This window comes from Halomonas sp. 72 (assembly GCF_052379785.1).
Classification (GTDB): domain Bacteria; phylum Pseudomonadota; class Gammaproteobacteria; order Pseudomonadales; family Halomonadaceae; genus Vreelandella; species Vreelandella citrativorans.
In genome coordinates this window covers 56,219-113,074 of sequence record NZ_JBQSYY010000006.1, presented here as the reverse complement: position 1 = coordinate 113,074, position 56,856 = coordinate 56,219, and the positions used below count along the sequence as shown (strand labels likewise).

The following is a 56,856-nucleotide window of genomic DNA, read 5'->3' as shown; positions in this document are numbered from 1 at the left end:
GGCGGCAGTAAGGACAGTTGGGGTCACTAAAGGTATATACGATACGGGGTGCCTCTTTATCGCCATCGCGCACCCAGTGTTGGCTATCCATTTCTTGCCATAACTCGGCGTTTCTTGGGCCGTTGACGAGCTGCTCTAGCCGCTCAGCTGATACGTCCTGACCCTCGGCATTAATCAGTGTACCAACTAGCGCATGCTCGCCTCCCGAGGTAAGGTATGCCGCAATCGTCTGGCCACGAGCACTACCTGCATATCCAGTCAGCCCGTCCGGCGCATCGAATTCTCCATGAATCGTGAGACCTTGCTGTTCGAGCTCTTGAATAGGGGCGGGCCACTCAGCGGCAGTTGCAGGCAGACTTGTTGCCAGCGCGATGCTAGTCCCAAGCGTTAGTGTGAGGCGTAGTGGTGTCATACAGGCGTTGAAAGCGGCCATGTGTGTTGTCTCCAAAGTGAGGTGAGTTAGAGGTTGAAACGCGCAAGACTGCGATCGAGCGTGGCGCGAGACAGCTCTCCAAAGTGGGTGTCGATAAGCGTGCCATCGGCGTTGTAATAAAGCGTGGTGGGCATGGCCATGGCACCCACGTCATGGCCGAGCGCATTGTTCCGGTCGAGGTAGACATTATCGAGGGTGAGTGACTCTTGCTGTAAAAAGGCACTAACGGTGCTGAGGCTCTCGCCCTGATTGACGAACACGAACGTCACGTCGTCTCGCTCTTGTTGAGCCTGCTCAAATACAGGCATTTCGCGTCGACACGGCGGGCACCAACTGGCCCAAAGATTGACCACCATGGGGCGATCAGCTTCGCTTAGCATAGTGGGAAGAGTCACTTCGTCATGCTTAAGCGTGGTTAACGCCGTCGAAGGAATGCTAGCACCTTGAGATACCATGAGTGTCAGCGCCCCCGCCGTCAGCGACCAGGTCAGAGCCCCTGATATTACGGCTGTCCCGAGAGGACCGCGCTCGCGAGGTTGGCGCCATAGCCGCCAAGCAAGATAAACCAAGGCGACGACAAGGCCCGCTAGCGGCTCGAAGCCGCGATCGCGTATGTCAAACCACGACCAGAACGTATCGTAGCTTTCGCCATATTGAACGATGAAAACAAGTCGCGCCCCGATCACACCCAAGAGCATGGCATTGAAGATGCTATCGCCAACATTGACCTTTCGACGGCGGCCTAGCCAGCCTCCGATGATCAGTGCGATAACTATCGAAAGCATCAGCAAAAGCTGCCCTACGCTCAGAGCTAACGGGCCGATAACGAGGCTGCGATCCAGAGGACTCATGAACCACCTCCAGTGGTACTGCTGCCGGTTTGTTTGGCCTGATCGAAGCGCTTCAGAAATGTGTCAGCATCTAGTTCGCCGATAATGCGCGCACTGCGCCGCTCGTGCCCGTCAGAGCCGAACCACATTAGCGTTGGCGGCCCAACGATGCCGAAGTGCTCCATGATCTCCTTGTCAGATGCGTCGTAGTTAGTTACGTCGATGCTCAACCGTTGCACATTCTCCAGTTCGGCTTGAACAGTGGGGTCAGCGAAAACTTCCTGTTCGATCACCTTACAAGAGATGCACCAGTCGGCCGTAAATTCGACGAGCGTCATCTGGCCGCTAACCCCGGTTTGGTCAATACGGGCATCAAGCGTGGCTAGATCTTCAACCTCATCAAAGGTAAGCGGTTGCTCATTATTTGACATCGAATCTGCTGTGTTTGAGCCTCCATTAGTTGATGTAAAAATCGCTAGCGGACGCCAAGGATCAGAGGCACCGCCGGCAGCGCCGATTAACATTAGCGCGCTCCATATGGCTATGCTTGCTGCACTGGCCGTCAAGACTTGAGGCGTGATGCCACTAAGGCCTTCGTTCCGAGCAAGCGACATGAGGGCTATCGCAAAGCTAAGTGTTAGAGCGCCCCAAAGGCCGAGAACGATGGCATCAGGTATTACGCGAGCCACAAACCAAATCGCCATCCCCAGTAATACAAAGCCGAAAAGCGCTCTGATGCGAATCATCCAGGCACCCGGCTTAGGTAGAAGCTGGCTACCCACGGTGCCGATCAGGATGAGTGGTAGGCCCATTCCGAGTCCAAGCGATAACAGGGCTGCGCCGCCCAACCAGGGGTTGCCACTATCGGCAATGAACAGTAGCGCTCCCGCTAGCGGTGCGGTCATGCAGGGACCCACTAGCAGTGCAGAGAGCACGCCCATGATGGCAACCCCTTTTAAACGCCCGCCGCGTTGACGCGCCATGCCTGCATCAAGCCGCTGGCGAAGCGCTCTCGGTAGCTCTAATTCGAACAAGCCAAACATGGCCAGGGCGAGAACGATAAACAGTAGCGAGAACAGGCCTATAAACCAGACGTTCTGAAATAGCATTTGTAGATTGGCGCCTGCCATGGCAGCGGCCACGCCGAGTAACGCATAGGTGGCCGCCATGGGCAGGACGAAGGCAGTAGACATCACGAAGCCTGCCGCTCGGTGGCTCTCGCCCACCTCTCGTCGCCCCACGATCAGGCTCGAAAGGATCGGTATCATCGGCAATACACAAGGCGTGAACGTCAGTAACAGCCCCATGCCGAAGAATGCCGCCAACGTCCAGAACCAATTACCTCCGGCCAGTTGCGCCGCCAGTTGCTGGTCTTCTGCCAACGTATTTTCTGGGTCGGAAGTAGGGCTTTCTTCAAATGAGGATTCGTTCGTGGCATCCGATGGTTCATCCGTTTTGGCTATGTCCTGGCCAGCAGACGCTAAGTCAAAGGTCTGTTCCTGAGGTGGATAGCAAAGGCCCGCATCGGCGCAGCCCTGCCAGCGAAGAGTAATTGTTTCAGCATTGCCAGGCTGGGTGATCATACTCAACGAATGACGATAAACCTCAGAGCGTCCAAAATACTCGTCCTCAATGGTTTCCCCGTCAGGGATATTCAGCGATAGCTCACGCCCATCGGCTTCAGCAGAAAAACGGTGGCGGTAAAGGTAGTAGTCGGGCTCGATTTGCCAATCAATCTCCAGAGATTCGCCATCATGGCTAAGTGTTGGCTTGAAGACTTGCTCTGGAGGAAGAACGCTCTCCTGCTGGCCAAAAAAAGATTGTGCAGTGGCTACTGTGGTAACGCTTAGCAACCCCAGTAATAGTACCCACTGCACCAGCCTAAAGCACATGGCCTCTTGTATCGGCCTGTTCATAGCTCGCATTTCCAGCACTCCTGATTCGATGCTGGATAGGATGGCTTATGGGGATTAACTGAAAATGAAGGTTTTCCTGCCTAGTGGCTTGGCTGGCGTACAGACGGCCCTACCTGATACTCTGGCAGTGACCGACGCACTGCTTTCAGCGGCCCGGAGCAGGGTCCCATGACGCCCTTCTCCGCCGTCAACGATGTTAGTTCAACACGAGAAGCGAGGTTACAGGATGGGTGCGAGTACAATTTTAGTGGTGCTGGCGGCGCTTTTCTGGGGGTTATCTGGCGGGATCGGCGGAATCCTTATAGCCGACGGTTGGGACGCGTTCGTGGTTTCCTTCTACCGGGTGCGATCGGACTACTGTGCGTCCTCATCTGGCTAATACTGCGTCCACACAGTAGTGGCCTGACAAAACGCCGGTTATGGTTCTGGTCAGTCATCGCCGGTGTCGGCGTAGGGGGTAACTTCTCGTTCTATTTCTTAAGCATTGCGCACGGTAGCGTTGCTGTTGCGGCTACATTGATGTACAGCGCCCCAGTCTTCGTATATCTCGTATCCTTCGCTCTAAGGCTCGAAAGTCCCACGCCGCTGAAGTGGGCCGCGATCGCAGTAGTGATTCTTGGTGTCGTATTGCTTACACTGATTTATGACGTCGGTGCGAGTGGCGTTACGGCGATGGGTGTAGGTGCTGGTCTGCTTGCCGGACTGTCCTACGCAATATTCATTTTCGGCTTCAAGTATGCGGCGCCACACGGTAGCCCGCAGGCTATTCTCTCTATCGCGCTTATGGTACTTGCCAGTATTCTTATCTGGCCGAGTGATGTTGGCCAGACGGTTGCTGTCCTGAGCACGCCGGATTGGCCGCTATTCGCAGTACTCGGTGTACTCGGCGCAGGTTTGTCTTTTGTTCTTTATATCATTGGTTTGAAACATACTGCCCCGGCCGTGGCCTCCGTTGTCGCAATGGTCGAACCGGTCACCGCGACGCTGTTCGGCGTCGTGGTGTTAAGCGGAACCTTGGTAGGGCCGCAAATTCTGGGTATGGGACTGATATTAGTCACAGTGACCGCGCTGAGCGTCTTTTCAAGCTCTGGACGGCCACCCTCCAGATAGAATCACTAGCTGGTTATCGTTCTGATCTAGGATCCAACGCTGTGATTACAGCTATCTGTAGGTATTGACGACTTGCGAAGGGTGAACAGAGAAAGGTAACGAGTTTTTTCTTGGCTTATTTGATATTTGCCTAGCTAAATATTACAGAAGGCGCGGAGTAGCCAAACCGCTCAAACTACCCATTATATCAAAACTTACTAAATTTCCGCTCTTGGCCGATAGCTGATTTTGAAGAGCAGCTGCCCTTAATGGCGCCAGGTAGTCTCATGATTATTTCACTTCCTTGGAGGTTCGACACGACGCCTTGATATATCTGGGATTACTGTAGCTTTGCCGCCTAATTTTGCTAGGCGATTAGCACTTTGGATATGCACATAGGCTTTCAAAGCTTCATGAAAAATATCTGATGTATTATCCAGCCTAGGCTCAGCTGCTTTTAAAGCTTGTTCGTATAGTTCATCGTCAATGTCGATACTTATTTTCATGATCAACTCCTTGGGTCGAAAATCAAAATGACCATGCTTGGAAGGGTAGGTGTAGTGGTAGTGGTTTAAAGGAAGCCACTAAGCAATCTTATTTGCTACGTTATGTCGGTTTGCTATAAGTAGATTATCCTGCATGTTCATTTGCTGTGCGAAAAGTTCAACAATGTCTCGTGCATGATCTGGCCGTAAATGGGCGTAATACTTGATAGTTGTCTGGATATCGCTGTGTGCCATTAACTTCGAAACGGTCAGCAAGTCAGCGCCAGCCATAACTAGTTGGGACGCGAAGTTGTGGCGAAGTGTATATAGAACTAGGTCATTTGACAGGTCGGCAAGTGATCGTATTCTTGCCCACGGCTTTTGCATGGCTGTTCTATCCATTCGCTGCCCATTGCGCTGAGAAGCAAACACCAAGCCTGTCTTCGGTTCGCCCAGTTGCTGGTGCCAGATGGTTAGTATATTAAGGGCCGCTGAGGATAAAGGGAAAGTCATTGGCTCAGGGTGATGATGCGCCGTTTTTTCTATCACCTTGCGGATCGTGCCAAAGGTGAGATTGACGTGCTCCCAGCGAAGGCCAGTTATGTCGCCGGGCCTAAAGCCGGTATAATACATTGTCAAAATCCATGGCTTAACGTGATCAACATAAACTAAGCCATCCAAGTCGGGTAGGTATGATTTCCCATGGGCGCGACTTCGGCGACGCTGCTCGCATTTCTGCTCTTGGTACGCGTCCAGGCCAGCAAATAGCGCCTCGGCTTCATCATTTTCTAGATAACGACGTTGAGACGCTTGATCGGCCATATCGTCGTCATTCATCGCTGGTTTCTGTAGCTTGACGCCTGCGAGTGGGTTAGCAGGTATTACTTGGCGCTCTGTGGCGTGCATCAGCATAGCGTGCATGGCGTCAAAAGAACGCTTTAGGCTGCTAAAGGCCAGTGGCTTGTCTTTATTTTCTTGGTGAGCTTGCCAGCGTTCAACTTCCACACGAGTAAGGCTACTCATCGGCTTATCTAGCCAGTCAGAAAAATCCTTTTGGATTCGGCGCAAAGTTCCTTTGCCGTCCTTCTTGCGATTCTGGTAAGCAGAGTAGGGACCATCTAGGTATGCTCGCAGCGTTTGTTCTTGCTGGCGCTGTTCCTCAGCTTTTGCTTCCTCTAGCACCGCACGCGGGTCGCCACCTTGAGCTACGGTAGCTAGCGCTTCAGTAGCATTTTTGCGCGCCTGGGTCGCTGTTAATGTGCCATAACGGCCAATCGTAAGAATGCGTTGTTTACCTGTCTTTGTGCGATAAAACAAGCGGAAGGTTAAACCACGTTTGCCCGGCCTCACATGATAACCAGCCAATTCAGTATCGAAGACGTTATCGCTCGGCGGCTCCTTGGTTAGCTGCTCAAGCGCTGTGCCGGTTAGCTTCATTTTTCCCGTGGTTGTCATGATTGGTCTCTTACTTTCTAGGTAGCAAATAGGTAGCAAAAATAGAATATAACGGGGTACAGTGGGAAACAACGGCAAAACTATGATTCATGATTAATTTATTACTTTTCAATATGTTGATGTTGTTTATTGTTCCTTTTTGTTTCTGCTTAAATATGGATTAAATGGAATGGGATTGCAAAGGTCGCAGGTTCGAATCCTGTCACTCCGACCAAGAATACTGATAAAACGCCGCTTACGGGTCATGCCGAGCGGCGTTTTTTGTGCTTGGAAATATTCTGGCAAAATATCGTCAGTTTTCCACCCCGCTTGCGTCATAAGAGAAAAAGGAATCTCACTAGGCGAAGGGCTTGATTCAGATAACTTTATTACACTGTATTAAAACAAAGAGCTTCTCCTGGGATAATTGAACTGATACCGTCGGGAAGTGATGTTGCAGCCTCAATAGGCTTGTGGAATATATGCATGAAAACATCCATTGGTCTGACTCTGAAAGAAATACAAAAAAAGCAGGTTTTGATAACCTGCGTATGTTGATCCAGTTGCAGCATCGCGAGGTGACATGAACGAGTTGCCGCACGTTCCTTCCAGCGGAGAAATCTTTACGCATATCCGCATCATCGTAGGAATGGTGCTGGGGCTCAGCGTTAGTCGCCTGATTATCGGCCTCACGCGTTTCGTTCAACATCCGGGGCGGGAGAAAATTTATCTCCTACATATAGGCTGGGTGCTATTCCTTCTACTGTTCATTATTCATTTCTGGTGGTTTGAATTCGCGCTCGCCCATCGCCCGAACTGGTCCTTCGCAATCTATTTCTTCCTGATATTCTACGCTAGCCTGTTTGCAGCCTTGTCGGCGGTTCTGTTTCCGGATCGCATGGACGAATATCAGGGGTTTGGTGATTACTTCCAAAAGCGCAGCCGGAGCTTTTATGTTTTGCTGCTAGTGCTCTTGGTCGTCGATGTTATCGACACCCTGATCAAGGGCGGTGACTATTATGCAGCCCACTATGGCTGGTATTACCCGGTTCGCCAGGCGGTGCTGATTGCCGGAACCATATTGGCGCTGGTCTGGCGATCGGAACGCTATCAGGCGGGGTTCGTTGTATTTGCGCTCCTGTTTCAGGTGATCTGGATCGTCAGCCTGTTCGAAGTGATCGATTGACCATCGTCCGGGGCGTCAATATTCGGGAAATAGCGTGTGGTGATACCCATGCCTCGTATAAATTGCTTGGCAACGTGGGTGTTGCATCGGAGATTATGAAGACCGCTATAAAATACGAGCAGCCATGATCACGCGGTCAGTAGTGTTATCCAGGCGAGTGCTAGCACTATGCAAGCGGCGGCAACTGGAACGCCTGCACGGCAAAATTCACGCATGCTAATGGTGATGCCGCGACTTGCCGCCTGCTCCACCACAATAATGCCCGCAAGGCTTCCAAAAATGATGAGGTTACTGGAAAAGCCTGTACTCAATGCCAGCGCTGCACCAAGCGCATCCACATCCCCTGAATGCTGTAAATATGGCGCCAACAGCATTACCGCAGGATTATTCCCAATAACATTACTTAAGACTGAGCCGACAATAAAAAGTGTTGTTGGGTCGGAAAAATCGATGCCTGCCGCCTGCATTTCGGTGATGATCTTTTGCGGTAGTCCTGTCTGTGCGAGGGCTGCATTCACAACAAACAATCCCATCAATAAAAGCAGCAGATTCCCATCAACCGTGCCGAGCACCTCCTTGGAAGATAAGCGGCGGTTCACCAGAATAATACCCGCTGCTGACAGAGCAATAAGTTCGCGAGGTAAGTCTGAAAATACAAAAGCAGAAATTACACCAATAGTCACAATCGCGGCTTTAAGGGTTTCTAGTCGGTCCATTGATGCTATCGGCGCTGGTGGCTCACGTGGCACACTCGGATTATGCGGCGCAAGCTTCCAGTTGCCTCGATAGAGCAGGGCTACAACGCCCCAAACGAGTGGTAAGGAAAGCAGCGCAGGTACCAGTGCAACTTTCATAAATCCGGTAAACGATAAGCCCAGCGCTTGGGCTGCAATCATATTTTGTGGGCTGCCAATAATAGTGGCTACCGAACCGGTATTGGTCGCAAAGCAAAAGGCCAACAAAAATGGCGTTGGGTTAAGTCCACGAGAGAGGGTTATCGACACTAACAACGGTGTCATGGCAACCACGACGACATCATTCGTTAGCACCGCCGACAGGCCTGCCCCCGTTATTACTAGCAGCGCAAGCAAGCGCGGAGGAGAGACATCCATCGAGGCCACTTTACTGGCGAGCCATGCGTAAAACCCAGAAACGGAAAAAGCACCTGACACGATCATTAGCCCGAATAATAAGCCGACCGTTTCATAATCGATTGCATTCCAGGCAGCCTCATCGGTAATCCTCTGAAAGCCAATCATGGCGACAGCACCAACGACGGCCGCGCCCGTTCGGTCAACACGAAAACCAGGAAGATGGCCGAGTGCTAATGCCAGATAGACCAGCAGAAATATGATGACAGTTATATCCACTTTATCCTCGTACCAACGATTTTGGTGCCTACGTATAAAAGACAGTAGTGCTAATGCCTAAAAGCTTATGCCAGACCCGTTTTGTCGGGCCCTTTGGCTGCCGGGTTAATCTCGGCTTGCGCCAATGTTTTTTCGAGTAGCTGGTCATAAATGGGGCGCCCGCCGATCCATTGAGCCACCATATTGGCAGTGACACATGTGGCTATCAGAGGCATAACCATTGTATAGGAAGCTGTCAGCTCAAGGGTCAGGGCTACGCCGACCACGGGAGCGCGCACTGAGGCCGAGAACAGACCGCCCATCGCCGCTATACCGAATGCCAGTGGGACGATGCCGGCTGATGGCGCTAAGGCATCAAGGGTGCCACCAAAAGCCAAGCCAACGCACATTGATAAAGCCAGCATAGGCGCGAAGATACCGCCTGGTGTGCCGGCTGAATAACTGGTAACCATCGCGCAATAGCGCATTATCGCCAATAGCAGAAGAAACATTAATCCTTGGCTGTGCTCAGCAATAAACGTCAGAGCATATTCGCCACCTGTCACGGATAACGGCATGAGAATAAGCAGCGACCCAACTGCAAAGCCGACAAGCGCGGGAAAGAGGTAGGGGATGCGTGCATTGATGCTCGATGCGAGTACCGCCATGTGCATAAGGCCTGCATTCAATGCAACACCGAGAACGCCGAGAAGGCAGCCTAGCGCCACAAACGCTGGCAGCAGCCAATTTTCAGGGGCTGCAACCAACATGGAAAAATCGGGCGCTGTACCCCCGATGACTTGCGTCATCACGGTTGCCAGCAGCGCGGCAACGATAATGCCCATATACGTCCGGAACGTATAAGGAAACTGACGGTGTGTCTCTTCAATGATGAAAAGAATAGCAGCAAGGGGAGCATTGAAGGCGCAAGCCAAGCCAGCCGCTGCACCAGCGCCAAGCATGCCGCGCCGCTCAGTTTCGCTTACCTTAAAAAAATCGGTGATCGCCGCGGAAAACGAAGCACCGATATGAATGGTGGGGCCTTCACGTCCAAGGACCATGCCAGAAGCAATGGCCGCCACACCCGTGAAGAACTTGATAGGAAGCACTCGGCGCCAGTGGACGGTTCTTAAGCCCAGCATGGCACCTTCAATTTCTTGCACGCCACTACCACGCGCCTCAGGGGCATAGCGGTTCACGAAATAGGCGGAAAGAACCGTAATGCACATCGTGATTAGTGCAGCCGAGATAATGAGCACAGTACCGCTAATATGCTCAGCCAACAGATGTGGCCAAACCTGGAGGCGGTCGATCAAAAGGTGGAAAAACGAGCCGACCGTGCCTGTTAATATTCCCGTTATTCCGGCAAGTGTGACATAGCGTATCTGGGCATTACGATTTCCCGGTCTGTCTAGATTTTCGACAGGATCGTCCATCATTGAGTATCTCAGTTTGGATAGTTCAGGGAGACATGCTCTGTCTCCCCGTTGGGTGCCCAGCACCTTGCTTATGCCTGAAGTAGTGAGCTTAAAAAATCACATTTCCGTTTGATTCAGTAGTCCCATCTGAGAGGTTCCGCCTCACAGCGCATGTGATCAGAGTGAAACCTCTGCTTTTGTGATGGTGACGGGAATGGATTTATAAGCAGGGACCTCGCTTTCGTGGTCCTTGTCATCCAGACCAACAAGGCAGTTGGCTTCCGGGAAATACGTTGCCAATGAGCCACGCGAAATCGAATAATCAACCAGTGTCAGCCCTGCCAAAATTCGATCTCCTGACCGTACGTCGACGACATCACCTTCTTCGAGCCCCAGGTCTGCTAGATCATCACGGTTTGCGAACAGTACATCACGCCTGCCGTGGACGCCTCGATAACGGTCATTCAAGCCGTATATTGTTGTATTGTATTGATCATGGCTACGTATGGTGGTCAGCGTGAGTGCTGTATCATCGCGTCCGTCATCCTCGTCTGTACCGGACATGACAAGGAAATGCGCTTTGCCGTCAGGCGTATCCCATTCTCGCTGACTTGCACCAACTCTCAGACGAAAGCCGCCTGGTTTTTGAATACGCTCATTGAAGTCAAAGAAATCCGGAAAAACAGCCTCAATCTTGTCACGGATTTGGTTGTAGTCGGCAATCAGTGCCTTCCAGTCGACGGCCGTTTCGGGCAGTGTTGCCATGGCGAGGCCTGCAATAATGGCGGGCTCTGAGCGCAGTTCATCTGATGCGGGCTTTAGGCCGCCCCTTGATGCATGGACCATCGACATTGAGTCTTCGACAGTGATGCTTTGTGGGCCCGTTTCCTGGATATCATGCTCGGTTCGGCCTAAGCACGGTAGGATGATGGTTTCATGTGCTGTCAGCAGGCAGGTTCTGTTGAGTTTTGTGACAATCTGGATGTTGAGATCAAGGCCGCGGAAGGCATCGTAGGCGATTTGGGGATCGCTCATGGCGACGGCAAAGTTACCGCCCAAACCGATGAATGTCTTTGATCGTCCATCACGCATCGCAGCCAGTGCGTTGACGGCATTATGACCATGGGCACGAGGGCTTTTAATACCGAATGCCTTATCTAGCCGCGACAGAAATGCCTCGTTTGGAATCTCTGTGATGCCGACTGTTCTATCACCTTGAACATTGGAGTGGCCCCGCAATGGGCAAATTCCAGCACCGGGGCGTCCCATATTTCCACGTAGTAGAAGCAGGTTGACCATTTGCTGGATGGCTTCTGTCCCATGCCGGTGCTGGGTGATACCCATGCCATAGCAGAAGATAACGTTCTCGGCAGATGCATAGATGTCTGTAAGCGCTTCAATTTGTTCACGCGGTAGGCCCGAACGGCGAATAATGGTGTCCCAGTCTGTATTTTCAATATCCGACTTCAATGCCTCAAAGCCAACCGTGTGTTCGGCAATAAAAGAGCGATCAAGCAGGCCGCTCCCACCTGCGTTCATGTTTTTCGTATCAGCATCAAACAGCGATTTCATAATGCCTTTGAACACGGCTACGTCGCCGCCGACCTTCACCTGAAAATAAGCACGATCAATACCTGTTGCGCTATCAGTGAGCATTTCACCGGGCGATTGTGGGTCCTGAAACCGCTCCAGGCCTCGTTCACGTAACGGGTTAATAACCACCACCGGCTTTCCGCGCTTCGAGACATCCGCCAGCGTTCTGAGCATACGTGGGTGGTTGGTTCCAGGGTTATGCCCTATACAAAAAACGGCATCAGCCTGCTCAAAATCATTAAGCGTCACTGTCCCTTTGCCGATGCCAATCGATTTTGGTAGCCCGACACTGGTAGGCTCATGACACATGTTGGAACAGTCGGGAAAATTATTCGAGCCGAATTCACGTGCAAAAAGCTGATAAAGAAAGGCAGCTTCGTTGGATGCCCGTCCTGAGGTATAGAACTCCGCTTGCGTAGGATCGTCGAGATTATTCAGAGCGTCTGCAGCCCGGCTAAATGCTTCTTCCCAGCTTACTGGAACGAAACGATCAGTTTGGGCATCAAAACGTACAGGCTGCGTCAAACGCCCTTGGTTTTCCAGCTGGTGATCCGACCATTCCCAAAGCTCTGAAACGGTGTGTGTGTCAAAGAATTCTGACGTGACGCGTTTGGATGTCGCCTCCCAGGTGACGGCCTTGGCGCCATTTTCGCAAAATTCAAACGATGATGTGTGTTCGGGGTCCGGCCATGCACAGCCTGGGCAGTCAAAGCCATCGGGCTGATTCATTTGCAATAATGCGCGCGTATGGGTACTTATCCCCATTTCTTCACGCACTGCTTCGGCGACAGCTTTGAGTGCTCCCCACCCGCCAGCCGGTTTATTATAAATCTTGATTCCTTTGGCCATGCTGGTTCGTCCCCCAGTGTGTTTTAAAGCATTTAATTATTGGTAATATAGATTAATTCTTAATGTTAGCTTAGCAAATGCTTTCGGCAAAACCGATTGTTTTCTATCTTGGGAAAATTGCTTGCCACAATAGCGCGTTATGTGTGGCTCGCTAAAGATTTTGTCTATCAAGGACGCATTAGAACGAAAAAAGAAGTAAATGTGAGAAGGCTGCACAGGTTGGTGACACGAACATGTCACTTTTCCTACCAAGAGATTTTGCCAAGGAAAGAGCGGGGGTTGCTAGTTACTCAACTGCACACTCTTGGCATCGGCACACTGCTGAGCGTTATCCATTTCAAGGAGAGCCGTATGGACCGTATTTTTGCGTGGGATGACCATCATGGCCGGGTGGTTTATCGCATACCCGGCTGTACTCATAAGGATGGACGTGAGGATAGCGATTTGTCGCCGGTATGGTTGCCTGCAAAGGCGTCTGAGCTGCCGGAAAATGTGCGTCTTGAAGATCTTCGAAGGGTATCGGTGGAAGAGTAAGTGAAAAAAGCCAGAAAGGGCACTGGCGAGCTTAATAATATGCCCTGCCAGTGCCACTCCAGTATTACGGTGTTAATATGTCAATGACTTTAACTTCATAATTGTCATCATGAATGGCGACTACCTTGATAAGAACGTCTCTCGACACCTGTTTATATTCATCACGTTTATCAATTAGGCCAAAATGCTCTCGCTCGTCGCCGACAGTTAATGCGTCATTAAAATCCGTTTTTGGCAACATCAGTATATCGTCAATCATTATGGACATGGTATTTCTCCATCAGCCGTCGTTATTTCATGCTATTTTTTAGGACTCCGTTAGAACGTTTTAGTTTGCTTGTGATCACACAATGGCTGCGTTAAAGGTGGCTTTAATGTTTGTTAATTTAGCTATAGAAAAGCCGCCGACAAATGGCGTGAGCGGCTTTTAGGGAAAGCCTAGTAAACGAGCAGGTAATGAGCAGGTTACTCGCCAGCCTCATGATCGGCCAAGGCTGCCGCGACAGCTTCTTCCCATTGGCCTTCCGTTATTCCCCAGTGCTTCATTTCAGCCGAATCAGCCTTACCTTCGGCTGCTGCACGGAGCTTTTCAGTTGAGCTACTTTCAAAGCAGTGTTTTGCAAAGGCTTTTGTCTTTCCGTCGTGTAGTTGACTAATCATCTGCATGGCTAGCTCCTTTCCTTGGTCAATATCGGCCTTGATAAAGGTAAGACAGACTAGAGTGTAGATTGTTTCTTGTTTTTTGCTTTAGGATCTTAATCTTAGGGCATCAAGTTAGGGCATCAAGCTTAGAGTAGCGTATCAATAATAATTTTAATGGCGATACCCGTAAGCAGCAGCATGATTAAATTATCAAACCAACGGTGTGGCATTCGATTCCCCAGGTAGGCACCCAGCGGCATGGCCGTCAAAATGATGCCTAGCGCAATGACGCTATAAAGCGAACGCTGCATTGTCAGTATGTCAGCCTTTAAGAGCGCGGGAATTTGCACGCAGGTAATCGCCACAAAAAAGACGGAAATTGAGCCAATAAACACAGGCCTTTCGAGCTTCATCGCATTCAAAAATGTAATTGAAGCGGGAGCGGACATGCCCGCAGCGCCTTGCAATATACCGCCCAGTAAGCCAGCCGGGATGACGAATCGTGAAGCCAGTGCGTAGGAAAGTACCAAGCGCCGCCTTGTTAGTTTGATGATTAGATACAAGACAATCGCGCCCGCAACGCCTAACGAAAGCAGCTTTGGCGAGAGAACCACTAACCCCCAAGTGCCCAGAATAATACCTAGCGCGCCCGCTATCGAAAAAGCAGCCAGAAACCGGATGGGCAGTAGGTGGCGCCGGTATTGCCATACCTGAAGCAGGTTGCTAAGCAGGTTGGGAACAACCAGTACGGCAATCGCGAGCTTAACGTCATAAAGCATGGTAAATACCGGCACAACCAACACCGGCACACCCGAACCAATAGCACCTTTAATAATGCCAGCAGCTAACAGCGTCAGTAGGGCGATGAGCAAGGTTTTCTTCCGGGAGCAAGTGAAGCAGCCGATTTCTCGGCTGCAGGTACTGGTAATTGTGCTGCAAATAGCGCCTTGGGGCTGCGGTTATTTTAAAACATAACACGGCGTGTAGGGCTGGCCATCAAGTTTCATGCGCCCTTGGGCAACAAATGAGGTCAGTAACTCATCCAGGTGCTGCATCAGAGCAGGTTCTGCGGTTAGCACAAAGGGACCGTGGGCTTTAATGGCTTTAATGCCTTGTTCCTTAACATTTCCAGCCACAATCCCAGAAAAGGCACGACGAAGATTGGCGGCAAGTTCATGCTTGGGCTGCTGGCGATGCAGAGCGAGCTCACGCATGGCTTCGTGGGTAGGTTCGAAGGTCGCTTGAAAATCTCGTGCAATGGTGAGACGCCAATTATAGTAAAAGGCATCCTGCTGATTGCGCCGGAACTCTTTAATGGTATCAATCCCGGTACGCATCTTACGGGCGACCGCCACCGGGTCACCGGTAATGATAGTGTAGTAGCGACGAATTTCTTCGCCCAGGGTATAGACCAGAAATTCGTCTATTTTTTGGAAATACGCGGCTGAGTCCGCAGGCCCTGTGAAAATGAGAGGGAAGGGGGTTTCACTGTTATTTGGATGCAGCAGTATGCCGAGTAGATACAAAATCTCTTCAGCCGTACCGACCCCGCCAGGGAAGACGATAATGCCATGGCCTAGACGTACAAACGCTTCCAAACGCTTTTCAATGTCAGGCATGACGACGAGTTCATTAACAATGGGATTGGGGGCTTCTGCAGCAATAATGCCTGGCTCGGAAATCCCCAGGTAACGGCTATCCTGACGCCGCTGTTTGGCATGAGCAACATTTGCACCTTTCATCGGCCCTTTCATGGCGCCAGGCCCACAGCCGGTACAAATGTCTAGATCACGCAGCCCAAGATGGTAGCCAACATCTTTTGAGTACTCGTACTCATCACGTGAAATGGAGTGGCCGCCCCAGCAAACTACCAGGCTTGGGTCACGCCCAGGCTTTAATGTGCCGGCTTTACGCAAAATATGAAAAACTGCGTTGGTGGTTCCTTCCGCTGTATTAAGGTCAAAGCGGTTGTGGTTCTGAATCTCGTTATATACGTAAACAATATCGCGAATAATGGAGGAGAGGTGCTCACGAATGCCGCGTATCATCTGGCCATCGACAAAGGCTTCCGCTGGCGCATTGGTCAGCTTTAAGCGAATTCCTCTATCCTGTTGTAACACCTCAATATCAAAATCTTTATACGCTTCAAGAATAGCCACACTGTCATCGGTGGGCCTTCCGCAATTCAAGACAGCCAGTGCACAGCGGCGCAGTAAATCATGTAAGCCGTTTTGTGAGGTGCTTTGTAGCCGATTAACCTCATGCTGTGAAAGCACTTCAAGGCTTCCTTCGGGAGAGATAATGCTAGAGATAGTGGCACGAGGCTGGATAATTGATGTCATTAGTGCGTCGATTCCTGGTCATTTTTTTAACTCATTGCATACTAGCACGCTAAAGCGGTGGGTACAGCGCAACCAGTGACAAGCCCAACTGTGCTACTCTATGCGCAAAATACGCGCACACGGTGGCTATAGAAAATGGCGTTTTATTATGTTTAATGCCCAGTATTTTCGGACATTTATTACGTTAGTTGAGACCGGTAGTTTTACACGTACGGCACATCGCCTGGAAATGACCCAGCCTGGGGTTAGTCAGCATGTACGTAAATTGGAAAACTATCTTGATAAAACGCTAATTGAGCGTAAAGGGCGAAGTTTTACCTTAACGGAATCGGGTCGCCGTGCTTACGATTATGCGTTAAAACTCTTTGCTGAGCATGAACAATTTCGTCATGGCTTGGATGATGACTCCCTGGACAGTGGTGAGTGCCGTATTGCGTCGCCTGGAAGTGTTGGCCTCATGCTGTATCCGTTTATGTTAGGTCAGCAGCAAATGCATCCTAATTTAACCGTTAATTATAGCTTTGCGTTTAACCATGAAATTGTGAATGACTTGCTGGAAGGGCGCTACGATATAGGTATCGTGACGGACGCGCTCAACCATCCTGACCTTACCTGCACGCTATGGCATAAAGAGCCGCTGTGCCTAGTGGTGCCCGCTGATTTTGCCGGGAGTACGCTGTCTGATTTAATGGGCATCGGCTTTCTTAACTACTACGATGGCATTAACCACGCGTATTCACTGTTGAGAGCGAATTATCCAGGTGAGTTTCGCTCAATGACACATTTTCGCTACCAGGGGTTTACCAACGAAGTCGGTATGGTGCTGGATGCGGTTGCTCGCGGGCTTGGGTTTACAGTGGTTTCTTTATTGGTATTGGAAACGTCACCGTGGCAACGTCAGGTGAAAGCGTTAACCTTACCCATTGCGGTGAATGAAGAGCTCTATCTGCTACGTCGGCGTGACTCCGTACTACCTAAACGCTATGAAAAACTGTTGGATGGTTTTTGTAAGCAACGCATCCAGGAAAGAACGCCTCTGGTACCCGAATAAGGGCTCAAAGGCGTTCACTTGCTGAAGCGTTGGCTTACGTATTAGGCGTCTAGCGTGTTTTACTTCCGGTATTCATCAATACCCGGGCAAGAACAAATAAGCTGACGATCCCCAAACACATTATCCACCCGATTAACGGTTGGCCAGTATTTGGCTGCAGTGACCGCCTCAGTGGGAAAAGCGCCCAGTTGGCGGTCATAAGGCCGCTCCCATTGGCTGTCCATAATGTCGGCCTGCGTGTGGGGGGCGTTAACCAACGGGTTGTTATCCAGCGCCCACTCGCCACTTTCAACACGCTTGATCTCTTCGCGGATGGCAATCATGGCATCGCAGAATCGGTCAATTTCATAGAGCGACTCGGACTCGGTCGGCTCTATCATCAGTGTGCCTGGCACCGGAAATGACATGGTGGGCGCATGGAAGCCATAGTCCATCAACCGCTTGGCAATATCTTCCTCGCTGATACCTGACGCTGCCTTTAATGGGCGAATATCAATAATGCATTCGTGGGCAACCATGCCGTTAGTTCCCCGATAGAGAATGGAGTAGGACTCCTCCAGGCGCTTGGCGGTGTAGTTAGCGTTCAAAATGGCTAACTGTGTTGCCTCGCGAAGCCCCCGGGCGCCCATCATTTTAATATAGGCCCACGAGATAGGCAGGATGGATGCGCTGCCAAACGCTGCCGCTGAGACGGCACCGCTCTCTGGGTTAACGCCATTGATAGGTGTCACCACGTGGTTGGAGACATAAGGCGCCAGGTGAGCTTTTACGCCTATAGGCCCCATACCCGGGCCGCCGCCGCCGTGGGGAATGCAGAAGGTCTTATGTAGGTTAAGGTGCGATACGTCGCCCCCGAAGTCTCCAGGGCGCGTGAGCCCCACTTGAGCATTCATATTGGCGCCATCGACATACACCTGGGCACCGTGCTGATGCACCACGTCACAGACCTTGCGCACATGAGATTCGAAAACACCATGGGTCGACGGGTAAGTAATCATGATCGCCGAGAGCTTGTCGCTATGCTGGGCGGCTTTGTCCATTAGGTCATTTATATCGATATTGCCGTTCTGATCACACTCTACAACGACCACCTCCATGCCCACCATGGCCGCTGTTGCCGGGTTGGTACCATGGGCAGAGCTTGGGATCAGGCACACATTACGGTGTGCTTCGCCTTGCGCAGCCTGGTAACGGCGAATGGCCAGCAGGCCCGCGTACTCACCCTGCGCGCCCGAGTTAGGTTGCATGGAAATATGATCGTAACCGGTGATTTCTACCAGAAACGCGGCCAGTTCATCAATCATCTGATGATAGCCAGCGACCTGGTCGCGCGGCGCAAACGGGTGCAAGTCTGCAAACGCAGGCCAGGAAATAGGGATCATTTCGCTGGTAGCGTTAAGTTTCATGGTGCAAGAGCCTAAAGGGATCATCGCATGGGCAAGCGACAAGTCCTTATTCTCCAGGCGTTTTAGATAACGCAGCATTTCTGTTTCGCTGCGGTATCGGTTAAAGGTGGGGTGGCTCAGAAAACCACTTTCCCGCTGGCAGGCGGCGGGGATGCCCGTGGTGGCGCTGGCAATTACCTGCTCATCCAGCGCTGCGACAGAAAGCCCGTGTTCATTGCCCAGCAGCACATCAAATAGGGTGGCAACATCGTGTGCGGTGGTTGTTTCATCCAGGCTGATGCCTACATCGCCATTGGCGAAGTAGTGGAGATTGACATCGTGCGTCATGGCACGACCATGAATTTTACCTGCATCTACCTGAGTTAAGCGCAGCGTATCAAACCAGCTGTTATGCACCAGCGCAACGCCAGATTGCTGCAAGCCTTGAGCAAGCAACGTGGTGAGCCGATGGACACGCCCAGCAATTTTACGCAGCCCTTCAGCACCATGGTAGGTCGCGTAGAACCCTGCGATATTGGCTAAAAGAGCCTGCGCCGTGCAGATGTTGGAGGTGGCCTTTTCGCGACGGATATGCTGCTCGCGCGTCTGCATGGCCATCCGCAGGGCGGTGTTGCCTCGGCTATCTTTGGATACACCGATAATACGCCCGGGAATAGAGCGCTTAAGCTTATCTGAGGTGGCAAAGAACGCCGCATGTGGGCCACCAAAGCCCATCGGCACCCCAAAACGCTGCGAATTGCCAATCACGATATCCGCACCTAACGCGCCGGGTTCCTTGAGAAGCACCAGACTCAGCAAGTCAGAGGCTACACAGGTCATGATATTATGGGCAGTGGCCGCCTTTAACAGAGGTGCCAAGTCACGTACTTCGCCGCTGGCGGAAGGGTACTGAAGCAACGCGCCAAACACATCATGGTCGGCAAGCGTATCGGCAGGCCCTGTAATGATTTCAAAACCAAAAAAATCAGCGCGGTTTTTTACGACATCAAGGGTTTGCGGAAAAATATCGTCGGCAATAAAGAAAGCGTTGGATTTGCTCTTTTTATTACTCCGCTTACATAGCGCCATGGCTTCTGCGGCTGCCGTGGCCTCATCCAGTAATGAAGCATTGGCAAGCTCCATTCCGGTCAGGTCCATAATAACCTGCTGAAAGTTTAATAATCCTTCCAACCGGCCTTGAGAAATTTCTGGCTGATAGGGCGTATAAGCGGTGTACCAACCCGGGTTTTCGAGCACATTACGTTGAATAACCGCTGGCATATGCGTGCCGTAATAGCCCTGGCCAATATAGCTTTTAGCAACACGGTTCTGGCGAGCCAGCTGGCCTAAGTACTCAAGCGCTTCAGCCTCACTACGTGGATCATCCAGGTTCAGTTCACGGCCAAGGCGAATGTCGCTGGGTATGGTTTGCTCAATCAGATCTTCCATGCGCTTGATATTGAGCACGTTTAACATGGTATCTACGTCGTCGGCATTCGGGCCGTTATGACGTTTGATAAAAGCATCGTGGTCGGCCAGTTCGGACAAGCGGCGTGTTTCAAATGACATGGGAGGATTCCGAGCGAGAAAGAGAAGCGTGGTAGAGGCATAAAATACAAAGCCTGCCGTAAAGGGCAGGCTTTGCGGTATTAATCGTCAGTGCTTAATGTGGCCTGATAAGCATCAGCATCCAGTAAACCGTCCAGGTTCTGGTCGGTCAGGCGTACCTTCATCAGCCAGCCGCCTTCATAGGGTGCGTCGTTCACCGTTTCGGGTGAGTCTTCAAGCGCGTCATTAATTTCGATAACTTCCCCGCTTACCGGGGCGTAGAGGTCGGAAGCCGCCTTTACTGATTCAATAACGCCGAACTCTTTGCCCTGGGTAAGCGTTTGACCTACTTCGGGTAGTTCAACAAATACCACATCGCCAAGCGCTTCTTGGGCGTGGTCACTAATCCCTACGCTGACGGTGCCGTCTTGATGATCAAGTACCCATTCATGGCTTTTCGCGTAACGCAGATTTGAAGGAAGGTTGCTCATGATGATTCCCTTTATGAAACAATTGACTGGACAGGCTAATACTAGCGCTTGTCGGAAGTCTTGGCGACTACCAGTGTGCCAGCCAATAAACGAATTTTTAAGCATGTTAACGTGTTTCTGATCGGAAACAAGTTTCCTGTGAGCTAAAAAATGCTCAGCAAGGGAGATTTTATGACCCAGCGTGCCTATCGGGCGGGGAGGTACGAAGGCATTTACTATTTAGAAGGGCCTAAGCATAGAAGCGAACAGGGATAATGGTGTAAAACATACAGGTGGTTCACCTGAGCATGTTAATAATTGCCTCTATCATGCTATTAAAGATGGGGCGTTCCCATGACATCGCTATATTAGCTAAACAAAATAATCGTGAATGCCCGTTTTCTGACGGCCAAACATCTATAAAAATTGAACGAATAGGGTAAGGAGAAGCGTGTGGAAACGTTAAATAGCCTTTTTGGGGCGATCAATGGCGTCGTATGGGGGCCATTGATGTTGATTTTGCTACTGGGTGTGGGGATCTACCTACAAATTGGTTTAAAATTAATGCCCATCAGAAAGTTGGGCATGGGGTTCAAGCTACTTTGGCAGGGGCGTGAGCCTAAACCTGCCCACAAGGACGCCGTCGCTAAGGCTGGCGTCGACAAGTCCGATGAAGACGGCGAAATTTCTCCCTTTAATGCCCTGATGACGGCGCTTTCAGCCACCATCGGTACCGGCAATATTGCCGGTGTGGCCACCGCAATTGCATTAGGTGGCCCAGGTGCTGTGTTTTGGATGTGGATTACAGCGCTGGTGGGAATGGCAACAAAATTTGCCGAAGCGGTATTGGCTGTACGCTATCGTGAAACAGATAATACCGGCCACCACGTAGGTGGTCCCATGTTTTATATTAAAAACGGGCTGGGTAAAAAGTGGCTTTGGCTTGGCGGTCTGTTCTCGTTTTTTGGTGCTGTCGCAGCCTTTGGTATTGGTAATACGGTGCAGTCTAACTCGGTCGCTGATGCGATGGACGTCACCTTTGGCGTACCGCATTGGCTTACCGGTGTCATCATCATGGTATTGGCCGGCGCGGTCATTCTAGGTGGCATCAAGCGGATTGCGAAAGTCGCTGGGAAGCTCGTACCGATCATGGGGATTGCCTATGTGATTGCCGGTGTGCTGGTGCTGATTGTTAACGCAGGGCAAATCGGCGAGGCCTTTAGTCTGATCTTCTACTACGCCTTTAACCCCATGGCGGCGGCAGGTGGTTTTGCGGGTGCCGCTGTGATGGCCGCTATTCGCTTCGGTGTGGCGCGGGGTATTTTCTCCAATGAGGCAGGTTTAGGTAGTGCGCCTATTGCTCATGCCGCGGCCAGAACTAAAAACCCGGTTCGCCAAGGGCTTATTGCCATGCTGGGCACCTTCATTGATACCATTATCGTTTGTACTATTACGGCACTGGTGATCCTGACCTCTACGGTATGGCAAACGGGTGAAGAAGGCGCATCGCTTACCGCGCTCTCCTTTGATCAGGCACTGCCTGGATTCGGTAACCCCATTGTGGCTATCGCGCTGGCTATCTTTGCCTTCACGACTATTCTAGGCTGGTCGTTTTATGGCGAAAAATGTTTCCAGTTCCTGTTTGGAACGCGCTCTATCATGCTCTATCGCGTTCTGTTCGTATTAGCCATTCCACTGGGTGCTATTGCGCAGCTCGGCTTTATCTGGCTCATGGCCGACACCTTCAATGCCATGATGGCCATTCCCAACCTGATTGCGCTGGCGCTGCTTTCCCCGGTGGTTTTCAAGCTGACCAAAGACTACTTTGCGGGCAAGGAAGTGTTAGCCGGTGAAGAACTCGACCATGACAAGTAAGCGATATTGGCCGCTTAAGCAGTAATCGCATCGGGGAGCTATGACAATAGCTCCCCGTTGTTCGTTTTTACCAAGGAACTATCATGACCGATCTAAAGCATACGCCACTTCACGCACTGCACCTTGAACTCGGGGCAAAAATGGTGCCCTTTGCTGGATATGATATGCCGGTGCAGTATCCACTGGGGGTAAAAAAAGAGCATGAGCATACCCGGCAACAGTGTGGCCTCTTTGACGTTTCTCACATGGGGCAGATTCTTGTATCGGGGGAAGATACCGCCAAGGCGCTGGAAACACTGATTCCTGCGGATTTAGTGGGGCTCCCAAAAGGTGAGCAGCGCTATGGTCTGTTTACCAATACTGAAGGTGGAATTATTGATGACTTAATGGTCGTTAATGGTGGCGACCACTTCTATCTGGTGGTTAATGCTGCTTGTAAAGACCAGGATTTGGCGCATTTGCGGGAAAATTTGGGCGCCACCCACAAAATTGAGTTGTTAGACCGCGGCTTGCTTGCCCTGCAAGGCCCTCAGGCACATGCAGTTATGCAGCGCCTTTGCCCAGCGGCATGTGAACTGGTGTTCATGCAGCATCAACGTTTTACCATTGATGGGCATGAGGTATGGGTGAGCCGCAGTGGCTATACCGGCGAAGATGGGTTTGAAATTTCCGTAGCAGCCGATGCCTGTGAAGCGTTTGCCAAGCGCTTGTTGGCGGAGCCGGAAGTTGAGGCGATTGGGCTAGGCGCTCGCGATTCGTTGCGTCTGGAGGTCGGGCTATGTCTTTATGGGCATGATATGGATGCCACTACAACGCCAGTGGAAGCCGGATTGATTTGGGCGATTGGTAAGCCCCGTCGTCATGGGGGGGAGCGTTCGGCAGGTTTTCCTGGGGCGGATGTCATTCTTCATCAAATCGATGTCAGGGATCATTTACGCAAGCGTGTAGGGTTGCTGGCAGAAGGTAGGGCGCCTATTCGAGAAGGTGCTGTGTTGCGGGATGCGTCAGGTAACGAAGTTGGAGTCGTAACGTCAGGCACGTTTGGGCCAAGCGTTGGGTATCCTGTCGCTATAGGGTATGTCAGCCGCGATTGGGAAGCGCCAGCAAGCAACGTGTTTGCGGATGTGCGCGGCAAACAACTACCGATGACCGTAACGCCTATGCCCTTTGTTAAGCCCCGCTATTATCGCGGTTAAGCCAACCGTAAGCAGTCGTTATAGAAAACAAAGCCCCTTTTGATAAGGGGCTTTGCTCGTTTAGCAAGCGTATTAACGCAGTACCTTGCCGGGATCAATCGGCTTGCCGCCCTGGCGTAAATCAAACAACAGATCGTAACGTTGAGTAGTATTACTTTGACCTACTTCGCACAGTTCATCACCTGCTTTGACTTGCTGTCCGACCGAGACCAGCGTGCGTTCACACAGTGCATACACGGTTTGCAGATTATCAGCGTGGTGCACAATCACGACTTCACCTAGCTGGCGCATACCGTTTGCAAAGCGTACCTCGCCGGGGGCTACGGCCTGAGCACGCGCACCGGCTTGGGTCGCAAGCAGCATGGGTTGCAATGCTCCTCGGCTGTCTGCGCCAAAACGTCTAACAATGCGGTAGTCTTCCAGTGGCCAAGGCCAGCGGCGCGCGGATGCGGGTAATGAAGTAGGAGCGGTAGGCGCCGCAGCCGGGGTGTTGCTAGAGGTGCTGCTAGAGGGCGATGACCGATTGCTGGGCGAGGCGTTGCGGGTAGGCGCTGGGCTACGCGTACCGCCGCTACTTAAAGGAACGCTGATGATTTGGCCTATCCTTAGCGCGGTGGGCGAAGCGCCGGGGTTGGCGCTCTGAATACGTCCACTGGTCGTGCCAAAGTGTCGTGCTATGTTGGAGTACGTATCGCCAGGCCGGATTTGATAACGGTAAGGGCCGCCGGAGGGTGCACGCTCTTGTTGAGTAGGTATCATCAAGCGCTGGCCAACCGCAAGACGACGCGCATTGACGCCTGGATTAAAACGCTCCAGACGCTCAAGAGGTACGTTAGCCCGGTTAGCCAGTTTTCCTAGCGTATCTCCACGTTGAACGGCCACCCAGTTGCCACTGATTTGGCTCGTACTATGGGTAGGTACGGCATCGCGTTGGGAGGAAGAGGGCGACGAACCTGCACAGCCTGTTAATACGCTAATTAGCAAGCAGACACCAAGCCAGACAGTTAGGCGTGATCGGATTGGCTGTCCAACAAGGCATCTTTTTCCTGCCAGAGTGAATTGGTCCATGCGTGGAAGCGTTCCTTATGCTGCTTTTCTTCGTGGTAGTCGGATTCGTGCATCCACTGGGGAATGGGCAATGTTCGTGCCTGTAGTGTAATAGGCGCTTCCTGACCGCATAAAAAACCCCAAAACGTTGGCGACGGGTTAGCGTAACTGATCGTTACATCAAGAATACCATCCAATTGATCGCCAAGCAGGCTAAGTACCTGCGAAATTCCCCCTGCTTTTGGCCTTAACAAATGCTGATATGGGCTTTTCTGTGCGTCGCGCTTCGCTATGGTAAACCGTGTGCCTTCGATGAAATTAAATATGGCGATGGGCGCGCTCCGCGCCCGGTGGCACATGGACGCTGTGGATTGGCGGTCTATCGTGGCAAGAGTGGGGTTCTTGGCGATCTGTTCACGGCTAAAGCGGCGCATAAACGGAAATTCAAGTGCCCAAAAGGCAAGACCTACAATCGGGATCCAGATCAATTGTCGTTTTAGAAAAAAACGCGGCATAGGGATACGGCGGTGCAAGGCCATGAAAAGAATAAAAATATCGGTCCAGCTACGGTGATTGGATATGACCAGCCACCATTGGTGTGGGCTCAACGATTCAGGAATCGAAAAAGTGACATCTGGCCTCAGCCAGCGCTTCATCCACCAAAGATTAGCGCCGATCCAGTTAAGGGCCACGGCGCATAAGCCGTCAAGTATCCATTTTCTAAAGCGTTTCACTGGGATAACGACTTTTAGAAAAGTGAGCGCAATAAGTGGAATGCCCCAAAAAAGCGTGGTGAGCGTGAACAGCGCAATGCTGACTAAGCCCTTGAAAATAGTCATATCCGTCCTTCAATGAAACGTATAACGATGCGATTAATGCTAATGGATCAATGCCATACTGCCCAGCACAATGGTAAAAAAGCACTTATTTTATTGTCGTTACCTTTGCGCGCTTCAAAAAGTAATTTTCTATCCAGCGACACTTCTGGCTCTTTAATGGCTAAGCTTAAGGCAGCCTGTGATAGGCATCACTTTTTGGGCTTGGGTAACCAGGTATAGTAATAGAGACAACACTGACAGTACCGATAAGCGCATTGTACGCACCACCGACAACGAGGCGAGGCATAATAATGGCAGGATTTGATAAGCGTGTTGCTTCCTATGCCGAAGCGATGGAAGGTATCGAAGACGGAATGACCGTACTGGCTGGCGGCTTTGGCCTATGCGGAATACCAGAAAATCTAATAGCAGAAATAAAACGTCGAGGTGTTAAGAACCTGACGGTTGCTTCTAATAATTGCGGCGTTGATGGTTTTGGTTTGGGCGTTCTGCTTGAAGATCGTCAAATCCGCAAAATATTTGCCTCTTATGTCGGCGAAAACGCGCTCTTTGAGCAGCAGATGCTCAACGATGACATTGAGGTTGTGCTTACTCCTCAAGGCACGCTGGCTGAAAAAATGCGGGCGGGTGGCGCAGGTATTCCAGCGTTCTATACCGCGACAGGCTACGGTACTCCCATTGGTGAGGGTAAGGAGGTGCGTGAATTTAATGGGCGCCACTACATCATGGAAGAAGCCATCGTCGGTGACTTCGCAATAGTAAAAGGCTGGAAAGCGGATCGTTATGGCAATGTCGTGTACCGCCATACAGCGCAAAACTTTAATCCCTTGGTGGCGACCGCTGGAAAAATCACAGTGGTGGAAGTTGAAGAAATTGTAGAGCCTGGTGAGCTTGAGCCCAGCCAGATCCATACCCCGGGTATTTATGTGGATCGGATTATTCAGGGTTCGTTTGAGAAACGCATCGAGAAACGCACGGTGCATGGCTAAATCGTTGACCGTTAACGGCTAAACAACTTTTTTAATCGCTCAATAATGAGGTTGCCACCATGGCTTTAACACGTGAACAGATGGCGCAGCGTGTTGCGCGTGAATTGGAAGATGGCTTTTACGTAAATTTGGGTATTGGTATTCCCACTCTGGTTGCCAACTACATTCCTGAAGGCATTGATGTGATGCTTCAGTCAGAAAATGGTTTATTGGGCATGGGGCGTTTCCCGACGGAGGAAGAGCTTGATGCTGACATGATTAATGCTGGTAAAGAGACGGTGACCGCTCGGCCTGGTGCTGCTATTTTTTCATCGGCAGAATCTTTTGCCATGATCCGCGGTGGGCATGTGGATCTCACCGTTTTAGGTGCGTTTGAAGTCGATCAGAATGGCAATATTGCGTCATGGATGGTGCCAGGCAAGTTGATTAAAGGAATGGGGGGCGCCATGGACCTGGTGGCTGGCGCTGAAAATATTATTTGCACGATGACCCACGCCTCCAAGCATGGCGAGTCGAAGCTGCTTGAGCAGTGTACTTTACCGCTGACGGGCGCTGGTTGTATTAACCGCGTTCTGACTGACTTGGCCTACCTGGAAATTAAAGACGGCGCCTTTGTGCTTAAAGAGCGCGCGCCCGGGGTCAGCATCGATGAAATTATCGAAAAAACGGCGGGTAAGCTGATAGTGCCTGACCATGTACCCGAAATGACGTTTGTGGAAGCGTAAACGCAAATGTAAGTACGTTACTTGTTTTAAGCAGCCTTGGCAGGCTGCTTAGACAATCTCACAGCGGGCATGGGCCGGAATGAGTATTTCGGCGATGCGTTCATGGCCCGCATCGATATGTTTTTGAGTCAGCGCCAGGCCGCCCAGGCAGAGACGATGCTCATCGCCATCACTAAAGATGATGCGTTGCGGCATGGCAGGATAAAAATGATGCTCAATAAGCGTCGAAAGCGCAAACACGCCGTTTTGCGGCTCTTTTTCACCGGGCATGCCTGTTTTTTCTAGCTGGTCATTAAGCGCTGTTAGCGTATCGCCGAGCTCGGCACAATCAAAGCCTGCATGGTGTAGGCGCGGGCCCATAACCGCCAGCCAGGCAGCAAGAGGGTGCGCCTTTAGAAGCTGCTGATATAGCGACCAGGAGGGCATGGGCCACGGACGACCGCGACAAAGTAAGTTGTGGCCCTTGCAGTCCTGTGGGTGTGATTGATTCACCAGCGCAGCCAGCGCCTCACGAGGCAGTTTTGACAGCGTCCCCAACTGTAGCTCAGCTAATACTAGCCAACTTCCTTGGTCATCAGGCGCGAGAAGGCGAATAAGAAGGCCCTTGTCAGCCATCGCATAATGAGCAACCTGACGATACCCCATGTGCGCCAACCGGTTATTCAAAACGGAAGCAGAAAAAGGACCATGGTTAAGCGTTACGAGCGTTAAGTATTCCGCCGTAGAGGAGAGAGGCCAAAGACGCAAACCGCCGATGTCGGGGTGCGAGTGAATATAGTCAAGCCAAAGCTGCTGTACGAATTCATCACGTTGCACGATGCTATCCTCGCCGCCTAAACAAGCGATGTTAGAAAGAGGGTACTTGTTTAAAACCCAGTATAGGCAGGCGAGAAAAAGCGTGTTCAACGACTATAAACGGCAAATTTAACGTAACGAATCTTCCTGGGGAGCTAATAACTGCTTCTCACGTACAAACCTGTCGAATTCGGTAAAACCGCCTATGTGCGTTTGGTCGACAAATACTTGCGGCACCGTATGGATAGGCTTGCCTGCCGTTTTAGCGATGTCCTCTTTAGTAACGCCTTCAGAGGGCATATCGACATAGCGGTAACCCTCGATCTTACCGATTGTTTCCAAATGCTCAGCAAGTTGCTTGGCACGGACGCAGAAAGGGCAGGTCATTCTGCCAAAAATAACCACAAACATGCGAAAACTCCTAACGTCAAAGTGATGGATGGCTCAAGGGGGCTTATTGTGGCGTAGCAGTCCTTGTTTCGCCAATAGGGTAAGGCAATGACGCCGATGGTATCGGCGTCTGCGGTGGCTGGTTTGGGAGCTAATGCGGTAGGCAAACGCAACGCGGAGAATGCTAGCTTTGTTGCGGAGTAGGCCGCTGGTGCAGGACTAACGCTTAACGGGGCGTTTTTGCAGTTTACGCTGGAGTGTCCGGCGATGCATGCCGAGCGCGCGAGCTGTCGCGGAAATATTGCCGTCGTGTTCATGAAGCACTTTTTGAATATGCTCCCACGTGATTCGATTAATGGACGGAGGGTTATCAGCAAGCTCTATATTGGGGTCGCCTTCCTGGTGTTCAAAGGATGCGACAATGTCGTCAGCGTCGGCTGGTTTGCACAGGTAGTTGACGGCTCCGAGCTTCATGGCCTCCACGGCCGTGGCAATGCTTGAGTAACCGGTAAGCACCACAATACGGCAGCTTGGCACGGCGGCCAACATCTCAGGGAGCAGCTTTAGTCCTGAGCTGTTTTCAAGCTTGAGGTCGAGCGTGGCCATGGTGGGTTGAAACTGAACGGCTACCGCAAGCGCCTGGTCTGCATCATGCGCTGTCATTACCTCATAACCGCGGCGGGTAAACGCGCGGCTGAGCACGTGACAGAACATTTCATCGTCATCAATAATTAGCAGGCGCTGATCTGTCGTTTGCATGATGTCCTCAACGATAGTGCTTGAAACACACTAAAACGCGTTTCAATTAGGCTGTGCCGTTAGTTTGGCTTAAAGGGGGGCGGAGCTACGCGGAAGCGTTACTTCTGTCAGCGTGCCACCTTCGGGATGATTATACAGACTAACACCTCCGCCAAAGCGATTGATCGTGGCATGGGTCAAAAACAGGCCAATGCCCATTCCCTTGCTCTTGGTAGAAATAAACGTATCACCGAGCTGGTCAGCGATAGACATGGCAATGCCCGGGCCGTGATCACGAATATCAATGACAACACTCTCTTCCTGCCAATCAAGACGAATAGAAACATGTTCGGGGTTGGCATCAGCGGCATTGTTTAGCAGGTTCATTAGTGCCTGGTCCAGCGTTGTGTCAACCGCAAGCCAGGGTTTGCCGCGCCTTTCAACGATCTCAAATTGGTGGCTAACATCTGGCCGCAACACTAACCAGCGCTGCACAACGCCGGTTAGCCAGGTCTGGGCATCCAGTATTTCGGGTTCTGCCATACGTCGCCGATCGGCACTGGTGACCAAATGCTGAAGACGAGATTTGCAAATGTCGACTTGCTGGCGCAGTAAGCGAATATCCTGCTGTAACGTTCCCCCTTCGGGGGCCTCATCCTGCATCTCTTTTAACAGTATGGCCATGGTCGAGAGCGGGGTGCCTAGTTCGTGTGCTGTGCCCGCCGCCTGAGTGGCTACAGCCAGCACCTGTTCGTTACGCAGCGCCGCTTCGCGAGTAAGTGAAAGTGCTTTATCTCGATTACGCAGTGCATGGGCCATTTTATAGATAAAAAACGTGACCAGGCCTGCTGAAAGGCCAAAGTTAAGCCACATGCCCATGACATGCAGATTGAGCATTTCATCGCTATTAATATGTGCCAGTTGGGGGACGTGGTGGTAAAAGAACATTAGAAAGCTGTAGCCTGCCATGGCGCAGACCGCACATATCCAGGCATGGCGCCATGGTAGCGTTGCCGCGGCAATCGTCACAGGCACCAGATAGTAGGTAATAAACGGATTGGTGGAGCCTCCCGAAAAATAAAATACCAGGGTCAGGCCCGCAATGTCGGCCAATAAATGCAGCAGATACTCAATATGTTCCACCGCTCGCGGGCGCCCCAATCGCCACCAGGTGGCGATATTCAATAAGCCCATAGCGATAACGACACTGACGACCGCGGTGACGGGTAATTCAAAGGCCAGTAGCTCCACGCCGACCACAATGGCGATCAGAAACCCTGTCCAGGTGATTCCCCGAACAATAGTGAGGCGAACCAGATTGCGGTTCGGGGTCGAGAGGGGCAGCGGCAAAGCCGTTTGCATGGGCTACTACCTATTTACGTGAAGTTTTGATGCTGTGAATGACAACCTTAATGAGTAGCGTCATGACATAGGTCAGCCAGCCAGCGGATGCCATTAGATTGAATAACAGCATTTTTGGTGGCAGCCAGGTGCTGCCTAACGTCGCTTCCACCATGATATGAAAGAACATCGCGAGCAGAAGGGGTAGCGCTAGAATATGAATCCACATATCCGTGCGCCGCTTACGGATATGGTAGCGGCACAGTAGATAGCGCATCGGTCGGTGTGCCCAGCTAAATAGCACCAGCGCACCCACGATAAAAAGTGCTGCCAGCGTCGGCTCGGTATTGCCGGTATGTACGGAAATAGAAATCGACCAAGCGAGACCTAGCCATACCAGCCCCTCTATGCTGGCAATAATATCCGCATAGCGTCGCACATTTTGCATAAACAATTGGACCTTGAACCTCTAAGAGTGCCGTTATAATACGATACTTGTTACGGTGTGTGACATTGATAAGCAGATTTCTCCGCCAAGTGGATCACGTATACTGTATTGGCTTTTCTTCTTTAAACAGCTTAGGACTTGCCGTGGACGCTATTACCCTGACCCGCCCCGATGACTGGCACCTCCATTTGCGTGATGGCGAGGCGCTGAAAGCCGTGGTAGGCCATACCGCCGCCCAAATGGGCCGTGCGATTATTATGCCTAACTTAACGCCTCCGGTAACGACCACGGCTCAGGCGCTTGAATACCGTGAGCGTATTTTGGCGGCCTTGCCTGAAGGCAGCACGTTCGAGCCACTTATGACGCTCTATTTAACCGATACGACGCCGCCTGAGGAAATTGAGCGCGCAGCACAAAGCGGCGTGATTAAAGCGGTTAAGCTTTACCCTGCCGGGGCAACCACCAACTCGGATTCGGGTGTCACCGATCTTGCGCACTGCGATGACACCATTGCCATGCTTGCCAAGGTGGGAATGCCGCTGCTTGTTCATGGTGAAGTAACCACTGCTGATATCGATATTTTTGATCGTGAAGCGGTATTTATCGAAACGGTAATGAAGCCTCTGCTGGCGCGTCATCCCGCGCTAAAGGTTGTTTTTGAGCATATTACGACCCAGCAAGCGGCAGAGTTTGTGGCAAACGCGCCGGATAATGTTGCGGCCACTATTACGGTTCATCACCTGCTGTTTAACCGCAACAAAATGCTGGTGGGTGGGATTCGCCCGCACTACTACTGCCTGCCCATCTTAAAGCGCGAACAGCACCGCCAGGCATTACTGAAAGCAGCCTCCAGTGGCAGCCCCAAGTTCTTTTTAGGTACGGATAGCGCGCCTCACGCCAAGGGCGATAAGGAATCCAGTTGTGGCTGCGCTGGCGCTTACACGGCACCGGCGGCGATTGAATTATATGCAAGGGCCTTTGATGAAGTGGGCGCGCTCGATAAGCTGGAAGCGTTTGCCAGCCTGAATGGTCCGCGTTTTTATGGCTTGGCGCCTAATGCCGATAAAATCACGTTAGAGCGTAAACCCTGGCAACTGCCGGAAGCCTATCCTTACGCGGGGGGCAAAACGATTGTCCCATTGCTGGCGGGAGAGTCGCTTGAGTGGTCCATTAAAGCGTAACTGTTGATGAAGTAAGAAATCTGTTGATGAAGTAAGAAACGAAAACGGAGCCATTTGGCTCCGTTTTCGTTAGTGGTAAACACCGGCTATTGCTACGATCTTAGCGCTGGCCAAGTGTCTGTAGCATGTGGTCCACCATGCGCGATGAGTGGGCGGCGGCTATGTCCAGGAACTGTTCAAAAGAAAGGTGGTTATCATCGTTGCCCGGAATATCGGATAACGCACGAATCACCACGAATGGGCATTGATATAGGTGACAGGTTTGCGCAATCGCTGCAGCCTCCATCTCAACCGCCAGCATAGAGGGGAAGTGGGCCTGTGTCGCAGCCACGCGTGCAGGGTCAGACATAAACGCATCACCTGTCGCAATGAGACCCTCTCGGACGTTAACCTCGCCAACCTCTTTGATTGCCTGGCGGGCAATGGCGCGTAGCTGAACATCTGCCAGGTAAGCCGCGGGCATGCCGGGCACCTGACCTATTTCATAGCCGAACACCACTGCATCGACATCATGATGGCGTACTTCATCTGAAATGATGACGTCACCAATGTTGAGATCGCTTGCAAATCCGCCCGCTGAACCCGTATTGATGATAGCGTCGGGGTGGTGGCGTTCCAGAAGAATGGCGGTACCCACAGCCGCATTCACCTTGCCAATGCCGGACTGTAGTATCACTACCTCTAGCCCATGGCGCATACCTGTATGAAATACAAACCCTGCATGCTCATAGCGCTCAGCATTGTCGAGCTGCCCGACCAGAATGCCGACTTCTTGCGCCATTGCGCCAATAATGCCAATACGCTTCATCGAATAGGCTCCTTTATCAAACCCTAAAAATTAATAGTACAGTAAGCCTAAGCGTTGGCGTCGTGATGCTCAGCCGCTTCAAGCGTATTTTCAAGCAAAGTGGCAACGGTCATGGGGCCTACGCCACCCGGAACGGGGGTGATAAAGCTGGCCCGCTCGGCCGCGGCTGCAAAATCAACATCTCCCACCAGCGAGCCATCTTCCTGACGGTTAATACCAACATCAATCACAATGGCACCTTCCTTAATCCACTCTCCTTTAACAATGCCAGGTTTGCCGACAGCCACGACCACCAGGTCGGCACGGTTAACATGGGCCTGCAAACCCTGGGTAAAGCGATGGCATACAGTGATGGTCGCGCCTGCCAGCATCAGTTCCAGCGCCATTGGACGGCCTACGATGTTAGAAGCGCCAACGATAGTGGCGTTTAAGCCACGCACCGACAGGCCGCTTTCTGCCAGCATGGTCATGACCCCTTTGGGTGTGCAGGGGCGTAGAGCCGGCAACCGCTGAGCAAGCCGGCCAAGATTGTAGGGGTGAAAACCATCGACATCTTTGTCGGGCTTAATGCGCTCCAGAATGGGGTTGGCGTCCAGGTGAGCTGGAAGCGGTAGCTGAACCAGGATGCCGTCTATGCTTGCATCGTCATTAAGCTGGTCAACCAATGCTTCCAACGCTTGCTGCGTGGTAGCGGCGGGGAGGGCATGCTGAAACGATAGGATGCCCGCTTGTTCGCAGGCTCGATGTTTATTACTAACATAGACGTGAGACGCCGGGTCTTCACCGACCACAACAACGGCTAGTCCTGGTGCACGAGCGCCTACTTGCTGACGTTTGGCTATCTTCTCGGCAACGCGTTGACGGACATGAGCAGCGATGGCTTTTCCATCGATAAGTTGGGCGGTCATTTACAAAGATCCTATGGAGGTTGGAGCGCTGATGCAAAAGCACGCTTGCTTGAGCATTTACTATAGGGAGTAATTTTCGCATGCCCAAGCGGCCAGGCAAAGCTTCTACACAATCAATCGCGTTAAGTGTTGACTTTAATTTTAAAAATAGTAATATATGCCTCGCTTGAGACGAGCAGCGCGGTAAGCGTCAAAGGTGATAAATCGGGATGTAGCGCAGTCTGGTAGCGCGCCTGCTTTGGGAGCAGGATGTCGGGGGTTCGAATCCCTCCATCCCGACCACACTTAACGCGAAAGGCGTTACTTTGCTTTTCCAAGTTTGGTTGTGGTCAAGTGCTCATTGGCGTTCAGTGTTTTTTGGGATGCTTTATGTGCGCCCATAGCTCAACCGGATAGAGCAACGGCCTTCTAAGCCGTAGGTTGCGGGTTCAAGTCCTGCTGGGCGTGCCATTAGTAATGCTGTTCGATGGTCATTTGCCGGTTAGGAAAGTTTAAGTACGTTAGTGCTATCAATGGTGGGTGTAGCTCAGTGGTAGAGCCCCGGATTGTGACTCCGGTGGTCGTGGGTTCGAACCCCATCATCCACCCCATTCGATAGTAATATGCGGCTACAGTTTTAGGTTGTGGTGGATGTAGCTCAGTGGTAGAGCCCCGGATTGTGACTCCGGTGGTCGTGGGTTCGAAACCCATCATCCACCCCATTCGTATTGCTTATTTAATATCTTCTCTTCATATCTGATACCACTTAATTGTGGTTTTTTTGTTTTTGATCCCTGCATTTTTCTTTCATATCCCTTCCTGCATGTTGTAATGTCTGTTTAAAGACAGCTTGTTTTATTCGTCATGCTTCCTTACTGCTTCCCTGGCTGTGCTTGCTCTTCATGCACCCTGCATTTAATTGCTGCTTAAGCTGTTTTTGTGGCTTTGTCCGCCTGCAAAGCTCTAAAGCAGTGGAGTTGTCTGCTAGTGATATTTTTATAGCGTTAATTGCTGTAAAAAGCCTTGAAAAAAGCTATTTAAGCTGTGCAAGTGTCCTTTGTTTAGTGATATTTTTCAATCAGTTGCTGGCGTTGTTTTCGCCTGTATTAAACGTAGGTATTAGCGCTGAGGAGAATACAAGATGACGCGACAAACGGTAGTGCTAGGGGCAGGCATGGTGGGTGTCAGTATTGCATGGCATTTACAGCGTCGCGGGCACCAGGTCACCTTGGTGGACAGACGCCAGCCTGGTCGGGAAACGTCGTTTGGTAATGCGGGCATCATTCAGCGAGAAGCGGTGCGTCCTTATGCATTCCCTCGTGATATGAAAACCATTTTAAGTGTGCTGCCTAACAAGCGCGTGGATATTCGTTATCGCCCGGCAGGCATGCTGAATGCCGCTTCACCCCTGTTAAGCTATTGGCATAACTCTTCGTCAGGCCGCTATAAAAAAATCATTCCTGAGTGGGCTTCTCTTATCCAATTGTGCTTAAAGACGCACGGCCCGATGATTGAAGCTGCTGGCGCCGAGCACTTGGTGCGCCGTGAAGGGTGGTTAGAGATTTACCGCACGCAGTCGCGCTTGGCAAAACGTATTAATGAGGCCGAAGAAGCTCGTGAGCATTACGGGGTGCAGTTTAACGTGCTGGATCGTGCGGGCGTTGAAAGCAAAGAGCCGAATTTAGGTAAGGATATTATTGGCGCTATTCATTGGCTGGACCCTTGGACGGTGGCCGATCCGGGTGCCTTGGTGGCCGCCTATGCGCAAGATTTTATGGACAACGGGGGCAAACTTCTTCAGGCGGATATTCAAAAAGTTGAGCAAGCAGGCGAGCGCTGGCGGATCGTTACTGAAACGCAAACCCTTGACGCTGATGACGTGGTGGTTGCCTTGGGACCATGGTCTGGCGAATGGATGAAAGGGCTGGGCTATCATTTTCCTACCTTTGTTAAGCGTGGCTATCACATGCACTATGCTGCCCAAGCGCCAGCCAAGTTGAATTACTGGTTAATGGATGCTGAAGTTGGCTATTTGCTGGCGCCCATGAACGCAGGAGTGCGTCTGACGACCGGTGCTGAGCTTGATCGAATAGAGTCGCCCGCTGATGAGCATCAGCTGGAAGCGGCGGAAAAAGTGGCCAGGACTATTTTTCCGCTTGGCAAGCGCCATGATGCGGCCGCCTGGAAGGGCGCGCGCCCCTGTTTGCCTGATATGAAGCCGATTATTGGTCCGGCACCACGCCATCCTGGGTTATGGTTAGCATTTGGGCACGGGCACCAAGGGTTTACCCTTGGTCCAGCGACAGGTCAGCTATTGGCTGACATAATCGAAGGCAAGCCGACAGAAATTGATATGTCACCCTTTCGAGCTGAGCGGTTCTAAATCGCCACGCCGCTTTGTAGGTTGTCCGGTTATTTGCTAAGCTGATTTGACGTTTGACTTCTGAGGGCGGGCTTTATGGATGTATCTATAAGCAATACGGTGAGTACAGCGCTTTATATGAATCAAGCGCAAACTGCTGAACAGGCCCAAATGCAGATATTCAAAGACGCATTGGATATTCAGGCTCAACAGGTCACGGAAATCATGGCGTCAGCGGATATGGGCGCTGAACCCAATCTTGCTCAAGAAGGTAGTGTGGGTACGCAGGTTAATACCTACGCTTAGAACGTTGCCCGCGACCACTATCAGCTAGCATTTTAAAGCGCCGACCCGTTCGGCGTTTTTTTATTGAGCTCAAAAGTGATTTTGCAGGCCTCGCTTGCGCGGACACCTTGTAGTAGCCCTTAGTAGTAGCCCTTAAAAATTCCCAGCATCCATCATGTGTCTTCCCCCAAGGGGTTCAAGGCGCAGGTTTCAATGAACATGGCGCTAAAACGGTCATAACGTTACAATCTCGCCCAATTCTGAATCACTCAGCCAGAGTCGCGTTACGTTGCTGAGTACTAATTTCTGTAGAGGCAAGATGAAAGACACTCAGTTAGCCCAGGAAGCGGATCTGCGCCGCACATTCGCTATCATTTCGCACCCGGATGCGGGTAAAACAACCATCACCGAAAAAATGCTGCTGTTTGGGAATGCTATTCAGCTGGCAGGCTCGGTGAAAAGTAAGCGTAATGACCGACACGCGACGTCTGACTGGATGAAGATGGAGCAGGAGCGGGGGATCTCGGTGACGACCTCCGTTATGCAGTTCCCCTATGGCGGCCGTGTTGTGAACTTGCTGGATACGCCAGGGCACGAAGACTTCTCGGAAGATACCTACCGAACGCTGACCGCCGTTGACTCCGCTTTGATGGTGATTGATGGCGCCAAGGGTGTCGAAGATCGGACCATCAAATTGATGGAGGTGTGTCGTTTACGTGCCACGCCCATCCTGACCTTTATTAACAAAATGGACCGTGATATCCGTGACCCTATTGAGGTGATGGACGAAGTCGAGACCGTTTTAAATATTCAGTGCGCGCCCATGACATGGCCTGTTGGTATGGGGCGTCATTTCAAGGGTGTCTACCACCTCTACAATGATGTTATCCACCTTTATACTCAGGGCCAAGGCAGCCATATTCCGGAAGACAAGCGCATCGAGGGCTTGGATAGCCCTGAAGTTGATGCCGTTCTGGGCGAAGAGCAGGCCGAAGAGCTGCGTATGGAAGTCGAGCTGGTGCGGGGCGCTTCGCACACGTTTGATCTTGAGGCTTATCGGAGAGGTGAGCTTACGCCCGTCTACTTCGGTACTGCGATGGGGAACTTTGGTGTACGCGAGATGCTGGACGGCTTCGTCGAGTATGCGCCTGCCCCTCAGCCGCATAAAACTGACCTGCGTGAAGTAACCGCTCACGACGAGCGTTTCACCGGGTTTGTATTTAAGATCCAAGCCAATATGGATCCTAATCATCGTGACCGTATCGCTTTTTTACGTGTTTGCTCCGGCAAATATGAGAAGAACATGAAGATGCGCCATGTACGTATTGGCAAGGATGTCAAAATTGCCGATGCGTTGACGTTTATGGCATCTGATCGCTCCCATGTAGAAGAAGCCTGGCCGGGTGACATCATTGGCTTGCATAACCATGGCACGATCCAAATCGGGGATACCTTTACCGTCGGCGAGGATATGCGTTTTACCGGTATTCCTCACTTCGCGCCTGAGCTTTTCAAGCGAGTTCGCCTGAAAGACCCGCTGAAAATGAAAGCGCTTCAGAAGGGCTTGCAGCAGCTTTCCGAAGAGGGCGCTACTCAGGTCTTCATGCCTATGGATAACAACGATCTAATCCTCGGGGCGGTGGGCACCTTGCAGTTTGACGTGGTCGCCCATCGGCTAAAGGAGGAGTACAAGGTCGATTGTCTGTATGAGGGGGTGAACGTACAAACGGCCCGTTGGGTATATTGCGACGATGCCAAAATGCTCGAAGAGTTTAAGCGTAAAGCCAGCACGAATTTGGCTATTGATGGAGGCGGTTACTTAACCTACATCGCACCTACTCGGGTTAATTTACAAATGACCCAGGAGCGCTGGCCCGATATTCGCTTCCAGCCCACTCGAGAGCATTAAGTTAGCTACTCTTTAAGATAAGCAAAGGTTGGCAAGCCCAGGGAGGGGCTTGCGTGGTATATCAACAGGGAGGCCCGGCAGTGCTAATCGATGCCCATTGTCATCTGGACTTTAGCGAGTTTGATCAGGACCGCGGTGCTGTTTTTGCAGCAGCACACACGGCCGGTGTCTCTCATTTCATTGTGCCTGGCACTACTCGGAAGCGTTGGCAACAGGTGCTGGCGCTTGGCGAGCGCAGTGATGTTAGTGTGTGCCTAGGCCTCCACCCCTATTTTATGGAACAGCACCAGCGCGATGAGGATATCCTTGCGCTGGAGCAGGCGCTGTATTCAAATCCACAGGTGGCAGCGGTTGGGGAGTGCGGTATTGATGCACGCTTTACAGATTCCTGGGAGTCGCAGTGGCGCCTTTTCGATGATCAGCTGCGTTTGGCCAAGCAATACAAGCTCCCTGTCGTGGTTCACTGTGTGCAGGCCAATGACAAGGTCAGTAAACGACTGCGCCAGTTAGCGCTTCCCCAAGCGGGGCTGATTCACGCCTTCTCAGGCTCTATAGAGCAAGCCCAAAAATTTTTAGACGTAGGGTTTGTACTCGGGATTGGCGGCGGAGTGACGTATGAGCGTGCTCAGCGGCTGCGGCGAACGGTAGCGGCATTACCCAATGATGGCTTTGTACTGGAAACAGATAGCCCTGATATGCCCCTTAGCGGCCATCAGGGTGAGCGTAACGAACCCCAATGTGTTGCTCACGTATGTCGCGTCGTGGCCACGCTGCGCAACCAAACAGAAGAAGAGGTGGCGGCACATAGCAGTGCCAATGCCGCCCGGTTGTTTAAGCTTCAGGCTTTTCAGGATTCTTAAACGAGTGAGCTTAGCCCTTGTAAGCCTGGCCCTTTAACGTGGCCGCCAGCTGTTCAGGGTCAAGCCGTTCAATAGCGTAGGGTAGCGGCAGTAGGGTGATTGCGTTGCCCTCCCAGTAAAGCGGTATCGCTTCTTCTGTCGCCTTGGTATTCATCACCGCCAACAGCTCCACACTATCATTATCGCGCCTTACGCTTGCAACGACCTCGCCCATGGCTTTATCCAGCTCGGTTTTTATGCTGGCGCCTGTCTCGGGTAGCGTTGTCGATGTCAGTTCAGCGTGAACCAAGCGTTTTTTAACTTGTCCACGAAAGTGTGCTCGGGCTACCACTTCCTGTCCTGTGTAGCAGCCCTTTTTAAAGCTAATGCCCCCTAGTGCTTCCCAGTTCAGCATTTGAGGCAGAAATTGATCCTGCTGAGCCTCTGAGAGCCAGGCAATTCCGCTGCGAATGTCGGCAAGTTGCCAGGCAGCCTGCTGGGCTTCGTCGTCCACCACCTGTTGAGAGGATGCCACTGTCGTTGTCTCAGTCGTGCAAAACAGCCAGCGAGGCATTTCCCCGGCCACGCGTACAACGCTTGATTGTTCATTAACGCTTTGTGCGTATGGCTGTTCAGGAAGGGTTAATCCCAGTGACTCAGCTAAGGTGTCTGCTGCTTTGCTGGCGCCAATAAACGTGATGTTCGTGTTATGGATCAATTCAGCCCGATAAAACGCGGCAAATTTTTTTAAATGGGTTGCCAGCGAGTCGGCAAGAGAAACACTAAGGATAAGTCTAAAGTGTTCAGCGTTAAGGCGCAGCAGCTGACCATTGGCGAGCATTCTTCCTTTGGGCGTGCAAAAACACGTAAGAGGGGCAAACTCGCCATCCGCTAAACTTACCTGAGCGCTTGTTTGGCCCTGCAGAAATTTTTCAGCATCTGCCCCTGTTACATCCAGCGCTGCCAAGTGATGAAGGCGCACATTGTCGGTGATCGCAGTAGAGGGGATAACCGTTGCCATATAGACTCCTGATGAGTAGCTGATCGCTGAAAGTAGGATTAGGACGCCGCGCTTCTCAACCTGTGGGCTAATGATACTAATTGCAAGGTGGAATAGCGTGCTAGAATCTTTCTGTTGTATCAGTTTTGCATAAGGTTAAGTGAGGAGGGTAGCGTAATGACACAGCAATCGTTAACGTTTCAAGGCGTAAAAAACGCGGATCAAGTTAACAAGATTACCACGGCGTTGATGATGTTGGAGGGGGTTGATAGTGCAGAGGTAGGTCGCCACGGCGCAGATGTGGATGGCCGTGTTAAACGTGAGGCACTGATCAACGCTGTAGAGAAGCTCAAACTGGGAGTGAAAGTATCCTGATGCATCCGCCTATTACGGTAATCAGCCAGCGTAACCATGTATTTCGCCAGCGTATTGAGGTCGATAGCCTGGAGGCCCTGTATGCCGATGTTCCCACTCTGGTTGGAGGCGAAGGCAGTGCGCCCGACCCTCACGACTATTTCGATATTTCTCTGGGAACGTGTAAGGCCATTACGGTGCAGATGTATGCCAAGCGCAAGAAGTGGCCGCTTACCGCGATTACTGTCACGGTGCAGCGGGACGACAGTGAGGAGGCGCATGGAACTTATAAATTGAATGTAGCGTTAACACTGCATGGGATCAGCGACCCGGAACAGCGGGCACGCCTGGAAGAGATCAGCCATCGCTGCCCCATCCAGCGCCTGATGACGCAGGCAACTGTCGATATCACTACGCACGTTATTTAACTTTTCATTCAGGAGCAATGATGAGCAAAGAGTTTCGGTTACAGTCGAAATTTAAGCCTGCCGGTGACCAGCCAAATGCGATAAAAGACTTGGTAAGTGGCCTGGAGTCAGGACTTGCCCATCAAACGCTGCTGGGTGTAACCGGGTCGGGCAAAACATTCACCATGGCGAATGTGGTTGAGCAGCTTCAGCGCCCGACCATTGTGATGGCACCTAACAAAACCCTCGCGGCTCAGCTTTATGGAGAGTTTAAGTCCTTCTTTCCGGATAATGCTGTCGAGTACTTTGTTTCGTATTATGACTACTATCAGCCCGAAGCCTACGTACCATCATCGGATACGTTTATCGAAAAAGATGCCTCTATCAATGACCATATTGAACAGATGCGTCTCTCGGCAACCAAGGCGTTGCTTGAACGTCGTGATGCGCTCATCGTTGTTTCCGTTTCTGCTATTTACGGGTTGGGTGACCCCGACCAGTATTTAAAAATGCGTCTGCACTTTACCCGCGGCGAGTTGATTGATCAGCGTGCCTTTTTGCGTCGTTTGGCGGAGCTTCAATACACCCGTAATGACATGGACTTCCGCCGAGGTACGTACCGCGTGCGCGGGGATGTTATTGATATTTTTCCTGCTGATTCTGATGAAGATGCGGTGAGGGTTGAGCTGTTTGATAACGAAATTGACTCTATTCGAATTTTTGATCCGCTAACCGGGGACATACGGGGCCAGGTCCCGCGTATGACAATTTACCCCAAGTCCCACTATGTGACGCCGCGTGAAACCATTTTAGGCGCGATTGACTCAATAAAAAATGAGTTAAAAGAGCGCCTTGAATGGATGCGCAAGCATGAACGCTTGGTAGAAGCGCAGCGCCTTGAACAGCGTACGCTTTACGATATCGAGATGATGCTGGAGCTGGGTTACTGCAACGGTATCGAGAACTACTCACGCTACTTATCCGGGCGTGCGCCTGGCGAGCCGCCGCCCACGTTTTTTGACTACCTGCCTGACGACGCGCTGCTGTTTATTGATGAGTCTCACGTCAGCGTGCCTCAGGTGGGCGGTATGTATAAGGGTGACCGTTCACGTAAAGAGACGTTGGTAGAGTATGGTTTCCGCTTGCCTTCGGCGTTGGATAACCGTCCCATGAAATTCGAGGAGTGGGAATCCATTGTTCCTCAAGCTATTTTTGTTTCGGCAACCCCGGGTAAATACGAGGCCGAGCATGCCGGTCAAGTCGTTGAACAGGTTGTGCGTCCTACGGGGCTGCTGGATCCTGAAATTGAAGTTCGCCCGGCCAGCACCCAGGTGGACGATCTGCTTTCCGAGATCGGCTTGCGTACTGCTGTCGGTGAGCGCGTACTGGTGACAACGCTTACCAAGCGTATGGCTGAAGATTTAACAGAATACTTTGATGAGCATGGGGTACGTGTTCGCTATTTGCACTCCGATATCGATACAGTCGAGCGGGTAGAAATTATTCGTGATCTGCGCCTGGGCAAGTTTGATGTGTTGGTAGGTATTAACCTGCTGCGCGAGGGGTTGGATATTCCAGAAGTTTCGTTGGTGGCGATTCTAGATGCTGACAAGGAAGGCTTCCTGCGTGCAGAGCGCTCGCTAATTCAGACCATTGGACGCGCGGCACGTAACGCCCACGGTAAAGCCATTTTGTACGGTGATCGCATCACCGACTCCATGCGCAAAGCGATTGATGAGACAGAGCGTCGTCGAGCCAAACAGCAAGCGCACAATGAAAAGCATGGTATTACGCCAACCACCGTGACGCGCTCCGTGGCAGATATTCTGGAAGCTGCGCAAACCCCCGGCAAAAAGAGCAGCCGCAAGCGTGGGTCCGAGCGTAAGGTGGCAGAAGGTGCCGGTGATTACGATATCGCCAGCATGGGGGCGCATGATTTGTTAGCCGCTATCAGCAAGCTGGAAGACGCAATGTTTGAGGCAGCGCAGAATCTGGAGTTTGAAGAAGCAGCGCGCCTGCGCGATCAACTGCATCAAATGAAAGAAAAACAGCTGGCGCTAGGATAGAGATATGCCAGAAGGCCCCGAAATCCGCCGGGCAGCCGAGCGCATAATAAAAAAATTTATACCGTTATCTTGTTTGGATTGTCAAAACATCACTATCAAACTCATTCAATGGTAGTTAAGAAATCGTAGAAGCTGCCGCTTGGGGATCAATACGGTATACTGCTTGCACGCTTAAACGGCTATTTCCACCTTCGTTAAAGTAGCCGTAGACAAGACGAAAACCAAGGAGCTGTTACTCCATGACCGTGATTCGCCAGGACGACGTGATACAAAGCGTTGCCGATGCTCTGCAGTATATCTCTTACTATCATCCTAAAGATTTTATTGATGCCATGGATGCAGCATATAAACGGGAACAAAACCCGGCTGCAAAGGATGCTATCGCGCAGATTTTGATTAACTCAAGAATGTGCGCCACTGGCCATCGGCCTATATGCCAGGACACGGGTATTGTTACCGTCTTCGTTCATGTAGGCATGAACGTTACCTGGGACGCGGATATGAGCCTGGACGACATGGTCAACGAAGGTGTTCGCCGCGCTTACCAGCTGCCCGATAACGTGCTGCGTGCATCCGTACTGGCAGACCCGGACGGGAAGCGCCAAAACACCAAGGATAATACGCCTGCTATTATCCACCACAAGCTGGTGCCTGGTGATAAGGTCGACATTCACGTTGCGGCAAAAGGCGGCGGTAGTGAAGCGAAATCCAAGTTCGCGATGCTCAACCCCTCTGACAGCGTTGTCGATTGGGTCATGGAGCAGCTTCCCAAAATGGGGGCAGGGTGGTGCCCGCCGGGCATGTTGGGTATTGGGATTGGCGGTACGGCTGAAAAAGCGATGCAGATCGCAAAAGAGGCACTGCTTGACCCTATTGATATTCAGGACCTGCAAGCACGTGGCCCGAGCAACCGCGCTGAAGAACTACGGTTAGAGCTTTTTGATAAGGTCAATAAAAGTGGTATTGGCGCTCAGGGTCTCGGTGGCCTTACCACGGTGCTGGATATTAAAGTAAAAGATTACCCGACCCACGCAGCGAATAAGCCGGTTGCGATCATTCCTAACTGTGCGGCAACTCGCCATGCGCATTTCACGCTGGATGGCTCAGGCCCTGCAGCGCTTGACCCGCCGAAGCTGGAAGACTGGCCAGAAATTACCCGTGAAATGGGTGATAACGTGAAGCGCGTTAATCTGGATACCGTAACACCCGAAGAAGTTAAAACCTGGCAGCCCGGTGATACGCTGTTACTGAATGGCAAACTACTGACCGGTCGAGATGCTGCTCATAAGCGCATGGTGGATATGCTGGCGAAAGGCGAGCCACTGCCTGTTGATATGAAAGGCCGGTTTATCTATTACGTTGGCCCAGTTGATCCGGTACGTGACGAAGTGGTGGGGCCAGCAGGGCCCACAACGGCGACACGGATGGATAAATTCACGCGCACCATGCTCGAAGAAACCGGGCTTTTGGGTATGGTCGGTAAAGCGGAACGTGGTCAAGTAGCCATAGATGCAATCCGCGATAACGAGGCTGTCTACTTGATGGCGGTGGGTGGCTCGGCTTACCTGGTCGCTCAGGCAATTAAAAAATCCCGGGTCGTCGGTTTTGAGGACCTGGGGATGGAAGCCATCTATGAGTTTGAAGTAGAAGATATGCCGGTCACCGTAGCGGTTGATAGCCAAGGCACTTCGGTTCATCAAACCGGACCGGCCAAATGGAAGGAGATTATTGCTCAAACGGCATAAGGCGGTCTGTGCTGTGGAGTGATTAAATTACAGAAGCCCCGTTCATACGGGGCTTCTGTGCATTGAGAACCATAGCGATACCCTGTTTGAAATATCCATACGTTTAATGGAGATGTAGGTATGGTCTCTTGGCTGCTAGGGACAAGCATTATGCTGATACACCTGTTAGGGGTGATGTCGGCGATCATGGCGCTAATGTCTAGCCGGACATCACAAGGTGCCGTCGCGTGGATTATCTCTCTTCTTACCTTTCCTTATATCGCCTTACCGGCCTATTGGTTCTTTGGTCGGCCGCGCTTTTATGGATACGTAATGGCCCGTGGGGAGCGCGATAGCGTGTTAAGGCGTGTGCTTGCTCGCTACCAGGAAAGCTCCTTACCTTATTTAGTTCCGTTTTCTAATTCTGATACACAAGCAGTAGAGCAGTTGGCCATGATGCCTCTCACTCGGGGCAATAGCGCTGAGTTGCTTATTGATGGTGACGCCACGTTCAATAGCTTGTTTAACGGTATTGATGAAGCAGAGCACTATTTACTGCTGCAGTTTTTTATAGTGCGAGATGATGCGCTGGGCCGCCGTCTTCAACAGCACTTGCTGGGTGCCGTACGCCGCGGGGTGCGGGTGTATTTTCTTTACGATGAAATTGGTAGTCGCAAACTCAATGAGGGCTATCTTCGGGAACTGGCCGCAGAAGGCGTAGAAGTCAGCCCGTTTCGCTCCTCAAGAGGCTTTAAACATCGCTTTCAGCTCAATTTTCGTAACCATCGCAAGGTAGCTGTTATCGATGGTAAGCGGGGTTGGTTAGGGGGCTTTAATGTGGGGGTTGAATATCTGGGCCAGGACCCACGCCATGGGCCTTGGCGAGATACGCACCTGGTACTGGAAGGGCCCAGCGTATTGGGGCTACAAGAAGCTTTTTGGGAAGATTGGCACTGGGCAACGGGGGAGGTCACCAGCTTGAATTGGCAGGCGGAAAGCCACCCTAATATTGATCAGAATGTTGTTATTGTCCCTTCAGGCCCCGCGGACAAACAGGACACCGCCAGCCTGTTGATTCAGCAATTGATTCATAGTGCAACGCATCGACTATGGGTCACCAGCCCCTATTTTGTACCCGACCAAGGCGTTCAGGATGCGCTACGCTTGGCTGCTATGCGGGGAATTGACGTACGAGTGATGATTCCCGAGCGGCCAGACCACCTGCTGGTATTTCTCTCGGCCTTTGCTTTTTTGGCTGATATGTTAAAAGCAGGCGTTAAAATATACCGTTATCAACCCGGCTTTCTACACCAAAAAGTAATTCTGATTGATAATGATGCCGCCACCGTAGGTACGGTAAACTTGGATAACCGTTCATTTCGCTTAAATTTTGAAATTACAGCGTATATTCCTGACACCATATTTGCCGCCGAAGTGCACACCATGTTGGTGAAAGACTTTAATGATTGTCGGCGTATCACAATTGATGAAATTCAACAGCGTCCATTATGGAAAAAAGTAGTATCACGGGCGGCGTATTTAATGTCGCCTGTCCAATAGCAATAATCGGCAAAGGAGTGTTGGGTGAATCTTGAAACAAAATGGCTAGAAGATTTTGTCGCACTTGCGAATACACGCAGCTTTTCAGCGTCTGCCCGCCAGCGTCATGTTACTCAACCTGCTTTTAGCCGCCGCATTCGAGCACTGGAACAAGCCATTGGCGTAACCCTTGTTGACCGCTCAACAACCCCCGTAGGGCTTACATCAGAAGGGCAGTTGTTTCTGGTGACGGCGCGAAACCTCGTTGAACAGCTTAACGAGTCATTAAGTCATTTGCGTGGCTTGTCGATTGCCAATGAAGCACTTGATATTGTGGCCGCCCACTCATTGGCATTAAGCTTTTTCCCCCCTTGGATTTCACGCCTTCAGAAAGGCCTTGGGGAGCTGCCAACGCGTTTGGTCGCCATGAATGTAGGCGAAGCGATCCACGTGCTGCGTGAAGGTAATTGCGATCTCATGCTGGCCTATTATGACCCCTTTGCCACTATGCAGTTGGATGCCGAGGTTTTCCCGTCCTTCTCGATAGGCAAGGTCAATATGCTGCCCGTCTCGCTACCCGACGAAACGGGGAAACCCTGTTTTTCGCTACAGCAAGAGGCCTCAATTCCCTACCTGGCCTATACCCAGGGCGCTTTTTTAGGACGCAGTGTACGAATGCTATTAAAGAATGACCCTCTGCGTATGAAATTACGTACGGTTTATGAAACCGCCATGGCAGAAGGATTAAAAGGCATGGTGCTTCAAGGTATTGGAGCGGCATGGATCCCTGATTTTTGTATTCGTGAAGAGCTCAAAAGTGGGCGCTTGGTCAGGGCCGGTGATGAAAGTTGGGACATACCGCTCGAAATTCGCCTTTATCGCTGCTCGTTGGTACACAAACCAGGCGTTGAGAAGCTTTGGCGTCAAATGATGAAGCTGCCACGTGATTTTTTACAAGCGTAATGGGTTACGTTGACGTGCCGAAGTCAGCAGGCAGGCCAAGAAAGTTTTGAATAATAAAAAAATGATCTTCGAATAGGCTGTCTGGCTCTAAATCAGCCAGTGCCACCCACCGTGCATGATCACCACCTTTAACGGGTTTTAAACGTGGCAGCTGTTGGTCTGGGCGTAGCGCAAAGTAGAAAGCTTCCGCTAGCGTGCGCCCCCGCCAGCTCCGGTGCGGCTCATCAAAAAGGCGCTGCCCACGTAATGATCCTTTTAGAACGGGTTCTGGTACTTTCAAGCGCAGCCGTTCCCTGAGCTCCCGCAAGCACGCATCCAGCAGTCGCTCATGAGGGTTAATGAATCCGCCAGGCAGCGCAAACAACCCTTTACCGGGTGCTGAATTACGGCGCACCAGAAGTACATGCCCGGATTGCACAACCACCGCATTCACGGTAACAAAAATAGGTGGGTAGGGAGCATGTGACCAGGCTTGATGGTACTGGTCCAGTAGTCGTTGCTCTTCCAGTAATTGTTGATAGGCGCTTTCGCGACAAAATTCGCTAACGCGACTGACCACGCCGGGCGGCAGGTCATGATAAGCCCCCGTGCTCAAATAATCGTCTGAAGCGCTTGGCGATCGAAACAGTCGTTCACGAATCTGGCTGGCTGAAATGCCTTCAATCAGCGGAACGCTGACGGATTCCCACTGCGGAAACAGAGACAAGTAGTAGCTTGACTGACCACGGCTTGCACCGATCAAACCAATGCGTGGTAAACGAATATTAGCCGGTGCGGCTAAGTCTCGTACCTTTCGCTGTACATCTCTTACCCAAACATCATCGTTGTAAAGAGCATCCAGCAGCGGCGTGATTTCTAACCGCTGGTTATCAGCATCATCAAACCCGGAACGAATCATTGCCTGGCGTTCATCAAAGCGCCATGGGTTTCTCAGCGAGCGCGCCTGCCATGCAGAGCCTACCAGTACAATGACCTGACGTGCCTGATTAAGCGCTTCACGGATAACGGCTAAGTGGCCTAAGTGAGGAGGCTGAAAACGCCCAATAAATACCAAACAATCAAAGGTGTAATCAGGCGTAGAGCATGTTGCATCAAGGGCCATGGTGCTTCCTTTAACATTTGGTCAAATAACAGCGTCATTATGAAGAGAGCGGTTCAGCGGTGCAATCTGACGAAGGCTACGTACTGCACCCGTATTGGGTATGCTGCTAAGCTATTGCACATAAAGCCATCCATAAATGACGCAAGGGACTGAATATGACTAAAGACACCCTCACTTTTTGGTGGAAGGTGGTCCAGGATGCAACGAAGCTATGGTTAGAGCGTCATGCGTTTAGCTTCGCGGGCTCATTAGCGTTTTATACGCTTTTTTCATTAGCCCCTACTGTCATTATTGCCGTTGCGGTTATCGGTATTGTCTTTGGTGAAAACGCTGCTCAGGGTCAAATCGTGGCCCAGCTGCAGGACTCACTGGGTACCGATGTGGCCTCCGCGATTGAAGAGGCCGTTATCCACTCTCGGTTCGAAGAGTCTGGTGTATTGCCTTCTGTGTTAGGCGTTTGTGCTCTGTTAGTCGGTGCAACAACCGTCTTTGCGCAAATGCAGCTTTCACTGAACACCATATGGGGAGTGATCGCCAAGCCGGCCAGTAACAGCTTGTTTGTATTTATAAAAACGCGCTTTTTATCGTTAATGGTTGTCTTTCTCATTGGTTTTATTCTATTAATTTCGTTGGTATTAAGTATTGCTTTGCGAAGCATCCTGCAAATGGCAGGTGACCTTGTCCCGCTCGCCGGCTATACCACGACACTATTGGACTCTCTTGTGTCACTTGGCGTCGTTACCTTGCTATTTGCGGCTATTTTCAAAGTGTTGCCCGATGTAGTGCTGCGTTGGCAGGATGTCTTAACCGGGGCTGTTGTCACGGCCGTACTGTTTACTATCGGCCGCACCGTGATTGCGATTTACCTCACCTATACCGCGACGGCATCGACATACGGTGCTGCCGGGTCGGTGGTGATGGTATTGCTATGGGTGTATTACTCGTCGCTTATTTTATTGTTTGGTGCCGCCTTTACACGCTCGCTTTTACTACGTCGAGGCAGAAAGCTTATTCCGCGAAACAGTGCCGTTCAGGTTAGACAGGAAGTCTTGGAAACAGAGGCGTTTACGCCCAGGATAGCAGGAGACGAATAGTGTCAGCGTGTTGCATAAAAGCCTTGGTCACCGGAAAAGTGCAGGGCGTAGGGTATCGCCGCGCCGTGCAAAAGCAGGCGTTACCAGCGGGAGTAACCGGTCATGCCAAAAATCTGGCGGATGGGCGGGTGGAAGTCCTCATGTGTGGCGAACATCAGCGTGTGAACATGCTGGTAGAGTGGCTTTGGCAAGGCCCTGCTAATGCGCAGGTAACCCATGTCGAATATGAGGCATTAGCCCAATGCCACGCTCCTGATGCTTTCACGACGCATTAGGCTAATATTTATTTTAGGCTTACCTGGTGTGCTTCCAATGAGCAATATTATCCGCCGTTAGGGCGATAATATTCTGGCGCGCTTCTGGCGTTACCCATGCATTGTGCGGGGTGACAATCAGATTGAGTGGTTCATCCAGCGCTGCCAATAGTGGATGCCCCTCCCTCGGTGGCTCTACAGGAAGCACGTCTACCGCTAACCCGCCGATACGCCCTTGGCGTAATGCCTCAAGCGCCGCTACTTCATCAATAATGCCACCGCGAGCGCAATTTACGAGCAGAAGGGACGGTTTAGCCTTGGCCAAGCGCTCTTGGTTAATAAGGTGCTGCGTATCAGCATTAAGCGGGCAGTGTAGGCTGATAATATCGGCTTCAGGCAGCACGTCATCGAGAGAAGGGCGTGCGTCGTTAGCTTCATGACCGGGGCGTGCCGTAAAGGTCACCTGAAGGCCAAAGGCCTCCGCCAAGCGCGCCACTTCCGTTCCCAGTTCGCCCTGGCCCACCATCACCAGCCGCTTGCCCGCTAACTGTAGCGTTACGTGGTCCTGGAGGCAGAAAAAGTCGCTTTGCTGCCAAACACCTTTGGCGACTTCCTGTTGGTATAGAGGTAGCCGGTTTGCCAGGTTAAGTATCAGCATTAATGTGTGCTGCGACACGCTTGCCGTGCCGTATGCCGCGACATTCTTAACGCTGATATTAAGTGCTTTTGCTGCCTCAAGGTCGATATTATTTAGACCAGTAGCCATGACACAAATCAGGCGAAGCGAAGGCAGCTGTTTTAACGTTTCCGCATCCAGTACCACCTTATTTACTAATGCGATGTCAGCATTTGCCAAGCGCTCTTTAGCTTGTTGCGTTGTACTTTGATCGAAGACATCCAGTTGAGTAACCGCACCGCGAATAGCGCTTAAATCTATTTGAGGCCCAAGACTTTTCGCATCCAACATGACCGCATGAGGCATTTTATTCTCTCCAGTTGCTGCCAAGGCTTGTTAACCTTGCTCGGCAGGGGGCACAAAAGGGTATAATATTGACGCTTTATCAACCGCAGCCTTGGATTTTATATCGACAGGCTACATATTCGCAGCTGGCTGCGTTTATATTCGACAATATTCTGTCGTCGTTGAGCTTTCAGGAATTATCAACATGCCTATCTATGAATATGAGTGCAAGGCCTGCGGCCATCGCATGGAAAAATTACAGAAAATCAGCGCAGATCCGTTAAAAGAGTGCCCTGAGTGCAATCGTAATGACTTGGCGCGGCTTGTATCCGCGGCAGGGTTCCGCTTGGCGGGCGGTGGTTGGTATGAAACCGATTTTAAAACGGGAAGTAAAAAGAACCTGGTCGCTGATGCAAAAAGCACAACGGCTAACACCAGTGCTAAAAGCGATACTACTTCCACGTCAAAAGCCTCTGCAGTTTGACTGTAGCGGTCAGGGCCTGGTTGGCCCAAGACACCTTATTTGCCACGAAACAGAACAGGATTTGACATGCGCAGCCATTATTGCGGCCAGCTAAACGAGACATTGGTAGATCAAACGGTCACCGTTTGCGGATGGGTACACCGTCGTCGCGACCACGGCGGGGTAATTTTTCTCGATATGCGTGACCGTGATGGCATCGCTCAGTTTGTGGTAGACCCCGATACTGCTGATGCATTTGCTAATGCCGATCGTGCGCGCGGTGAGTATGTTCTGCGTATTACCGGCCGCGTTAGGCTGCGCCCAGAAGGTACCCAAAACCCCAATATGCCCACCGGCATGATTGAGGTGCTAGCCAAAGACGTTGAAGTGCTGAACACCGCGGCCACACCGCCGTTCCAGCTTGATGAGCATGGCAAAGTGGGTGAAGAAGTTCGCCTGAAGCACCGCTATATTGATCTGCGTCGCCCCGACATGATCGAAAAACTGCGTCTGCGCTCGCGCATTTCGCATAACGTCCGTGCGTTCCTAGAGAATCAGGGCTTTCTGGATATCGAAACGCCGATCCTAACGCGCGCGACGCCCGAAGGTGCCCGAGACTACCTGGTACCTAGCCGTACGCATGCGGGTAGCTTCTTTGCACTGCCTCAGTCGCCACAGCTCTTTAAACAGCTGCTGATGGTGGCGGGCTTTGACCGTTACTATCAAATTGCCAAGTGCTTCCGTGACGAAGACCTACGCGCAGACCGTCAGCCTGAGTTTACTCAGATTGATATCGAAGCGTCGTTTGTCGAAGAAAACGACATCATGGGCATCACTGAAGACATGATTCGTCAGCTCTTCCAGGAAGTACTGAGCGTTGAGCTGTCAGAATTTCCGCGCATGACCTGGCAAGAAGCTATGGACCGTTTTGGTTCAGACAAGCCGGATCTGCGTATTCCGCTTGAACTGACCGACGTTGACGACCTGATGAAACAGGTCGATTTCAAGGTTTTCTCTGGCCCCGCCAGTGCCGATGATGGCCGAGTAGCCGCGCTTAAAGTACCGGGCGGTGCCAAGCTCTCGCGTAAGGAAATCGACGAATATACCAAGTTCGTGGGTATCTACGGCGCGAAAGGGTTGGCCTGGATCAAGGTCAATGAGCGTGCCAAAGGACTTGAAGGGCTTCAGTCGCCTATCGTCAAGTTCATGGAAAACATCGTTGAAGAGCTGCTTGATCGTCTTGGCGCAGAAGATGGCGATATCATCTTCTTCGGTGCTGACAAAACGCGCATCGTTAACGAAGCCATTGGCGCGCTGCGCGTTAAGCTGGGTGCTGATCTTGATCTGTACACCCAAGCGTGGGCACCGCTGTGGGTGGTCGACTTCCCGATGTTCGAGGCGGATGACAATGGTCGCTTAAGCCCGTTGCACCACCCGTTCACCGCACCGTCCTGCTCGCCGGAGGAGCTCAAGGCTGACCCGGCAAAAGCGCTTTCACGCGCCTATGATATGGTGCTCAACGGTACCGAACTGGGTGGCGGCTCTATCCGTATCCATAATCAAGACATGCAAAGCACGGTGTTTGAGATTCTGGGTATTGGCGAGGAAGAAGCCCAAGAGAAGTTTGGCTTCCTGCTGGACGCACTTCAGTACGGTGCACCGCCTCATGGTGGTTTGGCCTTTGGCCTGGACCGCTTGGTGATGTTAATGGTCGGTGCCAACACCATTCGTGAAGTTATTGCCTTCCCGAAAACGCAAAGCGCCGCTTGCTTAATGACGGATGCACCTGGTGAGGTTAGCCCAGACCAGTTGAAAGACCTTAATATCCGCTTGCGTCAAAAAGCCAAGCCTGAAGCAGCCAGCGAGTAAGCCTGGCGCTATTTGATGTAACGGCGATGAGTTGCACAATGGCTAAAAACACCGACGCCCCGGCGTCGGTGTTTTTGTATCAGTGCTTTTTGTGGTGTGGAATTTGTAACCTTGAGCGGATAAACGTTAATGGATAAAGCAGGCGCTGCGTTACCCGTGCGTATATTAGGCATCGACCCTGGGTCTCGAATTACTGGCTATGGTGTTATTGATCTTGTCGGTGTTAAACCCGGCTATGTTGCTAGCGGCTGCATTCGCACCTCAGAAGGGCCGCTGGAGCAGCGTTTGGCGCAAATATACGCAGGACTAAGCGAAGTAGTGGGTTTGTACAAACCCACAGATACTGCGATAGAGCGCGTTTTTATGGCTAAAAACGTCGATTCAGCGCTAAAGCTGGGGCAAGCGCGTGGTGCTGCGTTGGTATGTATGGCAAACCACGGGCTAAGCGTCGCCGAATATGCCGCACGGCGTATCAAGGAAGCAGTAACCGGGCAGGGAGGCGCAGATAAAGAACAGGTTCAGCACATGGTGACCGCGCTTTTAACGCTGTCTGCCACACCTCAAGCGGACGCGGCAGACGCCTTGGCCATCGCATTAACCCACGCTTATACCAACAATTCAGCTTCCAGTACGCCTCGTGGGCGCGGGCGGCGCGCCTCTACAGGGCGCTGGCGACTCTAACGATCACTGGTCACTTGTACAGAGTAGCATTATAGTAACCGTCTGTTTTTACTATCGCGAGCGTATTTATGATCGGACGTCTAAGTGGCTATTTGCTGGAAAAACAACCGCCCTGGATCGTTATTGACGTTCATGGCGTGGGTTATGAGCTTGAGACTTCAATGAATACGCTTGTCTCGCTTCCTGCGTTAGGCGAAAGCACATCTCTGTATACTCATTTAACCATTCGTGATGATGCCCACCTGCTGTACGGGTTTGCGCGACAGCACGAACGCGCTCTTTTTCGGGCACTGATTAAAGTCAACGGTGTAGGCCCCAAGCTAGCGCTGGCGATCTTGTCAGGAATGGATGAAGACGCCTTCATGCGCTGTGTTCGTGACGATGACAGTAAGGCGTTAACCAAGCTGCCTGGTGTTGGCAAGAAAACCGCCGAACGACTTATTATCGAAATGCGTGACCGTTTTCCCGAATGGGAGCAAGGTGCTGGCGCGCCGCTTGCCCTGGAAGGCGCCAATGGGCAACCGAGCCGTAATAACCTGGCCGATGCCGAGTCCGGACTCGTTAGTCTGGGCTACAAGCTAGCCGAAGCCAGTAAAATGCTCTCAGACCTTGACCCACAACAATCGGCAGAGGCCTTGATCAAGGCAGCGTTAACACGGCGAATGAGCGGTTGATAGGGGTCGCCGTTTTGCCGTCACCCAGTGCAAGCAGATCGCCAGATATTCAAAAAGAGCATCTATGTTAGAACATGATCGGTTGATAGCGGCTGAACCAGAACAGGGAGAAGGGCGGATTGATTATGCCATTCGTCCCAAGCGGCTGGATGATTACATCGGCCAGCCACGGGTTCGCGAGCAGCTTGAGATATTTATTGGCGCAGCCCGATTACGCGAAGAGAGCCTTGACCATACCCTTGTATTTGGCCCACCAGGGCTAGGTAAAACCACCCTGGCCAACATCATTGCAACGGAAATGGGCGTAGGGCTTAAGTCAACGTCTGGTCCCGTATTGGAGCGTGCAGGCGACTTGGCTGCCATGCTGACCAACCTTGAGCCAGGCGATGTCTTGTTTATCGATGAGATCCATCGGTTATCGCCCGCCGTTGAAGAAGTCCTTTATCCCGCCATGGAGGACTTTCAGCTGGATATCATGATTGGTGAAGGACCCGCTGCGCGATCCATCAAGCTGGACTTGCCGCGTTTTACGCTAGTGGGGGCGACGACCCGCGCAGGTCTTTTAACAGCACCGCTACGTGATCGGTTCGGGATCGTTCAGCGGCTTGAGTTTTATAATCTCGAAGAACTCACTGAAATTGTGACCCGTTCAGCTCGCCTGTTGGGTGTAAAAACCAACCATGAAGGCGCGGTTGAGGTTGCCCGGCGCTCCCGAGGGACGCCACGTATTGCCAATCGCTTGCTGCGCCGGGTGCGTGACTACGCAGAAATTAAAGGGGATGGCACCGTAGACGTGGCATTGGCGGATGCGGCGCTTAATATGCTCAATGTGGATCACTATGGTCTGGATCACATGGACCGGCGGCTGCTGCTCGCGATGATCGATAAGTTCGAAGGCGGACCGGTAGGCGTCGACTCCCTCTCGGCCGCCATTGGAGAGGAGCGCACAACGATAGAAGATGTCATTGAGCCGTATCTTATTCAACAAGGGTTGATGATGCGCACGCCGCGCGGACGTACCGTTACGCGTCAGGCATGGCGGCACTTTAACCGCGTTCCCAACGAGCACTCGGTTGATATGGAAGGGGAGCGTCGCCCATGAGTACTTCGTTTTCAATGCCTCTACGTGTTTATATGGAAGATACTGACGCTGGTGGCATTGTCTACTACGTTAACTACTTGAAGTTTATGGAGCGAGCGCGCAGTGAGTGGCTGCGCGAGCAAGGGCTCAACCAGCAAACGTTACTAGACGAAGGCACGCAGCTAGTGGTATATCGCTTAGCCTGTCACTATGCGAAACCGGCTCGCCTGGACGAAGCGCTTGAGATAACCGCACGCGTCATTGATATAGGGCGATGCCGAGTAACGTTTGAGCAGTTTGTAATGCGCGGTGAGGAACTCCTCTGCAGCGCGACAGTCGAGATAGCGTGCTTGAGCGCTGAACGGATGCGGCCCAAAGCCTGGCCCGCTTTTTTTCAGTCCCAGCTACAAACGTTAGCGATTTCTTAATATTCGATTTCTTAACAGTCGATTTCTTAACACTGCGGTTTCGTAATTTAGAGACCACTACTTGTCGGGCTTGACCGACAATCATTGATTGAAGAGGGCACCTGTGAACGATAACACCATGTCCATCCCGCACCTGATTATGAATGCCAGCACGGTTGTACAGCTGGTAATGCTACTCCTGGTGGTGGGGTCAGTCCTCTCTTGGGTGGTGATTTTTCAGCGCAGTATTGCGCTGCGCCGTGCCAAGCGGGAATACGACCAATTCGAAGAGTCGTTTTGGTCAGGTGTCGACTTAAACGAACTTTACCGAGAAATACCAGCTGATGACCCGCGCCATGGCGCCGAACATATCTTTCAGTCTGGATTTCGTGAATTCAACCGACTAATGCCAAAAACTCACAATGCCGACACCGTGCTTGAAGGTGTGCAGCGCAGCATGCGCGTTGCCTGGTCACGCGAAGAAGACCGTCTGACCCAACACCTGGTGTTTTTGGCAACGGTTGCCTCTGCCAGCCCCTATATCGGCTTGTTTGGTACCGTCTGGGGCATCATGGGCTCTTTCCAGTCCCTTTCAATGACCCAGCAAGCGACACTGGCAACCGTAGCACCCTGGATCGCTGAGGCACTCATTGCGACCGCTATGGGGCTTTTCGCGGCTATTCCCGCTGTTATCTTCTATAACCGCTTATCTAACAGTGCGTCTCGCTTACTCGGTAAATATGAAGACTTCGCCGAAGAGTTTCACGCTATCTTGCATCGTAATTTGCAAGGTCGTGATGGCAAGCCTAGCGCCAGTTAAGGGAGTTAGCCATGCAAGGTCCGTTCAATCGCAGCGGCAAAAGTAAGCCGATGGGGGAGATTAACGTTGTCCCCTTTATCGACGTTATGTTGGTACTGCTGGTCATTTTTATGATTACCGCTCCGATGCTAACGCAAGGCGTTCAGGTGGATTTGCCTCAGGTGTCATCCGAACCGATCGATACTCAGG

Annotated in this window: 54 protein-coding genes, 4 tRNA genes and 1 pseudogene (2 of these 59 only partly in view); 33 read left to right on the top strand and 26 right to left on the bottom strand. The window is 51.6% G+C overall.

The genetic code is table 11. The features are described from left to right. The 3 genes in view from dsbG to dsbD are tightly spaced (at most 26 nt apart) and all read right to left on the bottom strand, a layout consistent with a single transcriptional unit that may run on beyond the window. Positions 1–433, bottom strand: the 5' portion of a protein-coding gene (dsbG, locus tag ACT3T6_RS08655; RefSeq protein WP_226911995.1) for a thiol:disulfide interchange protein DsbG. It extends 350 nt beyond the left edge of the window; 433 of the gene's 783 nt are visible here — the first part of the coding sequence; its start codon is at positions 431–433; its stop codon lies beyond the left edge, outside the window. Between the two features lie 26 nt (positions 434–459). After that, positions 460–1,284 (bottom strand): TlpA disulfide reductase family protein, encoded by an 825-nt coding sequence (locus tag ACT3T6_RS08650; RefSeq protein WP_193053509.1) that lies wholly within the window; start codon positions 1,282–1,284, stop codon positions 460–462. Next, a complete protein-coding gene (dsbD, locus tag ACT3T6_RS08645; RefSeq protein WP_226913427.1) occupies positions 1,281–3,188 on the bottom strand; it encodes a protein-disulfide reductase DsbD in 1,908 nt (635 codons plus the stop codon). Before dsbD ends, ACT3T6_RS08650 begins: the two co-directional genes overlap by 4 nt. Positions 3,189–3,405: 217 nt before the next feature. On the opposite strand from dsbD, the pseudogene ACT3T6_RS08640 reads away from it, so the two are divergent. Next, a pseudogene (locus ACT3T6_RS08640) lies at positions 3,406–4,289 on the top strand (DMT family transporter). A gap of 275 nt (positions 4,290–4,564) precedes the next feature. On the opposite strand, the gene ACT3T6_RS08635 reads toward ACT3T6_RS08640, so the two are convergent. Both ACT3T6_RS08635 and ACT3T6_RS08630 read right to left on the bottom strand, forming a co-directional pair. Continuing rightward, positions 4,565–4,774 carry a type II toxin-antitoxin system VapB family antitoxin gene (locus ACT3T6_RS08635; RefSeq protein ID WP_193053511.1) on the bottom strand — a complete coding sequence of 70 codons (210 nt, stop codon included), beginning with the start codon at positions 4,772–4,774 and terminating at the stop codon, positions 4,565–4,567. Positions 4,775–4,852: 78 nt separating this feature from the next. Then, the gene (locus tag ACT3T6_RS08630; RefSeq protein ID WP_193053512.1) at positions 4,853–6,208 is read right to left on the bottom strand and encodes a site-specific integrase; all 1,356 of its coding nucleotides are present in this window, start codon (positions 6,206–6,208) and stop codon (positions 4,853–4,855) included. A gap of 562 nt (positions 6,209–6,770) precedes the next feature. Here ACT3T6_RS08630 and ACT3T6_RS08625 point away from each other — a divergent pair. Then, entirely contained in the window at positions 6,771–7,373 is a 603-nt protein-coding gene (locus ACT3T6_RS08625; protein WP_193053513.1) for a hypothetical protein, read from the top strand. Positions 7,374–7,501: 128 nt separating this feature from the next. Here ACT3T6_RS08625 and ACT3T6_RS08620 read toward each other — a convergent pair whose 3' ends face one another. The 3 genes from ACT3T6_RS08620 to ACT3T6_RS08610 all read right to left on the bottom strand — a co-directional run bounded on the left by ACT3T6_RS08620 (position 7,502) and on the right by ACT3T6_RS08610 (position 12,582). After that, positions 7,502–8,743: an ArsB/NhaD family transporter gene (locus ACT3T6_RS08620; RefSeq protein ID WP_172116562.1), complete on the bottom strand. Its 1,242-nt coding sequence runs from the start codon at positions 8,741–8,743 to the stop codon at positions 7,502–7,504. Between the two features lie 65 nt (positions 8,744–8,808). Beyond that, positions 8,809–10,161, bottom strand: coding sequence for a H(+)/Cl(-) exchange transporter ClcA (gene clcA / locus ACT3T6_RS08615; RefSeq protein ID WP_226911996.1), 1,353 nt, complete (start codon positions 10,159–10,161; stop codon positions 8,809–8,811). 156 nt (positions 10,162–10,317) lie between these two features. Continuing rightward, positions 10,318–12,582 carry an FdhF/YdeP family oxidoreductase gene (locus tag ACT3T6_RS08610; protein ID WP_193053514.1) on the bottom strand — a complete coding sequence of 755 codons (2,265 nt, stop codon included), beginning with the start codon at positions 12,580–12,582 and terminating at the stop codon, positions 10,318–10,320. Between the two features lie 279 nt (positions 12,583–12,861). On the opposite strand from ACT3T6_RS08610, the gene ACT3T6_RS08605 reads away from it, so the two are divergent. After that, positions 12,862–13,116 (top strand): hypothetical protein, encoded by a 255-nt coding sequence (locus ACT3T6_RS08605; protein ID WP_226911997.1) that lies wholly within the window; start codon positions 12,862–12,864, stop codon positions 13,114–13,116. A 64-nt stretch (positions 13,117–13,180) separates the two neighbouring features. Here the strand turns inward: ACT3T6_RS08605 and ACT3T6_RS08600 are convergent, their stop codons facing one another. The 4 genes from ACT3T6_RS08600 to ppnN form a co-directional block, all read right to left on the bottom strand. Further along, positions 13,181–13,384, bottom strand: a complete 204-nt coding sequence (locus tag ACT3T6_RS08600; RefSeq protein ID WP_193053515.1) for a hypothetical protein — start codon at positions 13,382–13,384, stop codon at positions 13,181–13,183. A gap of 197 nt (positions 13,385–13,581) precedes the next feature. Then, on the bottom strand, positions 13,582–13,782 hold the full coding sequence (locus tag ACT3T6_RS08595) for a hypothetical protein (protein WP_193053516.1): 201 nt from the start codon (positions 13,780–13,782) through the stop codon (positions 13,582–13,584). A gap of 122 nt (positions 13,783–13,904) precedes the next feature. Beyond that, entirely contained in the window at positions 13,905–14,630 is a 726-nt protein-coding gene (locus ACT3T6_RS08590; RefSeq protein ID WP_193053517.1) for a sulfite exporter TauE/SafE family protein, read from the bottom strand. Positions 14,631–14,717: 87 nt separating this feature from the next. Further along, positions 14,718–16,100 carry a nucleotide 5'-monophosphate nucleosidase PpnN gene (ppnN, locus tag ACT3T6_RS08585; protein ID WP_216657936.1) on the bottom strand — a complete coding sequence of 461 codons (1,383 nt, stop codon included), beginning with the start codon at positions 16,098–16,100 and terminating at the stop codon, positions 14,718–14,720. 148 nt (positions 16,101–16,248) lie between these two features. Between ppnN and ACT3T6_RS08580 the strand changes: the two genes are divergently transcribed. Further along, positions 16,249–17,151 (top strand): LysR family transcriptional regulator, encoded by a 903-nt coding sequence (locus tag ACT3T6_RS08580; protein WP_193053518.1) that lies wholly within the window; start codon positions 16,249–16,251, stop codon positions 17,149–17,151. 59 nt (positions 17,152–17,210) lie between these two features. Here the strand turns inward: ACT3T6_RS08580 and gcvP are convergent, their stop codons facing one another. Both gcvP and gcvH read right to left on the bottom strand, forming a co-directional pair. Next, complete coding sequence (gene gcvP / locus ACT3T6_RS08575; RefSeq protein WP_193053519.1) at positions 17,211–20,105, bottom strand: aminomethyl-transferring glycine dehydrogenase; 2,895 nt, start codon at positions 20,103–20,105, stop codon at positions 17,211–17,213. A gap of 80 nt (positions 20,106–20,185) precedes the next feature. Further along, on the bottom strand, positions 20,186–20,575 hold the full coding sequence (gcvH, locus tag ACT3T6_RS08570; protein WP_172116571.1) for a glycine cleavage system protein GcvH: 390 nt from the start codon (positions 20,573–20,575) through the stop codon (positions 20,186–20,188). 432 nt (positions 20,576–21,007) lie between these two features. Between gcvH and ACT3T6_RS08565 the strand changes: the two genes are divergently transcribed. Together ACT3T6_RS08565 and gcvT are read left to right on the top strand one after the other, a co-directional pair. Beyond that, the gene (locus tag ACT3T6_RS08565; protein WP_193053520.1) at positions 21,008–22,429 is read left to right on the top strand and encodes an alanine/glycine:cation symporter family protein; all 1,422 of its coding nucleotides are present in this window, start codon (positions 21,008–21,010) and stop codon (positions 22,427–22,429) included. A gap of 83 nt (positions 22,430–22,512) precedes the next feature. Next, positions 22,513–23,625 (top strand): glycine cleavage system aminomethyltransferase GcvT, encoded by a 1,113-nt coding sequence (gene gcvT, locus ACT3T6_RS08560; protein ID WP_193053521.1) that lies wholly within the window; start codon positions 22,513–22,515, stop codon positions 23,623–23,625. A 72-nt stretch (positions 23,626–23,697) separates the two neighbouring features. Here gcvT and ACT3T6_RS08555 read toward each other — a convergent pair whose 3' ends face one another. Beyond that, positions 23,698–24,507, bottom strand: a complete 810-nt coding sequence (locus ACT3T6_RS08555; RefSeq protein WP_193053587.1) for a LysM peptidoglycan-binding domain-containing protein — start codon at positions 24,505–24,507, stop codon at positions 23,698–23,700. 122 nt (positions 24,508–24,629) lie between these two features. Then, on the bottom strand, positions 24,630–25,511 hold the full coding sequence (locus ACT3T6_RS08550) for an acyltransferase (RefSeq protein ID WP_193053522.1): 882 nt from the start codon (positions 25,509–25,511) through the stop codon (positions 24,630–24,632). A gap of 290 nt (positions 25,512–25,801) precedes the next feature. Between ACT3T6_RS08550 and ACT3T6_RS08545 the strand changes: the two genes are divergently transcribed. Both ACT3T6_RS08545 and ACT3T6_RS08540 read left to right on the top strand, forming a co-directional pair. Beyond that, a complete protein-coding gene (locus ACT3T6_RS08545; protein ID WP_193053523.1) occupies positions 25,802–26,500 on the top strand; it encodes a CoA transferase subunit A in 699 nt (232 codons plus the stop codon). Between the two features lie 59 nt (positions 26,501–26,559). Continuing rightward, complete coding sequence (locus ACT3T6_RS08540) at positions 26,560–27,225, top strand: CoA transferase subunit B (protein ID WP_193053524.1); 666 nt, start codon at positions 26,560–26,562, stop codon at positions 27,223–27,225. A gap of 48 nt (positions 27,226–27,273) precedes the next feature. Here the strand turns inward: ACT3T6_RS08540 and ACT3T6_RS08535 are convergent, their stop codons facing one another. The 5 genes from ACT3T6_RS08535 to ACT3T6_RS08515 all read right to left on the bottom strand — a co-directional run bounded on the left by ACT3T6_RS08535 (position 27,274) and on the right by ACT3T6_RS08515 (position 30,937). After that, positions 27,274–28,041 (bottom strand): DUF1338 family protein, encoded by a 768-nt coding sequence (locus ACT3T6_RS08535; RefSeq protein WP_193053525.1) that lies wholly within the window; start codon positions 28,039–28,041, stop codon positions 27,274–27,276. Between the two features lie 108 nt (positions 28,042–28,149). After that, positions 28,150–28,431 carry a GrxA family glutaredoxin gene (locus tag ACT3T6_RS08530; protein ID WP_193053526.1) on the bottom strand — a complete coding sequence of 94 codons (282 nt, stop codon included), beginning with the start codon at positions 28,429–28,431 and terminating at the stop codon, positions 28,150–28,152. Between the two features lie 198 nt (positions 28,432–28,629). Further along, positions 28,630–29,169 carry a response regulator transcription factor gene (locus tag ACT3T6_RS08525; RefSeq protein WP_172116582.1) on the bottom strand — a complete coding sequence of 180 codons (540 nt, stop codon included), beginning with the start codon at positions 29,167–29,169 and terminating at the stop codon, positions 28,630–28,632. Between the two features lie 69 nt (positions 29,170–29,238). Further along, positions 29,239–30,510, bottom strand: coding sequence for an ATP-binding protein (locus ACT3T6_RS08520; protein ID WP_172116583.1), 1,272 nt, complete (start codon positions 30,508–30,510; stop codon positions 29,239–29,241). 10 nt (positions 30,511–30,520) lie between these two features. Then, a complete protein-coding gene (locus tag ACT3T6_RS08515) occupies positions 30,521–30,937 on the bottom strand; it encodes a hypothetical protein (RefSeq protein ID WP_172116585.1) in 417 nt (138 codons plus the stop codon). Positions 30,938–31,080: 143 nt separating this feature from the next. On the opposite strand from ACT3T6_RS08515, the gene pyrC reads away from it, so the two are divergent. Beyond that, the gene (gene pyrC, locus ACT3T6_RS08510; protein ID WP_172116587.1) at positions 31,081–32,118 is read left to right on the top strand and encodes a dihydroorotase; all 1,038 of its coding nucleotides are present in this window, start codon (positions 31,081–31,083) and stop codon (positions 32,116–32,118) included. A gap of 100 nt (positions 32,119–32,218) precedes the next feature. On the opposite strand, the gene mtnN is transcribed toward pyrC, so the two are convergent. Together mtnN and folD are read right to left on the bottom strand one after the other, a co-directional pair. Then, positions 32,219–32,926, bottom strand: coding sequence for a 5'-methylthioadenosine/S-adenosylhomocysteine nucleosidase (gene mtnN / locus ACT3T6_RS08505; protein ID WP_172116588.1), 708 nt, complete (start codon positions 32,924–32,926; stop codon positions 32,219–32,221). Positions 32,927–32,973: 47 nt separating this feature from the next. Next, on the bottom strand, positions 32,974–33,834 hold the full coding sequence (gene folD, locus ACT3T6_RS08500; RefSeq protein ID WP_193053527.1) for a bifunctional methylenetetrahydrofolate dehydrogenase/methenyltetrahydrofolate cyclohydrolase FolD: 861 nt from the start codon (positions 33,832–33,834) through the stop codon (positions 32,974–32,976). 205 nt (positions 33,835–34,039) lie between these two features. On the opposite strand from folD, the gene ACT3T6_RS08495 reads away from it, so the two are divergent. From ACT3T6_RS08495 to ACT3T6_RS08460, 8 genes are all read left to right on the top strand, one after another. After that, positions 34,040–34,116 (top strand) — tRNA-Pro (locus tag ACT3T6_RS08495). Positions 34,117–34,207: 91 nt separating this feature from the next. Further along, positions 34,208–34,284: transfer RNA gene (locus tag ACT3T6_RS08490), tRNA-Arg, on the top strand. A gap of 65 nt (positions 34,285–34,349) precedes the next feature. Beyond that, a tRNA-His gene (locus ACT3T6_RS08485) sits at positions 34,350–34,424 on the top strand. Positions 34,425–34,460: 36 nt separating this feature from the next. After that, positions 34,461–34,535: transfer RNA gene (locus tag ACT3T6_RS08480), tRNA-His, on the top strand. Positions 34,536–34,954: 419 nt separating this feature from the next. Beyond that, positions 34,955–36,196 carry an NAD(P)/FAD-dependent oxidoreductase gene (locus ACT3T6_RS08475; protein ID WP_193053528.1) on the top strand — a complete coding sequence of 414 codons (1,242 nt, stop codon included), beginning with the start codon at positions 34,955–34,957 and terminating at the stop codon, positions 36,194–36,196. Between the two features lie 75 nt (positions 36,197–36,271). Next, a complete protein-coding gene (locus ACT3T6_RS08470) occupies positions 36,272–36,481 on the top strand; it encodes a putative motility protein (RefSeq protein WP_193053529.1) in 210 nt (69 codons plus the stop codon). Positions 36,482–36,779: 298 nt separating this feature from the next. Then, positions 36,780–38,369 (top strand): peptide chain release factor 3, encoded by a 1,590-nt coding sequence (locus tag ACT3T6_RS08465; RefSeq protein ID WP_193053530.1) that lies wholly within the window; start codon positions 36,780–36,782, stop codon positions 38,367–38,369. Between the two features lie 80 nt (positions 38,370–38,449). Beyond that, on the top strand, positions 38,450–39,229 hold the full coding sequence (locus ACT3T6_RS08460; RefSeq protein ID WP_193053588.1) for a TatD family hydrolase: 780 nt from the start codon (positions 38,450–38,452) through the stop codon (positions 39,227–39,229). A gap of 10 nt (positions 39,230–39,239) precedes the next feature. Here the strand turns inward: ACT3T6_RS08460 and ygfZ are convergent, their stop codons facing one another. Continuing rightward, positions 39,240–40,229, bottom strand: coding sequence for a CAF17-like 4Fe-4S cluster assembly/insertion protein YgfZ (gene ygfZ / locus ACT3T6_RS08455; protein WP_193053531.1), 990 nt, complete (start codon positions 40,227–40,229; stop codon positions 39,240–39,242). Between the two features lie 156 nt (positions 40,230–40,385). On the opposite strand from ygfZ, the gene ACT3T6_RS08450 reads away from it, so the two are divergent. The 6 genes from ACT3T6_RS08450 (at position 40,386) to ACT3T6_RS08425 (ending at position 47,261) form a co-directional block, all read left to right on the top strand. Then, on the top strand, positions 40,386–40,583 hold the full coding sequence (locus tag ACT3T6_RS08450; RefSeq protein WP_193053532.1) for a hypothetical protein: 198 nt from the start codon (positions 40,386–40,388) through the stop codon (positions 40,581–40,583). After that, complete coding sequence (locus ACT3T6_RS08445) at positions 40,583–40,990, top strand: OsmC family protein (RefSeq protein ID WP_192526950.1); 408 nt, start codon at positions 40,583–40,585, stop codon at positions 40,988–40,990. The genes ACT3T6_RS08450 and ACT3T6_RS08445 overlap by 1 nt, the downstream gene beginning before the upstream one ends. Before the next feature lie 20 nt (positions 40,991–41,010). Then, positions 41,011–43,035, top strand: a complete 2,025-nt coding sequence (uvrB, locus tag ACT3T6_RS08440) for an excinuclease ABC subunit UvrB (protein WP_193053533.1) — start codon at positions 41,011–41,013, stop codon at positions 43,033–43,035. Positions 43,036–43,274: 239 nt separating this feature from the next. Beyond that, entirely contained in the window at positions 43,275–44,780 is a 1,506-nt protein-coding gene (locus tag ACT3T6_RS08435; protein ID WP_172116596.1) for a fumarate hydratase, read from the top strand. A 120-nt stretch (positions 44,781–44,900) separates the two neighbouring features. Then, complete coding sequence (cls, locus tag ACT3T6_RS08430) at positions 44,901–46,319, top strand: cardiolipin synthase (RefSeq protein ID WP_193053534.1); 1,419 nt, start codon at positions 44,901–44,903, stop codon at positions 46,317–46,319. Between the two features lie 24 nt (positions 46,320–46,343). Then, entirely contained in the window at positions 46,344–47,261 is a 918-nt protein-coding gene (locus tag ACT3T6_RS08425; RefSeq protein WP_087105473.1) for a LysR substrate-binding domain-containing protein, read from the top strand. A 4-nt stretch (positions 47,262–47,265) separates the two neighbouring features. Here the strand turns inward: ACT3T6_RS08425 and ACT3T6_RS08420 are convergent, their stop codons facing one another. After that, positions 47,266–48,363 carry a bifunctional nicotinamide-nucleotide adenylyltransferase/Nudix hydroxylase gene (locus ACT3T6_RS08420; RefSeq protein ID WP_193053535.1) on the bottom strand — a complete coding sequence of 366 codons (1,098 nt, stop codon included), beginning with the start codon at positions 48,361–48,363 and terminating at the stop codon, positions 47,266–47,268. Between the two features lie 155 nt (positions 48,364–48,518). On the opposite strand from ACT3T6_RS08420, the gene ACT3T6_RS08415 reads away from it, so the two are divergent. Together ACT3T6_RS08415 and yccX are read left to right on the top strand one after the other, a co-directional pair. Continuing rightward, positions 48,519–49,457: a YihY/virulence factor BrkB family protein gene (locus tag ACT3T6_RS08415; protein WP_172116599.1), complete on the top strand. Its 939-nt coding sequence runs from the start codon at positions 48,519–48,521 to the stop codon at positions 49,455–49,457. Next, positions 49,457–49,732 carry an acylphosphatase gene (gene yccX / locus ACT3T6_RS08410; protein ID WP_193053536.1) on the top strand — a complete coding sequence of 92 codons (276 nt, stop codon included), beginning with the start codon at positions 49,457–49,459 and terminating at the stop codon, positions 49,730–49,732. The genes ACT3T6_RS08415 and yccX overlap by 1 nt, the downstream gene beginning before the upstream one ends. A 19-nt stretch (positions 49,733–49,751) precedes the next feature. On the opposite strand, the gene ACT3T6_RS08405 is transcribed toward yccX, so the two are convergent. Further along, positions 49,752–50,693: a D-2-hydroxyacid dehydrogenase gene (locus tag ACT3T6_RS08405; protein WP_193053537.1), complete on the bottom strand. Its 942-nt coding sequence runs from the start codon at positions 50,691–50,693 to the stop codon at positions 49,752–49,754. Positions 50,694–50,877: 184 nt separating this feature from the next. Here ACT3T6_RS08405 and ACT3T6_RS08400 point away from each other — a divergent pair, with 184 nt between their 5' ends. The 8 genes from ACT3T6_RS08400 to tolR form a co-directional block, all read left to right on the top strand. Continuing rightward, a complete protein-coding gene (locus ACT3T6_RS08400) occupies positions 50,878–51,156 on the top strand; it encodes an FmdB family zinc ribbon protein (RefSeq protein WP_193053538.1) in 279 nt (92 codons plus the stop codon). A 66-nt stretch (positions 51,157–51,222) separates the two neighbouring features. Further along, positions 51,223–53,004, top strand: a complete 1,782-nt coding sequence (gene aspS, locus ACT3T6_RS08395; protein ID WP_172116603.1) for an aspartate--tRNA ligase — start codon at positions 51,223–51,225, stop codon at positions 53,002–53,004. Between the two features lie 129 nt (positions 53,005–53,133). Further along, positions 53,134–53,685 (top strand): crossover junction endodeoxyribonuclease RuvC, encoded by a 552-nt coding sequence (gene ruvC / locus ACT3T6_RS08390; protein WP_193053539.1) that lies wholly within the window; start codon positions 53,134–53,136, stop codon positions 53,683–53,685. A 68-nt stretch (positions 53,686–53,753) separates the two neighbouring features. Continuing rightward, a complete protein-coding gene (gene ruvA, locus ACT3T6_RS08385) occupies positions 53,754–54,359 on the top strand; it encodes a Holliday junction branch migration protein RuvA (protein WP_193053540.1) in 606 nt (201 codons plus the stop codon). A 64-nt stretch (positions 54,360–54,423) separates the two neighbouring features. Then, on the top strand, positions 54,424–55,461 hold the full coding sequence (gene ruvB, locus ACT3T6_RS08380) for a Holliday junction branch migration DNA helicase RuvB (RefSeq protein ID WP_172116606.1): 1,038 nt from the start codon (positions 54,424–54,426) through the stop codon (positions 55,459–55,461). After that, positions 55,458–55,868, top strand: a complete 411-nt coding sequence (ybgC, locus tag ACT3T6_RS08375) for a tol-pal system-associated acyl-CoA thioesterase (RefSeq protein WP_172116607.1) — start codon at positions 55,458–55,460, stop codon at positions 55,866–55,868. The genes ruvB and ybgC overlap by 4 nt, the downstream gene beginning before the upstream one ends. A gap of 103 nt (positions 55,869–55,971) precedes the next feature. Next, entirely contained in the window at positions 55,972–56,667 is a 696-nt protein-coding gene (tolQ, locus tag ACT3T6_RS08370) for a protein TolQ (protein WP_172116608.1), read from the top strand. An 11-nt stretch (positions 56,668–56,678) separates the two neighbouring features. Beyond that, positions 56,679–56,856, top strand: the start of a protein-coding gene (gene tolR, locus ACT3T6_RS08365; RefSeq protein WP_193053541.1) for a protein TolR. The gene runs 257 nt beyond the window's last position; 178 of the gene's 435 nt are visible here — the first part of the coding sequence; it begins with the start codon at positions 56,679–56,681; the stop codon falls past the right edge of the window.

What these genes read in the sequence shown, in the direction of transcription:
- ACT3T6_RS08600 (WP_193053515.1), bottom strand. Translation starts at nt 13,384, where the DNA reads ATGTCCATAATGATTGACGATATACTGATGTTGCCAAAAACGGATTTT.
- uvrB (WP_193053533.1), top strand. Translation starts at nt 41,011, where the DNA reads ATGAGCAAAGAGTTTCGGTTACAGTCGAAATTTAAGCCTGCCGGTGAC.
- ppnN (WP_216657936.1), bottom strand. Translation starts at nt 16,100, where the DNA reads ATGACATCAATTATCCAGCCTCGTGCCACTATCTCTAGCATTATCTCT.
- ACT3T6_RS08420 (WP_193053535.1), bottom strand. Translation starts at nt 48,363, where the DNA reads ATGGCCCTTGATGCAACATGCTCTACGCCTGATTACACCTTTGATTGT.
- dsbD (WP_226913427.1), bottom strand. Translation starts at nt 3,188, where the DNA reads ATGCGAGCTATGAACAGGCCGATACAAGAGGCCATGTGCTTTAGGCTG.
- ACT3T6_RS08450 (WP_193053532.1), top strand. Translation starts at nt 40,386, where the DNA reads ATGACACAGCAATCGTTAACGTTTCAAGGCGTAAAAAACGCGGATCAA.
- ACT3T6_RS08400 (WP_193053538.1), top strand. Translation starts at nt 50,878, where the DNA reads ATGCCTATCTATGAATATGAGTGCAAGGCCTGCGGCCATCGCATGGAA.
- ACT3T6_RS08465 (WP_193053530.1), top strand. Translation starts at nt 36,780, where the DNA reads ATGAAAGACACTCAGTTAGCCCAGGAAGCGGATCTGCGCCGCACATTC.
- ACT3T6_RS08580 (WP_193053518.1), top strand. Translation starts at nt 16,249, where the DNA reads ATGTTTAATGCCCAGTATTTTCGGACATTTATTACGTTAGTTGAGACC.
- ACT3T6_RS08515 (WP_172116585.1), bottom strand. Translation starts at nt 30,937, where the DNA reads ATGCAAAATGTGCGACGCTATGCGGATATTATTGCCAGCATAGAGGGG.
- ACT3T6_RS08595 (WP_193053516.1), bottom strand. Translation starts at nt 13,782, where the DNA reads ATGCAGATGATTAGTCAACTACACGACGGAAAGACAAAAGCCTTTGCA.
- ACT3T6_RS08520 (WP_172116583.1), bottom strand. Translation starts at nt 30,510, where the DNA reads ATGCAAACGGCTTTGCCGCTGCCCCTCTCGACCCCGAACCGCAATCTG.
- ACT3T6_RS08415 (WP_172116599.1), top strand. Translation starts at nt 48,519, where the DNA reads ATGACTAAAGACACCCTCACTTTTTGGTGGAAGGTGGTCCAGGATGCA.
- gcvP (WP_193053519.1), bottom strand. Translation starts at nt 20,105, where the DNA reads ATGTCATTTGAAACACGCCGCTTGTCCGAACTGGCCGACCACGATGCT.
- ruvC (WP_193053539.1), top strand. Translation starts at nt 53,134, where the DNA reads ATGGATAAAGCAGGCGCTGCGTTACCCGTGCGTATATTAGGCATCGAC.
- ACT3T6_RS08635 (WP_193053511.1), bottom strand. Translation starts at nt 4,774, where the DNA reads ATGAAAATAAGTATCGACATTGACGATGAACTATACGAACAAGCTTTA.
- ACT3T6_RS08545 (WP_193053523.1), top strand. Translation starts at nt 25,802, where the DNA reads ATGGCAGGATTTGATAAGCGTGTTGCTTCCTATGCCGAAGCGATGGAA.
- ACT3T6_RS08475 (WP_193053528.1), top strand. Translation starts at nt 34,955, where the DNA reads ATGACGCGACAAACGGTAGTGCTAGGGGCAGGCATGGTGGGTGTCAGT.
- ACT3T6_RS08540 (WP_193053524.1), top strand. Translation starts at nt 26,560, where the DNA reads ATGGCTTTAACACGTGAACAGATGGCGCAGCGTGTTGCGCGTGAATTG.
- ACT3T6_RS08650 (WP_193053509.1), bottom strand. Translation starts at nt 1,284, where the DNA reads ATGAGTCCTCTGGATCGCAGCCTCGTTATCGGCCCGTTAGCTCTGAGC.
- gcvT (WP_193053521.1), top strand. Translation starts at nt 22,513, where the DNA reads ATGACCGATCTAAAGCATACGCCACTTCACGCACTGCACCTTGAACTC.
- mtnN (WP_172116588.1), bottom strand. Translation starts at nt 32,926, where the DNA reads ATGAAGCGTATTGGCATTATTGGCGCAATGGCGCAAGAAGTCGGCATT.
- ACT3T6_RS08630 (WP_193053512.1), bottom strand. Translation starts at nt 6,208, where the DNA reads ATGACAACCACGGGAAAAATGAAGCTAACCGGCACAGCGCTTGAGCAG.
- ACT3T6_RS08435 (WP_172116596.1), top strand. Translation starts at nt 43,275, where the DNA reads ATGACCGTGATTCGCCAGGACGACGTGATACAAAGCGTTGCCGATGCT.
- cls (WP_193053534.1), top strand. Translation starts at nt 44,901, where the DNA reads ATGGTCTCTTGGCTGCTAGGGACAAGCATTATGCTGATACACCTGTTA.
- ACT3T6_RS08405 (WP_193053537.1), bottom strand. Translation starts at nt 50,693, where the DNA reads ATGCCTCATGCGGTCATGTTGGATGCGAAAAGTCTTGGGCCTCAAATA.
- aspS (WP_172116603.1), top strand. Translation starts at nt 51,223, where the DNA reads ATGCGCAGCCATTATTGCGGCCAGCTAAACGAGACATTGGTAGATCAA.
- ACT3T6_RS08610 (WP_193053514.1), bottom strand. Translation starts at nt 12,582, where the DNA reads ATGGCCAAAGGAATCAAGATTTATAATAAACCGGCTGGCGGGTGGGGA.
- ACT3T6_RS08625 (WP_193053513.1), top strand. Translation starts at nt 6,771, where the DNA reads ATGAACGAGTTGCCGCACGTTCCTTCCAGCGGAGAAATCTTTACGCAT.
- gcvH (WP_172116571.1), bottom strand. Translation starts at nt 20,575, where the DNA reads ATGAGCAACCTTCCTTCAAATCTGCGTTACGCGAAAAGCCATGAATGG.
- clcA (WP_226911996.1), bottom strand. Translation starts at nt 10,161, where the DNA reads ATGATGGACGATCCTGTCGAAAATCTAGACAGACCGGGAAATCGTAAT.
- ACT3T6_RS08530 (WP_193053526.1), bottom strand. Translation starts at nt 28,431, where the DNA reads ATGTTTGTGGTTATTTTTGGCAGAATGACCTGCCCTTTCTGCGTCCGT.
- ruvB (WP_172116606.1), top strand. Translation starts at nt 54,424, where the DNA reads ATGTTAGAACATGATCGGTTGATAGCGGCTGAACCAGAACAGGGAGAA.
- ybgC (WP_172116607.1), top strand. Translation starts at nt 55,458, where the DNA reads ATGAGTACTTCGTTTTCAATGCCTCTACGTGTTTATATGGAAGATACT.
- ACT3T6_RS08445 (WP_192526950.1), top strand. Translation starts at nt 40,583, where the DNA reads ATGCATCCGCCTATTACGGTAATCAGCCAGCGTAACCATGTATTTCGC.
- ACT3T6_RS08525 (WP_172116582.1), bottom strand. Translation starts at nt 29,169, where the DNA reads ATGCAAACGACAGATCAGCGCCTGCTAATTATTGATGACGATGAAATG.
- ACT3T6_RS08470 (WP_193053529.1), top strand. Translation starts at nt 36,272, where the DNA reads ATGGATGTATCTATAAGCAATACGGTGAGTACAGCGCTTTATATGAAT.
- ruvA (WP_193053540.1), top strand. Translation starts at nt 53,754, where the DNA reads ATGATCGGACGTCTAAGTGGCTATTTGCTGGAAAAACAACCGCCCTGG.
- folD (WP_193053527.1), bottom strand. Translation starts at nt 33,834, where the DNA reads ATGACCGCCCAACTTATCGATGGAAAAGCCATCGCTGCTCATGTCCGT.
- ygfZ (WP_193053531.1), bottom strand. Translation starts at nt 40,229, where the DNA reads ATGGCAACGGTTATCCCCTCTACTGCGATCACCGACAATGTGCGCCTT.
- ACT3T6_RS08550 (WP_193053522.1), bottom strand. Translation starts at nt 25,511, where the DNA reads ATGACTATTTTCAAGGGCTTAGTCAGCATTGCGCTGTTCACGCTCACC.